This window comes from Bacillus litorisediminis (assembly GCF_022808645.1).
GTDB lineage: Bacteria > Bacillota > Bacilli > Bacillales > JC228 > Bacillus_BF > Bacillus_BF litorisediminis.
The window spans coordinates 57,672-115,342 of sequence record NZ_JAKZKT010000003.1 but is presented as its reverse complement, the minus strand read 5'-3'; the positions used below and the strand labels follow the sequence as shown (position 1 = coordinate 115,342).

Below are 57,671 nucleotides of genomic sequence, written 5' to 3'. Positions count from 1 at the left end.
ATTAAAGCTTGCGTTATGGTACGAAGAAATGAAGAGGAACCTGGAGCGCTTTAAGCAAGCTGCTGCAGGAGTGGAGTACGGTAAAATCTCGGGTGCGGTTGGTACTTATGCCAATATTGATCCATTTGTTGAGCAATATGTCTGCGAAAAGCTTGGGATTAAACCGGCTCCAATTTCAACCCAAACGCTCCAGCGTGACCGGCATGCACACTATATGTCAGTCATTGCGCTGATTGCAACGTCGATTGAAAAGTTTGCAGTTGAAATTCGTGGCTTGCAAAAAAGTGAAACCCGTGAGGTTGAGGAATTTTTTGCAAAAGGGCAAAAAGGTTCATCGGCCATGCCGCACAAACGCAATCCAATCGGTTCTGAAAATATGACGGGAATGGCTCGTGTGATTCGCGGCTATATGATGACCGCCTATGAAAATGTCCCGCTTTGGCATGAACGCGATATTTCTCACTCGTCTGCGGAAAGAATTATTCTCCCAGATGCAACAATTGCATTGAACTATATGCTGAACCGCTTTAGCAATATCGTGAAGAATTTGACTGTTTTCCCTGAAAACATGAAGCGCAATATGGAACGAACTCTTGGATTAATTTACTCTCAGCGTGTGCTGCTCGCATTGATTGACAAAGGTCTTCCGCGCGAGGAAGCGTACGATACTGTCCAGCCGCTTGCGATGGAAGCCTGGGCAAAACAAGTTCCATTTAAGGGCTTAGTGGAAGGCAGTGAAGCAATCCGCTCCAAGCTCTCACAAACCGAAATCGATGATTGCTTCGACTACAACTACCACCTCAAGCATGTTGATACAATTTTCGACCGGCTAGGGCTGTGAAACAGAGGTGAAACAGAGGGACGGTTCTTGCGTTTCAAAATGAAATAGGAGTGCCTTTTAAAAGGAAAACATAGGGGCTGAGTTCGGTTAACCGGTTCTCAGTTCGGTAAACGGGATCCTGAGTTCGGTTAACCGTTCCTAAGTTCGGTAAACGGGTTTCTGAGTTCGGTTAACCGATTCTCAGTTTGGTGACTGGGATCCTAAGTTCGGTTAACCGGTCCTCAGTTTGGTAAAAGAGATTCTGAGTTCGGTTAATGGACTCTTGAGTTCAGTAATCTGCTCATGAGTCCGTTTAAAGAACTCTAAGTTCTAAAAAAGTTCGCAATGTTCGCTCTTTATAGCCAAAAAACCACTACAAAGGAGGCTCTTTTATGGAAAAAAGAGCACTGTTATACGAAGGAAAAGCGAAAAAAGTATACAGCACTGATGATGCTTCGATCGTTTGGATCGAATACAAAGATTCAGCCACCGCCTTTAATGGCGAAAAGAAATCAGAAATTGCGGGCAAAGGCCGTCTGAATAACGAAATTACCAGTTTAATATTTTCAAAGCTTAATGAAGAAGGGATTCCGTCTCATTTCATGAAGCGGGTTTCAGCAACAGAACAGCTTGTAAAAAAAGTCGATATTATTCCGCTGGAAACCGTTGTACGGAATGTAGCAGCAGGAAGTTTTTCAAAGCGGCTTGGAATACAAGAAGGAACCCCATTATCGAAACCGCTCGTCGAATTTTATTTTAAAAACGATGACCTGGGCGATCCGCTCATTATTGATGATCACATCTACGAGCTGCAATTGGCTACTCCTCGGGAAGTGGCTCTTTTAAAGGAAAAAGCGCTTCAAGTCAATGATGTTCTCTCTAAGTGGTTTGCGGAGCTAGGCGTTCAATTGATTGATTTTAAATTAGAGTTTGGCAAAGATGCAAACGGCACCATACTTCTGGCTGATGAAATTTCACCGGACACTTGCCGTCTGTGGGATTTGGAAACAAAGGAAAAACTCGATAAAGATGTATTTCGCCGTGATTTAGGCAGCTTAACAGATGCCTATGAGAACATATTCGCTCGGATTCATGCAAGTCAAACAATCTGACATACACATTCAAAAATTAGACTGGGGGCATACACCATGTACAAAGTGAAGGTTTTCGTAACATTAAGAGAAAGTGTTTTAGATCCGCAAGGGACTGCAGTAAAAAACTCTTTACATTCGCTTCAGTATACAGATGTAAGTGAAGTTCGTATCGGTAAATATATGGAACTTACCATCGAGAAAACGGACAGAGATGTTGAAGAAGTTGTAAAAGAAATCTGTAATAAAGTCCTTGCGAATCCGGTTATTGAAGATTACCGCTATGAAATTGAGGAGTGTGTTGCTCAGTGAAATTTGCTGTGATTGTTTTTCCTGGCTCCAATTGTGACGTTGATATGTACCATGCCATTAAGGACGAATTAGGAGAAGACGTCGAGTATGTATGGCATGATACAGAGAATTTAGATGGATTTGACGGAATTCTGCTTCCAGGCGGCTTCTCTTACGGTGACTATTTGCGTTCTGGTGCAATTGCCCGTTTTAGCAGGGTCATGAAAGAGGTCATCAAAGCAGCAGAAGCTGGGAAACCGATCCTTGGGGTCTGCAATGGGTTTCAAATCTTGCTTGAATCTGGTTTGCTTCCTGGTGCTATGCGCCGTAATGAAAGTCTTCAATTTATATGTAAGCCCGTTACGCTGAAGGTTCAGAATAATGAAACAATGTTTTCTTCTGCATACGAAAAGGGCGAAGAAATTACAGTCCCAATTGCTCATGGAGAAGGAAATTATTATTGTGATGAAGAGACGTTAGAGCGACTTAAAGAAAATAATCAGATAGTTTTTACCTATAAAAATAATCCAAATGGCAGCATCGAAAACATTGCGGGAATCGTCAATGAGAGAGGAAATGTACTCGGAATGATGCCCCATCCGGAACGAGCGGTTGATTCTCTTCTGGGAGGAGCAGATGGTCTTAAGCTATTCAAATCGATTGTACATCATTGGAGGGAAGCACATGTCATTAATGCTTGAACCAAGTCCAGAACAAATTAAAGCAGAAAAGATTTACCGGGAAATGGGTCTGTCTGATGAAGAATTTGCGATGGCCGAAAACATCCTTGGACGTACACCGAATTATACGGAAACTGGCTTGTTTTCAGTTATGTGGTCTGAGCATTGCAGTTATAAAAATTCAAAACCCGTTTTGAAAAAATTCCCTACCTCTGGCGAGAAAGTTCTGCAGGGACCTGGGGAAGGGGCTGGAATTGTAGATATTGGGGACGGTCAGGCTGTTGTGTTTAAGATTGAAAGTCATAACCACCCTTCTGCCATTGAGCCATACCAAGGAGCAGCTACTGGAGTTGGCGGCATTATCCGTGATGTGTTTTCCATGGGAGCAAGACCGATTGCTCTGCTTAACTCATTACGATTCGGTGAACTAGAGTCTGATCGGGTGAAATATCTATTCAAGGAAGTCGTAGCGGGTATTGCCGGATACGGGAATTGTATCGGAATCCCGACTGTAGGCGGAGAAGTTCAATTTGACCCATCATATGAAGGGAATCCGCTTGTCAATGCGATGTGTGTTGGATTAATTGATCATAAAGATATTAAAAAAGGTCAAGCCCACGGAGTCGGCAATACAGTTATGTACGTCGGGGCGAAAACAGGACGTGACGGAATCCATGGTGCAACGTTCGCTTCCGAAGAATTAACAGAACAATCTGATGAAAAACGTCCAGCTGTTCAAGTTGGGGATCCTTTTATGGAAAAACTTCTGCTTGAAGCGTGCCTTGAACTGATTCAATCGGATGCTCTTGTCGGAATTCAGGATATGGGAGCTGCCGGATTAACAAGCTCGAGTGCTGAGATGGCGAGTAAAGCTGGTTCTGGGATTGAAATGAATCTGGACCTCGTGCCTCAGCGTGAAAAAGGCATGACTGCTTATGAAATGATGCTTTCAGAATCTCAGGAAAGAATGCTAATTGTCGTGAAAAAGGGAAGAGAGCAAGAAATCGTGGATTTATTTTCGAAGTATGATTTAGAGGCAGTCGCGGTTGGTCATGTAACTGATGATAAGCGCTTGCGCCTGATCCACAAGGGTGAAGTGGTAGCTGATGTTCCAGTCGATGCATTGGCTGAGGATGCACCCGTTTATCATAAGCCATCCCGTGAGCCTGAATATTTCCATCAGTTCCAGGCAATGGACGATTGGATTCCTCAGGTAGAAAACTATGGCGAAACTCTGCTTCAGCTATTAAAGCAGCCTACAATCGCGAGTAAAGAATGGGTCTACAATCAATATGATTACATGGTTCGTACCAATACGGTCGTGGCACCCGGTTCAGATGCAGCCGTGGTCCGTATTAGAGGAACGCGAAAAGCTTTGGCTATGACAACCGACTGTAACTCAAGATATCTCTATTTAGATCCTGAGACTGGCGGAAAAATTGCAGTGGCAGAGGCGGCACGAAATATCGTGGCTTCCGGCGGACAGCCGCTAGCTCTTACAGATTGCTTAAACTTTGGCAATCCTGAAAAGCCAGAAATCTTCTGGCAGCTTGAAAAAGCAGTCGATGGCATGAGTGAAGCTTGCCGTGTGCTGCAAACCCCAGTTATTGGCGGAAACGTTTCCTTATATAACGAAACAAACGGAACAGCCGTTTATCCAACTCCAGTCGTTGGTATGGTTGGACTGATTGAAGATTTAGATCACATTACGACCCAACACTTTAAAGCCGCTGGCGACCTTATTTATCTACTTGGAGAATCAAAGCCTGAATTTGGAGGCAGTGAGCTGCAAAAGCTGCTTTCTGGAAAAATCTTCGGGAAAGCACCTGAATTGAATTTAAAAGTGGAAGAAAAGAATCAGAAGCAAGTTCTTGAGGCCATTCGTGCTGGACTTGTTGAGTCTGCTCATGACTTGGCTGAGGGCGGATTATCCGTTGCATTAGCTGAAAGCTTAATAGGTTCAAAGGGTCTTGGTGCCGAAGTGAAAATGAATGGCGATATCGTTTCAACCCTTTTCGGTGAGTCTCAATCTCGTTTTCTATTAACGGTTAAAAAGGAAAATCAATCTGCATTTGAAAATCTAGTAGAGGCTACTTTAATTGGGGAAGTTACGTCAGCACCTGTTCTTCAGATTCTTTCTGATGAACGAGAAATCCTAAGGCAGGATGTAGAGGAATTAGAGCAAGCCTGGAAAGGAGCCATCCCATGCTTGCTGAATTAAAAGGTCTCAATGAAGAGTGCGGTATTTTTGGGATATGGGGACATCCGAACGCAGCCCAGCTGACCTACTACGGTCTGCACAGCCTTCAGCACCGCGGCCAGGAAGGAACCGGCATGGTCGTTACAGATGGCGCTGAACTTACTGGTATGAAAGGTGAGGGCTTAGTTACTGAAATCTTCACTGCTGATAAAATGGAGAAACTTTCCGGAAAGGCAGCAATTGGTCACGTTCGTTATGCAACGGCAGGCGGGAGCGGCTATGAAAATGTACAGCCACTCTTATTCCGTTCCCAGACCGGAAGTCTTGCCCTTGCCCATAACGGAAATCTCGTGAACGCAACCAGCTTAAAGCGAGAGTTAGAAGCAAAGGGAAGCATTTTTCAAACTACATCAGATACTGAAGTTTTGGCCCACTTAATCAGAAAGAGCGGAACAACGCTTCCGCTTAAGGACCGGGTCAAACAAGCGTTACAGCAACTAAAAGGAGCCTTTGCCTTTTTAATCATGACCGAAGCGGAAATGATTATTGCGCTTGATCCAAATGGGCTTCGACCTCTGTCCATTGGCCGGCTCGGAGATGCGATTGTTTTCGCTTCAGAGACTTGTGCGTTTGATGTCGTAGGAGCGGAATTTATCCGTGACGTGGAACCAGGTGAAATGGTGATGATTAGCGACGAAGGCATTTATTCTGAGTTGTATACGGTGTATACCAACCCAGCGATTTGTACAATGGAATACGTATATTTCTCAAGACCGGACAGCAATGTGCTAGGAATTAATGTTCATACGGTTCGTAAAAATATGGGCAAACGATTAGCGCTTGAGGCTCCGATTGAAGCAGATGTCGTGACAGGCGTGCCGGATTCTAGCATTTCCGCAGCTATCGGTTATGCCGAAGAATCGGGCATCCCATATGAAATGGGCTTAATCAAAAATCGTTATGTAGGCAGAACCTTCATTCAGCCTTCTCAGTCCTTAAGAGAACAAGGTGTAAAAATGAAGCTTTCCCCTGTAAAAGGAGTAGTTGAGGGAAAACGTGTGATCATGGTCGATGATTCGATTGTTCGGGGAACGACAAGCCGCCGGATTGTAACGATGTTAAAAGAAGCGGGTGCAACAGAGGTTCACGTTGTAATCAGCTCACCGCCGATTAAAAATCCTTGTTTTTATGGGATTGACACGTCTACAAGGGAAGAACTGATTGCTTCGAGCCGTTCAGTTGAAGAGATCCGCGAAATTATCGGAGCGGACAGCTTAACCTTTTTAAGCGTAGAAGGCATGCTAGAGGCCATCGGAAGAGAGCCAATTGAAAGCAAGTGCGGACAATGTCTTGCATGTTTTACAGGAAATTATCCAACTGAATTATACGAAGACACTCTTCATCCTTATGAAAAAGTGTAACAGAGAAACAGGGGGACGGTTCTTCTGTTTCAGAAACGTATGTCTCCTTAAGAGGATGTCGGATTTTACGGATATTGATTCCGTTATCTGTGACAAAATCGAGGATTTCCTGAAATGAGCGGACACTGGTTCCGTTATTCGAGCAAAATCCAGCAATTTTTGCATGATCCTTGGCAATTAACAGATCGTATGTCCGCAAGCATCAAGAAAACAGAGGTTTTGCAGCAAATAACGGAATGTATGTCCGTAACAGACATATCTCTCGAGACAAGCGAACCAGCGACCATTAATGATAAGAGAAAAGTACACCCTTTAGGAGGAGCAGGAATGGCGAATGCATATAAGCAAGCAGGTGTGAATATTGAGGCTGGCTATGAAGCCGTAACCCGAATGAAGAAGCATGTTCAAAAAACCATGCGCCCAGGTGTACTTGGCGGACTCGGGGGGTTTGGAGGGATGTTCGATCTCTCCTCCCTTGGATTAAAGGAACCCGTTTTAGTGTCTGGCACGGATGGAGTCGGAACGAAGCTAATGTTAGCATTTATGCTGGATAAGCATGACACGATTGGGATTGATGCTGTAGCGATGTGTGTCAATGATATCGTTGTTCAAGGGGCAGAACCGCTATACTTTTTAGACTATATTGCTTGCGGGAAGGCTGAACCTGCTAAAATTGAAGCGATTGTCAAAGGTGTTGCTGAAGGCTGTGTTCAGGCAGGCTGTGCACTAGTTGGCGGAGAAACAGCGGAAATGCCTGGCATGTATAGCGAGGATGAGTATGATATAGCTGGTTTTGCCGTTGGTGCTTGTGAAAAGTCAGCTCTTGTTACGGGTGAGAAGATTAAAGCAGGCGATTGTTTAATCGGCCTAGCATCAAACGGTATTCATAGCAACGGGTACTCTTTGGTCCGAAAAATATTTTTAGAACAGGCGAACATGCCTTTGGATCAATACGTCGAAGAGCTAGGCTGTACGTTAGGGGAAGAACTGTTAAAGCCAACCCGAATCTATGTGAAATCTGTTTTATCTAGCTTGAAAAAGTTCCCGATTAAAGGGATGGCTCATATTACCGGCGGAGGGTTTATCGAAAATATTCCGCGCATGTTCCCTGAAGGTTTAGGGGCTTTTCTTTACGAGAAAAACTGGGAAATTCCTGCTGTCTTTACTTTGATGGAGTCACTTGGAAAGCTCGAACGCAAGGAAATGTATAACATTTTTAATATGGGAACAGGCATGGTACTGGCAGTGGACCCTGAGATTGCGGAGGAGGTCATCTTCCATTTACATGAGGCAGGAGAAAAAGCCTACGCAATCGGAGAAGTTACAAATAAAGCTGGAATCGAAATCATCAGCTGAATATGCGGAGGATCTCATGAAAAAGATAGCAATTTTTGCCTCCGGTAGCGGAAGTAATTTTCAAGCCATTGTTGATGCAGTAAAAGCAGGAAAACTAGATGCAGAGGTTTCCTTGCTAGTTTGCGATAAACCTGGAGCTTTTTGTATTGAACGAGCCCAAAACGAAAGAATTCCCGCTTTTGTATTTACACCAAAGGACTATGCCGCTAAATCAGATTATGAAACGGAAATATATGAAAAATTAAAGGAATTAGACGTAGATTTTATCGTGTTGGCTGGATATATGAGATTAATAGGAGAGGATCTGTTAACTCCTTATGAAGGAAAAATCGTGAATATTCATCCTTCTTTATTGCCTGCGTTTCCAGGAAAAGATGCCATTGGCCAAGCCTTAGCGGCCAAGGTTAAAGAAACTGGGGTTACCATTCATTTTGTTGACGCAGGAATGGATACAGGACCCATTATCGCAAGACAGTCTGTTTCCATCTCCCAAAACGATACAAGAGAAAGCTTACAGGCTAAAATTCAAGAAATTGAACACCAATTATATCCTTCCGTTTTACAAAAGCTATTACATTCATAAGGGGGAAATTGCCGTGAAAAAGCGAGCCTTAATCAGTGTATCAGATAAAAACGGTGTCGTTGAATTTGCTAAGGGACTTAGTGAATTAGGATTTGAAATTATTTCAACTGGCGGAACGAAGAAGGCACTTGAGGAGAGTGGTCTTCCTATTGTTAGTGTGAGTGAAGTAACCGGATTCCCTGAAATTTTAGAAGGTCGTGTAAAGACCCTGAATCCTTATGTGCATGGAGGACTGCTTGCCAAATTTTCAGATGAAAGTCACCAGTCTCAGTTAAAGGAACATAACATCCAGCCGATTCATGTTGTTTGTGTCAATTTGTATCCATTCGCTCAAACCATTGCAAAGCCAGATGTTACAGTTGAAGATGCGATCGAAAACATCGATATTGGCGGACCTGCGATGCTTCGTGCATCCGCAAAAAATCATGAGTATGTGACGGTTGTTGTGGATCCAGCTGATTACGGTGTGGTATTAGAGGAATTAAAAACGGCTGGTGAAGTTGGAAAAGAAACACGCCGACGCCTCGCTGCTAAAGTATTTCGACATACAGCGGCCTATGATGCGATGATTGCGGAATATATGACAGACTTAGCCGGAGAAGAAATACCAGAAAAACTGACGGTTACGTATGAATTAAAACAATCCCTTCGTTACGGGGAAAACCCTCATCAAAAAGCAGCATTTTACCGAAAGCCGTTAGGATCAGCCTTTTCGGTTGCAAACGCAACCCAATTACATGGAAAAGAGCTTTCCTATAACAATATTAACGATGCCGATGCGGCTCTGCAAATTGTAAAAGAATTCAAGGAGCCAGCAGCTGTAGCGGTGAAGCATATGAACCCTTGTGGCGTAGGGACAGGTGACACCGTATTCACGGCTTTTACTAAAGCGTTTGAAGCAGACCCTGTGTCTATTTTTGGCGGAATTATTGCTTTGAACCGTGAAGTAGACAAAGCGACTGCCGAAAAGCTTCACGAAATCTTTTTAGAAATCATCATGGCCCCATCTTTTTCAGAGGAAGCACTTGAAATTTTAACAGGCAAAAAGAATCTTCGGTTATTGACGGTTCCATTTGATCAAGTGAACAAACCAGAACCTAAGCTAACCTCGATTGAAGGCGGCTTGCTTGTTCAGGATCAAGACCGTTTTACGTATGAAGATGCTGCAATTTCTATTCCGACTAAACGGGAACCAACTGAGGAAGAATGGAAGGCACTGCAATTTGGCTGGAGAATCGTCAAGCATGTTAAATCGAACGCAATTGTGGTGAACAACAGTGAAATGACACTAGGGGTTGGCGCTGGACAAATGAACCGTGTTGGCGCTGCTAAAATTGCGCTTGAACAGGCTGGTGAGCGGGCAGTTGGTGCCGTATTAGCATCCGATGCATTCTTCCCGATGGATGATACGGTTGAAGCGGCTGCAAAAGCAGGAATTACAGCGATTATTCAGCCGGGCGGATCGATCCGTGACGAAGATTCCATCAAAAAAGCAGATGAATATGGAATTGCCATGGTATTTACGGGAGTTCGACACTTTAAACATTAATTTTTGAAAAATTTGAGGTGGGAAAAATGAATGTACTCGTCATTGGCCGTGGCGGAAGAGAACACGCTTTATGTAAAAAGCTTGCGGAAAGTTCAGGGGTTAAGACCGTTTTTGCAGCTCCCGGAAATGCAGGTATGAGCGATGCAGCCGAGCTTGTTGGGATTCATGAGGGCGAGCATGATTCCTTAGTAGAATTTGCGAAGGGTCATGGAGTGGGTCTAACCGTGATTGGCCCTGAGGTTCCTCTGCTGGAAGGACTAGCAGATCGCTTTTTGGCGGAAGGGCTTGCGGTTTTTGGTCCTGGGAAGGAAGCGGCTTTGATTGAAGGAAGCAAGTCATTCGCAAAGGATTTGATGAAAAAATACGGTATTCCGACGGCAGAATTTGAAGTCTTTACAGAATTTGCAGCAGCCAAGGATTATGTTATGGCCAAAGGCGCTCCGATCGTCATTAAAGCGGACGGATTAGCTGCAGGTAAAGGGGTAACCGTTGCGCTAACATTAGAAGAGGCGTTGGAGTCCTTAGAAGAAATGATGGTCGGAGGAAAATTCGGAGAAGCTTCTTCAAAAGTCGTGATCGAGGAATTTTTAAGCGGAGAAGAATTCTCCTTAATGGCTTTTGTGAACGGGGAGCAAGTTACACCTCTTGAAATCGCTCAAGACCATAAACGGGCCTTTGATGGTGATCAGGGTCCGAACACAGGAGGAATGGGCGCCTATTCCCCAGTACCGCATATCGGGGAAGAGGTTGTGAAGGTCGCAGTTGAAACGATTTTGAAGCCAACCGCACGGGCGTTAGTTGCAGAAGGCAGAAGCTTTTGCGGGGTCTTATATGCAGGTTTGATTGCAACTATGGACGGCCCTAAAGTGATCGAATTCAACGCCCGCTTCGGCGACCCGGAAACCCAAGTGATTTTACCAAGAATGAAGTCAGATTTGGCAGAGGTTATGTTGGCAGTTATTAATGGGCTGGCTCCGGAAATCGAATGGAATCCGCAGGCTATGGTCGGTGTGGTAGTAGCATCGAAGGGCTACCCTGAATCTTATGAAAAAGGCGCTGTATTGAAAGGGTTAGATCAAGTAGATGCTGACGTCTTCCATGCCGGTACTGTACAAAATGAAGCCGGAGAATTTGTTACAGCTGGCGGACGTGTGCTGTTGGTCGGAGCGAAGGGGGAAACGATTGAAGAGGCTCAGTCCCGTGTTTATGGTGAATTGGAAAAACTGAATTGTGATGGTGTGTTTTACCGGAAGGATATTGCCGGGAAAGCGATTGGAAGAGTTTAAACGGAAGCACTCTGCGGATTTAGTCTGCAGGGTGTTTTTTCGCGAAAATTCTTTCAATCGCGCGAGAATTGAAAAATACGCGCAAGAATAGGGAGCAATCGCGCAAGAATTGAAAAATACGCGCAAGAATGGCGTTGAATCGCGCAACAGTAAAAAAATGGAAGCCCTTTACCCGGTTTTCTAATAAATTTTTCTTTCAATCTGTAGGAATTGTCTGGCTTTTGTACGTTTATTTTACATAATACTGGGAACTTTTCCTGTTTTTTCACGTCTAATTTAGGTAGGATGAAAATAGAGAAAAGTTTTGTTTGCTTAGGGGGAAGAGAAAATGCTTCGGAGGATTATTAGCAGCTTTGCCATACTATTAATCTTATTAACAATTTTTCCTGCCCAAAAAACATGGGCAAATCAACAAATTCAATTGGATGTACAAGCAGGTGTTGACGGAATGGTGAAAATGGGGATGCCATTCCCGTTAACCGTTGAGATTGTGAATAATGGAGATGATTTTGTAGGGGAGATCTCCGTATTGTTTCAACCATCTTATAATAGCGGCGGAAGTCTGCTAATTCCCGTAAATTTGCCAGCCAATTCGACTAAAACGATAACCGTGACGCATCCTGGGGTTGAAGAAGCTTTCTTATCGAATAATCAGCAGGCTACCATTCAGTTATTTGAAGGGAAAGCAGAAGATGGAAAAGAAGTTGATTTTGCAGGAGATCAAAACTTTCGGCCGCGATTGCTGCAAGCGGATCAGTCTGTTATTTCCGTTGTAACCAGTAATCCGGATATGGTTAACCCTTATAAGACTGTTTCCAATAGTCCAATTAGTCCATTCGTTTTTGATATGGAAGAGAAAGATTTTCCCGAGGACTATTACAGTCTTTCAATGATAGATTTAGTGGTTTTGGATGATGCCCATATTGATGAATGGAACGAAAAACAGCAAGAGGCGCTTATTCAGTATATAAAGACTGGCGGGAACGTTTTATTAAGTAATCAAACGGAGCAAGTATCTCATTTAGGAGTTTTAAAAGAGTATGTTCCATTTCAAAATTCCGACGCAATTGAGTTGGAGGCTGTCACTTTTATCCGGGATGAACAGCCATCCTTACAAAATATCACCCTTTACAGTGGAGACATCGCTGAAGACAGCGAAGCGGTTGTAAAGGATCAAAATATAACGATATTAGCGAAAAATCAAGTCGTAATGGGTCATCTATTTCAAACAGCCTTTCCTATTGATCACTCAGAGATAACGCAGCATCCTAATTTTGATGAATTTATAACTGCTAATTTGATGTCTCGTACAACGAATTTTATGAATAATCAATATGGACCCAATTTTGTTGAAAGACTTTACTATGAGTTTGGAGAAGCAGCGGAGTATGTGGAAAACAATCATTATTCCGTTGGATTTATTGCTTTATTATTCGGGATTTATGTCTTCGTCTTTATTCCAGGTTTGTATTTTCTTCTGAAAAAACGTGATAAACGTGAACATACTTGGTGGGTCATCCCTGTTATTTCGTTGGCAGCTTCTGCAGCCATATTTTCAATGGGTGCATGGGATCGAATTGGCAAGCCTACGGTTAATGAAGCGGGTATTTATGTGCTCGATGGACAGGAAAATGCTGTGGGATACACTTCTGTAGCGCTAATGAGCAATAAACAAGGTGCTTTTTCTTTATCTTTCTCAGATCCTGGTTTTCGGCCTGTCCCAGTTATGAGAGAATCTCATGAGTTTAACAGCACAGATCTGCAGGGAGCTTTTGTACAACTAAATACTCCGAAAAAAGAAATTCATTTTCCTTCCGTTGAGTTTTGGTCAACCCGTACTATGCTTGGATCTATGATTAAAGAAAATATAGGGTCATTAGCTGCTGAATTAAAATATGAAAATGAAAGGTTAGTAGGGACCGTAACTAATCATTTGAATGTTCCTATTGAAGATTTAAAGCTGATAACAGGTTCAGAAACGGTTGACATCGGCAAGATCGAAGCAGGTGAATCAATTTCCATTGATAAAAAGATTGGAAACACTGTACTGACTGGTCCTAATTTCTATCAGAGAGGTGCGATACATGTCGGATATCCCTATCAGCCGAACCGTGATATAAAAGAAATTCAAAGGGATGTTTTATATAATTTTTCCACCAACACGGTCATTCCCAAACTTGAAAACCAGCCGATTTTACTCGGTTATTCTGATAGACCATTTGTTGTTGTCGGACTTGGGCAAGGTAGTAAAAGGAATGCAACCAATTTATTTATTCAGCCGATTTCAATCGAAACCGTATACAGCGGCTCCATTGAATTAACACAAAAAGAAATGATCCCGGAGTTTAAATCGATTGATTCGCTTGGAGGAATTTTTGAACAAAACGAGAATGAAATTTTTGTTGAACCGGGTCAATATCAATATACCTTACAAGTACCTCCAAAACTAATGGAGCAAACGCCAAACTTTACAGAATTGGGAATCCGTTTCTATACTAGTCCAGCCACAGAAACGTATCTTTATAATGTTAAACTTAAGGAATATAAAAAGATTGAAGAAAGCGAACAACAGCTTTCCTTTACCGAGGATATACATGATTATTTAGATGAACAAGGCCAATTAATTTTTAAATTTGTGAAAGGACAGCAAGACCCAAGAATTCAATTCCCGCGAATTAGTCTGAAAGGAGAGATTCAGCCATGATTGAAATAAGGGGGCTAACCAAGAAATATGGAACCTTTACAGCATTAGATTCCTTAGACCTTTCTATTGATGAAGGGAATGTTTTTGGGTTTGTCGGACAAAACGGTGCAGGCAAGTCAACCACTTTCTCCATTTTAGCGACATTACTCGCTCCTACGTCTGGAGATGCTTATATACAAGGAATAAACGTAAAAGAAAAACCGAAAGAAATTAGAAAACTCATTGGTTACATGCCAGATTTCTTTGGTGTGTATGATCAGCTAAAAGCGGAGGAGTATTTGCATTTTTTTGGAGCTAGCTATGGAATTCCGTATGTGGACAGAATGAAGTTAATCCCGAAACTGCTAGAGTTAGTGAATCTCACCCATAAAAGAGACTCCTATGTAGACGTACTGTCTCGAGGAATGAAGCAACGCTTATGTTTAGCACGATGCTTAATTCATGATCCGGATGTATTAATCTTGGATGAACCAGCTTCCGGATTAGACCCGCGGGCACGAGTAGAAATGAGAGAAATTCTAAAAGAGCTGCGCTCAATGGGTAAGACCATTCTTATTTCTTCACACATTTTGCCAGAGCTGGCTGAAATGTGTGACACAATTGGTGTTTTGCATAACGGGAAGCTTGTCGCCCATGGAGATGTAGCTTCCATTCAACAAGAATTAAAAACGGAGCGTGAAATTGTTGTTAAAGTAAAAAATGAGGTGGAAAAAGCGATCCGGTTTTTTGAGGACGAAAGTCATGTCCTCCAAGTTACGCATGACTCAACTCAAGAAAACCGTCTCACCTTCCGTTACAGCGGGGTAGATGATGATCAGTTCCAATTGCTCCAAAAAGCGCTTCAAAATGGGATTGAGATCATTAGCTTTTATGATGTTGAAACAAATCTTGAAGATGTCTTTATGGAAATTACTAAGGATGTGGAACTTGGATGAAATCATTTTTTTTAAACCCGGTATTAAATAAAGAATTCAAATTACGATTTCGCTCTATCAAATCGATTTGGTCACTGTTATTTTATTTAGCAGCGATTGGATTTTTGGTTATTGCATTTATTTATATGACGACAAATGGAGGAAATCCATATGCGTTCCGGTCGAATCAAAGCAGGGAAATGTTTATGGCATTATCCTTTGTCCAGTTAGGATTGATTGTCTTTGTAACACCTGGCTTAACGGCTGGAGTTATCAGCAGTGAACGGGAGAAACAAACACTTAATATGCTATTAACAACTACCCAAAGTTCGACGTCCATTGTGTTAAGTAAGCTTTTATCATCTTTATGTTTCCTGTTTTTATTAGTAATTGCGACTTTACCGCTTTATAGCTTTGTCTTTCTTTATGGCGGGGTATCTCCGCAAATCATACTTGAGGTTTTCGGTCAGTATGCATTATGTATGGCAACTATTGGTTCATTAGGCATCCTGTTTTCAACCATTATTCGAAAAACGATTGTTGCAATGGTTGTTACCTATAGTGTTGCTTTATTTTTAGTAGCAGGAACTGGGGTTCTTTTTCTTCTTTTTCAAGAATTGATTTACCGGCCGCAGGCATCCCAAACCATTTTTCCTTTCTTTTTTGCTATGTTAAATCCAGTCATTAATATGTTTGAGACATTTGAAACGCAAGCCATAAGTTATCGAATGAACAGTCAAGGAGTTGATTTTCCATTAACCTTATCCTATGTAGGTTCATATCTCGTTTTGATTGTGACTTCATTAGCCTTGAGTATTTATAAGCTTCGGCCAAAAATGAACAAGTAAGAGGGGATGAAAAATGGATTCAACGAGACGTTTATTTCAGTATTTTCTTCAGAAAATGAAACGCAAACTAACCCTTCTTTATTATCTGCAAGAAGTCCAGCGTTTTTTGATGTTAGCTTCATTATTTGGGCTGATCTATGCCGTCTTCGTTCGATTCCTTCCTATTCTTTATTGGGAAAGATGGTTAATTATTGGCTTAGTCTTAATGTTCGTGGCATGGTTCGTGGTTACCTTTCCTAAAAGGCCCACAACAAAACACGCTGCAAATAGATTAGATCAATTTGTTGGGGAGGACCGTGTAACGGTTGCTCTATCCTTTTTACATCACGAGAGTCCAGTTGTTCATCTGCAATTAAAGGAAACCGTTAACGGATTAAAAAACCAAATGGATGCTGCCCTTCATACAAAACAGAAATGGGTAAATGGAAGAGTTTTGCTTGTATTCTTTTTTGCGACTCTACTCGCTGTCACTTCTTTTCTTTTTCCAAGCACTCAGATGAAGACAGCCGGTGCAGAGAGGGAAGAAGAGGAGCTTGTAAAGGAACAAATAGACAAAATTGAGAAAAAAGAAGAATCGGCAAACGAACAGGAAGAAAAAAAACTATGGAATGACTTGAAAAAAGAATTAGAAAAAAGTCAATCTATTGAAACCGCAGTAAAAAAATTAATAGAGAAACAAACGCAGCTTTCATTAAAAAAACAAGAATCTTTACATGCTGATAAGCAGCTGGAAAACCTGCAGCAATCTTTAAAGAATCAAAGTTTCTCAGAATTAAATCAAGCTTTAAACGAAAAAGATATTCAAAAAGTCAAAGAGGCGCTGAACAAATTAACAGAGGAAGAAAAAAATAAAGTTAAAGATATAGCTTCCAATCAGGGTATTTCATCTTTGAATGAAGAGGAATTACAAAAGGCTCTAGAAAATTTAATGAAACAGGCGAATAGCTTAGAAGAAAACGAACAATTAAGTGAATTAGCTGCTGACTTTAATCAAGATTTCTTGGATCAGCTTTCTCAGCTGGGTATTAACCCTGGGATCTCATTGGCTTCTTCTCTGACAGGGAATACAGCAGGTGGAACTGGCACGGCAGGGAGTTCCTCCAGTCAAGGGAATACCAATCAAAATTCAGTTTCATCTGGTTCAGGAAGCGGTTCTCAAACTGGCAATCATTCGGGTTCGGGTTCCGGCTCCGGCAATAATTCGGGATCTGGTTCAGGTTCTGGTTCAGGATCTGGTTCAGTATCAGTATCAGGATCAGGTTCTGGATCTGGATCAGGATCTGGATCAGGATCTGGATCAGGTTCAGGATCTGGATCAGGATCTGGATCAGGATCTGGATCAGGTTCAGGATCTGGTTCAGGCTCCGGCTCAGGAAGCGGTTCCGGAACAGGCACTGGCAGCGGCTCCGGCTTCGGAAATGGAGCAGGATTAGGTACGGGAAGTCGAGAACTGTTAACAGTACCGAATCGTATTCTTTCGGACGAAAAGATCGAACGTGATTTCTATAAGCTTGGAGAAGGTGAAGCAGAGATCATTGAAACAGAAAATGGCATCATTTTAAAAGGAAATCTTTCAAATTATACAGCCATTAAAGGGCATTACGAAACGACGTACCGGGAAAGCATGGAACGTACAGATTTGCCGACAGATTTAGAGGCCATCGTCAAGCAGTATTTTACAAATTGGAGTCAGCCATAAACCATTGCTGCAAAGGGAGGTTTATTCATTACATCCTCCCTTTGATCATATAAAAGGGGGAGTTTAGGATTGAGTATTGAACAAATGGAAGCTTCATTTACAGAAGCCGTAACAGCTATACAGACAGCTAAAAAAGCGGTTTCTTCATTTATAGTAGGTCAAGAAGAAACATTAGAGGAAGTGTTTTGGACAATCCTTGCGCAAGGACATGCCCTGCTTGAGGGTCTTCCCGGCTTAGGAAAGACGATGCTCGTTAAGTCTCTTTCAGAAGTCTTACAGCTTCAGTTTTCACGAATTCAATTCACTCCTGACCTAATGCCATCAGATATTACAGGGACTATGATTCTGCAAAAAGACTCAGAGGGGAACCAACGCTTTCAATTTCACGAAGGACCTGTGTTCTCGAATTTTGTTCTGGCAGATGAAATAAATCGTGCCACTCCTAAAACACAGAGTGCTTTGCTTGAAGCGATGGGGGAAAAAACCGTTACGATCATGGGGGAAACAAAAAAGCTGCCATCGCCTTTTTTCGTATTGGCCACTCAGAATCCATTAGATTTAGAAGGTACATATCCTCTTCCTGAGGCACAGCTGGATCGTTTTTTATGTAAGATTCATGTTCCGTCACCTACACAACAGGAATTGAAAGAAATCGCCAAAAGGACACTGTCCGTTCAGCGTATATCTTTAGAAAAGGTTATGGACCGCGAACAGCTCATTGACATTCAAAAGCTAGTCGGACAAGTGTTAATATCTGACGAAATGCTAGATTTTGCTTCTCATATAATCATGAATACTTCACCACAAGCTCCAGATTCACCCCAAATTGTAAAAGAAAATGTTCGCTATGGTGCTGGCCCTCGCGGGATGCAAAGTATCCTCCAATTAGCACGTGCACGGGCTCTTTATCATGGAAGATATCATGTATCCATCGGAGATTTAAAGCGAGTATCCCTTCCAGCTCTCAGACATCGTATCCATCTAAGCTTTGAAGGAGAGGCATCCGGCATATCAACGGATACAATCGTCGGGCATTGTGTGGAACATGTTAAAGCAGGGTGATCGAAATGGAAGCCATCATACAGCCACATACAGTTAGCCGTTTAAAAAAGTTAAAATGGCAAAGTCCTCAAAAGTTAAAAAGCATGCATACAGGGGTGCGGAAATCTAGCCAAATTGGCCAGTCACAAGAATTTTCCGATTACCGAACGTATGAAGCAGGAGACGATGTACGACAAATCGATTGGAATGTATATGCTCGGACTGAAAAATTGTATATTAAGCGGTTTTTAGAGGAACGTGAATTAACTTTAACGATTATTTTAGATCAGTCCAAATCCATGTCCGTCTTCGAAAATAAGTGGCTCAAGGCGAAACAGATAGCAGGTGCGATATCGGTATTGTCTTTACACGCTGGGGACCGGGTGTCAGTTCAACTCGGTACGGAACAATCAAAAGCGATGTTTTTCAAAAAGGGAAGTTACCATGTTCCTAGATTTCTCATGGAACTGCAAACATTAGCTCCGGTCCAGGATTCTCTTCTTTTCTCAGAATATCTGCAAGCAATGGTCATTCCGCAAACCGATGTCACCATCGTGATTACGGATGGACTCGAACAGCCGGAGGAGATTGAAAAATCACTGAAGAGATTACAGCTTGGACATTCACAGCTCTATTATATCCAGGTCCTTGAACCAGAGGAATTATCTCCTGATTATACAGGGGATTGGAAACTAGTCGATATTGAAGATCTTTCGGTCGTTGAAGTGAGTATGCAAAACAGAGTCCTGAAAGAATATGAACATCGCCTGCACGAACATTTGAAATCAATTCAATTGATCTGCCAGAGAAAAGGGATTCACTATACACTTATATCTGCCAACAGCTCGATTGAAGAAATCATCTTTCAGCAATTAAAGCAAACAGGATGGATTTATTGAGGTGAAAAAGTATGGGCTTTTTAGCTCCCTGGTTTTTTTCGCTTTCTATTTTAGTAGGCGGCTTTTTACTGCTTTATTTTTTTAGGAAGCAATATAAAGAAAAAACGATATCACAAACCTTTTTATGGAGACAAGTACGCAAGGAATGGGAAGCAACCAAATGGTATCAAAAGCTTCAGCATAATTTGTTGTTTTGGCTGCAATTATTAGCCTTACTTTTTCTTATTTTGTCTCTAGCAGACCCATACGTCCTAACTAAGGGTGCTTCAGGTCTTCAAACCGTTGTTATTATGGACACTTCAGCCTCAATGGCAGCTTATGAAGATAGTTCAGATGGGGAGATGCAAACTAGGTTTGATGTGGCCAAGGAACAGATAAACGAGATTTTACGACAGCAATATGGTTCTGATGTGACGGTGATCGAAGCTAAGAACGAACCCGAAGTCGTCATCCAATCGAATACTCAGGAAGCAGTTAATGCGATTAATGAGATGGCCCTCTCATTTGAACAAGCTAATATGTCCCAAAGCTTATCTTTGGCAACTGCTCTAATGGACAGTGAAGAGCCCTCCGTTATTCATGTTTTTTCTGATCGAGTAAAAAAAGAGGATTTACCGACTGATTGGTCTGGTCCTATTTATGTCCATAATATTGGGGAAAACGAATGGAATGTATCGTTATCTTCTTTTGGCGTTTCTTTGAATGAGGATCGAGTACAAGGGGTTGCAAAAGTAACATCGACAAATGATGAGAAGCAATCTATAACGTTTCAAATCAAGGTAACGGACGAAACAGTTTATGAATCTACGGTCGAGGTTGCACAAGATTCCCCTGCCTTTATCTCAATTGATCAACTTCCCATTGCTGAAGTTTATCAAGCTATTATTTTAACAGAAGATCCCTTTGTGTATGATAATCAAAAAACAGCTTATTTATATACAGCCCAAACACCTCAAGTTATTGTGAATCCTGACATTCATCCATATGTCTACCAGGCACTGGACGTGATGGGCTATGAACCGATCATGAAGGAAACATTGGAACAGGGAGATGAAGAATCCATTCATGTGGTTGAGGGACTATCTCCTGAGCAATGGCCACATACACCATTATTAGTCATAAATCCGAATATGAATCGTGATGAGCATCCGGTATTAAAAATACAGTCACCGATTGAAAAGAAAGAACATGCTACCTTATTAAAATATGTGGACCTTGCTGACGTTTATATTGAAGAAGCACAGAAGCTTTCGTTAAATGGCTTGACTTCTCTAGCACAAAGCGGGGACGTTCCTTTATTTTATTCAGGTATATGGAATGGAAAGCCGGTCATTGTTATTAATTTTGATATTTCAAAAACAGACTGGCCCCTTCATTCAAGCTTTCCTATCTTTCTTTTTGAAGCATTAAAAGATTTGCAGGACGATAACTTGTTTATCGGCACTTTTAGACCGAATGAAGAAAAGATTATTTCACTCGAGGGAGAATTCCACATCTTAAATGAACAAGAGGAGATTGTCGGTAATTTTAATCCTGAAGAAACGGTTTTTAATGCTCCAGCTCAACCTGGTTTCTATACGTTATACAACGGAGAAAATCAATACTATGTATCTGTTGAAGTCGATGAAAACGAAACCGATATTACAGCAGAAAAATCATTTGTGTTGGGAGAAGAGCATTTAGAAGAGAGGGAAATGTCCTTTTTATGGACCTTTAATCATTGGCTGATTCTATCCGTCTTTATATTGCTCGTTATTGAATGGGAGGTGTATCGACGTGGAACTCGTGCTTGAATCTCCCTACTATCTGTTACTTTTGCTGCCTGCAGGTTTTTTAATTTATTTATTTTGGACCAAAGCAAAAAACATAGACTTAAAGAACCGAAAATTAATTAGCAGTCTTAGGTCTTTTCTTTTTATTTGCTTAATATTTGCGCTTTGTAATCCATTGATTGTATGGACTTTTGAAAAAGAATCGGTCGTGTTTGTGGTCGATCAATCCTTTAGCATGGGTGATGAGACTGATGAAATAAATCAATTTATTTCTGACGCCATCCATACAAAGGACGAGGAAGATCCCTTTGCCGTTGTTACAGTCGGCGGAGAAGCAGCAGTTGAAAATGCAATGACTAATCTCGGAACGTTTTCCGGTTTTACTGCAAAAGTACCCCAAGAAAATACGAATTTAGAAAAAGGGTTGCGGCTTGCCTCCAGCCTTTTTCAGGAACAGCAAAACGGGAGGATTGTATTAGTAACAGATGGACTTGAGACAGATGGAAACGCATTAGAAGAAGCCTCTCTTTTACGAAAGAAAGGCTATGAGATTGATGTCGTTCCATTCGTATCGCAAAGAGACCAAGATATGGGCCTTGTCGAATTGAACGTTCCTGAGCTCACGTTTCAAGGGGAACAGGCAAATGCTGCGTTCAGAATTGACAGTTCTGTTGAGGGGCAAGCCAGAGTGAGAATTCTAGTAAACAATGAAGTTATCTTAGATGATACACTGGATGTCCAAACAGGAATCAATGAATATACGTTTGCTTATCTCGTCGAATCGGAAGGCTATAAACAATTTGAAGCGCAAATTTTTTATGAGAATGATCAAGTAGCAAAAAACAATCGGCTAACGGCTGTATCATATACAGAGGGACCGCCCAAGGTGTTGTTAGTGGAGGGTAAAGAAGGTGAAGGGACCAATCTGAAGAAGGCCTTATCAGCAGCTCATGTACCGGTTGATGTTTTACAGGCGGGACATCTCCCCTCGACCTTAACTTCACTATTAGAATATGAAACCATTATTTTTAGCAATGTATCTGCTACCGATGTTTCCCAGCAAAAGATGGAGTTAATCGAGCACGCGGTAAAGGACTACGGAAAAGGATTTATGATGACAGGCGGGGATCAAAGCTTTGGCTTGGGAGGATACTTTGATACACCAATTGAAAAGCTTTTGCCTGTTGATATGGACATAAAAGGGAAAAAAGAAATCCCCTCACTTGGCCTTATGATTGTATTGGATCGATCGGGGAGCATGCAGGGGTACAAGCTTGAATTAGCTAAGGAAGCAGCAGCAAGAACGGTATCTTTATTACGTGAGGAAGACACATTAGGAGTGATTGCTTTCGATGACCAGCCTTGGGAAATTGTGAAAGCTGGTCCGATCAAAGATAAAGAAGCAGCGGAGGAAAAAATCCGGACCATCTCAGGCGGCGGCGGTACTAGTATTTATCCGGCTCTGGAAGAGGCATATCAGCAAATTATGGAAAGTGATGCGAAGCGGAAACATATTATTTTATTAACTGACGGGCAATCTGCCACGACAAATGATTACTACCGTTTAATAGAAGATGGTCTTGATCAGAATATTACATTATCCACGGTTGCAATTGGGGATGGAGCAGATCGATTTCTATTAGAATCCCTGGCAGAAGCGGGAAGCGGCCGATTTTATGATGTAGTGGATCCTTCCGTTATTCCAACTATTTTATCACGGGAAACGGTGATGACGACAAGGACATACATTGAAGATGACCCGTTTTATCCGACGGTTACATCTTTAGCGATTGATGGACTTCAGGAAGTATTTGAAAATGGCCTTCCGAAGATGAATGCCTATATTGCCGTTACTCCTAAAAGTAAGGCACAAACCATCTTAACAAGTGAAAAGGATGATCCCGTACTCGCTGTTTGGCAATATGGAATTGGCCGCTCAGTCGCGTTCACTTCCGATTTAACAGGAGAATGGTCTGGGGATTGGCCAAATTGGGAAGAGTGGCAGGAGTATTGGCTGGACCTTGTGAATTGGACATTTTCTCCTTTTGAATCAGATGCATTCCAGATGGATGTGGCAAGGGAAGGCGAAAAGGTCACCGTCCATCTGACTACAGATGAGGCTATCATTAATCCATTAGAAGCCAACGTTACTGCGAATGACGGCGAGGCAGTAGAGGCTAGAATGACCCCGATTCGTCCCGGTGAATATGAAGTGACCTTTAACGGAAAAGAAGGAATCTACTTTTTACAAGTCAATAAACAGACGGCAGAAGGGAATGAACCCATCATTCAAACAGGCTTCTCTGTACGGTATTCGGATGAATATTTAATCCAAGAATCAAATGCCGGCTTTTTTGAGAATCTTGTGTCAGTCACAGGCGGAAAAAAATTAGAGTCTGCGGAAGATGTATTTAGACCTTTGGAAAAGAAAATATCAGAAGAAAGAAGCATCCAATCAGTGCTTCTGGTAATGGCTTTCTTTTTACTGTTAGGAGAAGTGAGTATTCGGAGGTTTGGAATCACGATTCCAAAGCTACCATTGAAATTGGGTAAGGTTCGAATTAGGGAAACGGTTCAAATGCAAAAGAAATCAAAACCTGCTGCCGAATCCGCAGGAAGTGGAGAAGGAATAGCTGGAGAGAGCCCTGAACCTGTCTCGATCAATAAGCCTGGGAAAAAGACAAAAACTGTAATAAAGAAAGATGCTGAAGAACGGAGCAGTCAAATGGATCGGCTGTTATCAGCTAAAAACAGGAGAAAATAATTAGTAAAGCGAAGGTGAGTGAAAGAAGACAGGTCTTTTTATGGAAAGCACTCCGCGGATTTTAGTCTGCAGGGTGTTTTTTGTATTGGGTGGCCTTGCCTTTGTTAATGGGAACTAAACCTACTGATAAAAGAATATGTCTTGCCATATGTCTGGAGGGTAATTGGAGTAAAGTTTGACACTCATTAATCGTGATAGAGCGGCAGATAGTGAGATAATCTATCATTTTTTGCTTATGTGCATCAGAAGAATAAAAGGAGCACTTTCGGCATCGCCAATATTTATACTCACGGACAAGCAGGCTCAGCTTGCAGTTCGGACACTTTATACCCTGGATCAAATCTGCCTTTGTTAAGTTATATTTGGAAAATGGGTTGAATTCTGCGGGAGTGTGTTGTTGAATAAGCTGTTTTGAGATCTTTTTAATCAGATAGGGTGTTAAGACTTCGGTTGAATGCTGTTTGATAAGGGAATGAATTTTATCGGGGAAATGTTCTGCGTGAAGTACGGATTGAAAAATAGAGGAAGGCCCTTTAACGATTGTTTTGGGAGAACCGATTGCAACTAAAAAGTAAACAGGGATTTCCTTATTAACATGTTGATTTAACCAGCGTTTAAATTGAATTGTCTGCCTTTTTGCCTGTGTAATAGGGTTAGGGAATCCTTCCTCTTGATCATTGAAGATCCGAATCATCTGATTGGATTTCGAATCAAAGTGAAGGGTGCCAAAGATATTTTTGGATTCAATAATTAAGCTGAAATAGGGTGTAAGAAGTAAAGTATCCATTTGAAAAAATTTGTCGTTCATTGGGATTCGTATACTGGGGATGGCCGTAAAAGAATCGTTGAGAAAGGTAAGATGATAGTCTAATTCCTTTTCTCCATTGTATCCAGCCCAGCCTTTTTGAGTATTTCTCAAAATTTCGGGGTATTTTTCGTGATAATGGGGGAGCAAGCGAAGTAAAGCATCATCTTTTTGCAATTGAATGGGGATTTCTCTAATTTTATCTATCATATTTCACCTCTGATTAGTTAATTAATCATATACTTCTATAAATTCGATGCGAAATCCTTTTATTCGCGCAAGAATTTGAAAATACGCGCAAGAATGGGGTTCAATCGCGCAAGAATTGAAAAATGCGCGCAAGAATACGGTCAAATCGCGCAACAGTAAAAAAATGGAATACAACGCCTGCAATAGACAGCCAAATTAAAACTGTCCGATGCTCGCCACAAATTATTTTGTAACCGCTTTCATTTATCCGGCATTTATCATATCATAGAAAAAGAGAGTGATATTTTCATATGGAGGTAAAAGCATGGATCAGCAAAAGCGGTTTGAAACGCAGGCGATACACAGCGGATACGATTCTTTGAAGTTTCAGGGGAGCCTGGTGCCGCCTCTTTATCAGACATCAACTTTCACTTTTCCGACGGCAGAAGAAGGGGAGCTTCGGTTTGCGGGGGAAAGTGACGGATACATTTATTCGAGGTTAGGGAATCCGACGGTTAAAGTGTTAGAGGATAAAATTGCAGCCCTGGAGCAAGCGGAAGCGGCGCTTGCATTTGGGTCGGGGATGGCGGCGGTGTCCGCAACGCTTTTTTATTTAACGAAAACGGGTGATCACATTTTATGTTCTGAAGGGATATACGGGTGTACTTTTGGTCTCCTCCAGCTATTAAAAGAAAAACATCACATTTCACATGATTTAATAACCTTTGATAACGAGGAAACCGTCAGAAAATCAATTCACGATAATACGGCCTGTATATATATTGAAACACCAATTAATCCAACAATGAAGCTGGTGGATCTTGAAATGGTGGTTAAAGTTGCAAAAGAAAAACATATACCGGTTATTGTAGATAATACGTTCTGCTCGCCTTATCTCCAGCAGCCAATCAAAATAGGGTGTGACTATGTCATACATAGTGCCACCAAATATATTGGGGGACATGGTGACGTGATTGCAGGTGTGGTAGCAGGTAAAAAGAAAAACCTGCAGGAAATTGCAAAAACTACGCTAAAAGATATCGGCGGGGTCATCAGCCCGATGGATGCCTGGCTGCTGATACGAGGACTTAAAACATTAGCCGTCCGATTAGACCGCCACTGTGAAAATGCAGAAAAAATTGCGCCGCTGCTTAAAAATCATCCGAAAGTAACCAAGGTTTATTACCCAGGAGATGAAGAGTTTCCACAATACGAACTAGCCAAACGCCAGATGAGAAAACCGGGTGGTATGATTAGTTTTGAACTAAAAGGTACAAAAGAAGATGCGCAGGCATTTCTGGACCGCTGTCGTTTGATTAAAATCGCGGTCAGTCTCGGCGATGCAGAAACCTTAATTCAGCATCCTGCTACGATGACTCATGCCGTTGTTCCGCAAAAAGAAAGAGAAAAAATGGGGATTACAGATACCCTTCTAAGGCTTTCAGTTGGGCTAGAAGCGTGGGAGGACATTTGGGATGATTTAAAACAGGCACTTGATCAAAATTAAGGAAAGATGATAAAGGTCAAATACCATCAGATCAGACCAAATCGAATATGATTTGGTCTTTTAACATTCCTTTTATTTTTAAGATGAATAGCTGTAAGCAGTAGCATAAATAGTTTCGTTTTTTGAGTAAATTGAAAATACACGAATGAGTTTTCTTACATGCACAAGGCTAAAGCGATTTAATAAAATGGAAAATTTCGTTATAATGATAAATTAAAGGGGGTGCTTACAGTTGGAGAATCACATAAGATTGTCCAGTACTTCTTCCACTCATGCAAAGCCTATTATTGGAAAGGCGATACTTTGCATGGGGCGAAACATTTAATTTTATCGCCGAACAAGCTTTTCTAATATTTTGGCTTTGCACCTTATTTTTTTCAAAATCAAAATAAGGAGCGGGCAAAATTGAGATATGTGAATGCAAACAAAGTGTTACCAGAAAAGCTAATCGAGGAAATCCAAAAGTATGTCCAGGGAGAAACCCTTTATATTCCTAAGCAGGAAACGAAGCATCAGAAATGGGGAACTTCAAGTGGAGGAAGACGGCTGCTTGACCGCCGTAATGCCGCCATTAGAAACTCTTTTATTAGTGGCAGCAGTATTCATCAACTGGCTGAGGAATATTACCTTTCAACTGAAACGATTAAGAAAATTGTTTATTCACATAAAAAGTAGGCGAACAGCACTGGTGAAAATCCTTCATCAGTGCTGTTCTTATGTAAAAAACGGTTCTAAGTCATTTTATCCATTTTAGCTGTCCGCTGCACGATTTAAAATAAGTATCAAGAAAACAGCAGCAAAAGATTGGAGATATACAATGATGACCGAAAAATTTATTAAAAATGAACAATTAAATTTTATAAAAAAACAGATTGCTTTAATTAAGGACAGCACCAAAAAGAATGTACCTCAAAATATTTTGGCTGCTGTGATTGACTTAGCCAATGTTAAAATCTTGGAGCTCTTTCCCAATATATCATTGGACCAACAAGAAATGCTGGATCTTTCCAGACTGAAAACAGATAAAGAGTATGAGGAATATATCCAGCATCTATCGGGCTATATGCTGCCCTTTCCCAGAATTACCGAGCAGCAGCTGAAAAAAATTTTTCCGAAACATAAAAAATTAAAGCTGCCTGATTTATCAGATATAGACTTCAACCATTTGACCTATTTAAGCTGGAACGACCTAAGATCCAATAAAAAATTTATAGTGTATGAACTTGAAGGAAAAATGGTGGGTATTGAATGTGAATTTGCACCGACTAGCAAAAAAAATCTTTGTTCCTTCTGTAATAGTTTTGGTGAGGTTTCCTATTTTTCCACCGTAACAAAAGCGAAAAAATCCAAAAATCCGGATTATTACAAGGCTGTCGGTAATCTCATTTGCGCCAATAGCAGTGAATGCAATAAAAAAATAACCAATGCAGAATATTTGGAAACATTTCTAAAAGACTCACTGGGCTTGTGAAGACTTTACATGGCGCCAGCAATATTATAAATAAAAAACTCAAGCCCCTGCACAAAAATATTGAATTAGTGCTCCTGTCAACTCAGCATCATGTGTAAAACCTGATATAGATGCGTTACGATGAACCATATCCTAATTAAATGAGGTTTATGATAAGATGCAACCGAAAGAAAGAGGCTTATCTAAAAAGATAAGCCAGTTTTATGATCTTGCGGCGAGAAGTTTTAGAAGTTAGAAAAAATAAAACATACCTCGCCGAAAGATGCAAGGTATCGATTACCTCAGCTGTGTGAAGTTCTAAATAAAAAAACTATATAGAAACTAAAACTTCCTTTCTAAGTTCCATTCTTCGATATACCAGCGCAAGCAGCATGGATGGAAGGGAACAAACAATCATTCCAATAAAAGCATATCTTGGCTCGATTTCGTATAAATAGCCGCCGAAAATGGTGAAAACAGCAGTGCTCCAGCTAAGTGCCAGGGCAGAATACATACCTTGTGCTTTTGGTATGTGTACATGTGGAATATTTTTGATTAAGTATTTCATAAAGGCATAATGCGCCATAGCAAATGAGAATGCATGCATAGTCTGTGCGACAGAGAAAATAATCACATTTGGATAGGCAAACACTGCTATCCAACGTACAGATGCACCAATTGCTGCCAATGTCAGTAAAGTGCCTACTGAAAACTTATGAAAGCTTTTATCTGCGATGTAGAAGAATATGATCTCTGCAATCACGGCTATGTTAAGAATGAAACCAATCAGATAGATTGGTGCTTGGATTTCTTGCAGAAAAATATAGCCAAAATTGTAATAAGTAGCATGTGAGGCTTGAAGTAGAATGACAATAATGAGTACCAAACTAAAGTGTTTGATTCGGAATAAATGTAACATACCTCCTTTTTGTGTTGGGTCTGCTTGCGGCTTTTCAGATAAAATAACAGGTGCACGCAAAAAACCAAGACACACAAATCCCATTATTCCAAGTAACAGTGCCCAAAAAATCACTCCATCTCCAAACTTTCCTGTAAAAAGGGTCAAAATCATGCCGACTGAGACAAATCCAATCGATCCCCACTGACGGCTTCTCCCATAATGTTTTAATTGTTTACTTTGCACAAGGACACCGGCAGCACTATCTAAAGCAGGCATTAGTGTTGGGTAAAATAGGTGTAAAATGATTGTTACTATTAGTAAACCAGTAAAGGAACTTGCCGGAATATAACAAAGAATAGCAGCAAGTGTACCAATTCCCGCCACATTCAATAACATTTTACTGCTAAATCTCCCTGATAAATAAGGAAAGGCAAATAATGTAGAAAGGCCTCTTGCAATCAATCCTAAACTCATGATTAAACTAGCTTGTGAGACGGTAATTCCTTTCGTATCAATCATCCACCCGGACCAATAAGGTAGAAAAATGCCCCACGTCATAAAAAAACTAAAAAATTGTATACTCATCCAACGTTGTGTGTTCATTTTGCTATCCTCCTCATTGATTGCATGATATCATGGAAATATATACAAATAATATGAGATATCTCATATTTTTGAGGTGAATGATGGAAATTTATAAAGGTGAGAAAAAGCGGCTCTATATGGAAAAAAACTCTATTGCACATTTATTTTCATTTCCAGTTGAGGAGTTTATGGAGGTACATGAATATCAGCGTGACGATTGGATTATTCAAGAAGGCAGGAGACCGGATTTTCTATTTTATGTTATCGAGGGAAAAGCAAAGATATATATCACCCATCAAAATGGGAAGGTATCCTTAATTAATTTTATCAATGCTAATGACTATATTGGAGAAATGGAATTATTAAATGATGTGTACTATACAAAAGGGATTCAAGCCTCAACGAAGACCATTTGTTTTGCTCTTCCGATTCATTACTATCGCAAACAATTGTTAGAAGATGCGAAATTTCTAAGAGAATTAACCAAGTTTTTAAGTGTAAAGGCCACACTTATGGCAGCAAAATATTCACAAAGTCTTGCTTTTCCGCTTGAAAACCGTCTCGCGGATTTTATTTTGCAAACGGCAGACGAAGGAGTTTATAAGGAGAAACACGTTACGGTTTGTGATTATCTTGGGGTATCCTACCGGCACTTGTTGCATGTGCTTACACAATTTTGCGATAAAGGGTACTTGCAAAAAAATGGACGGAACTATCAAATTAAACAGTACCATTCTTTGCATGAACTTGCCGAGGTGTTGAAGAATAAGTAATCATTTAGATAAAACTATGTAGTCCAGTAGCCAAATAGGAAAAATCTCTTGAGATACACCGCAAAAAAACGCACCAAAAATGAGACAAAATTTTATTCGCGGCAAAAAACCATGGTGGCTACAACGTAGAAAAACCTTGGCCTTTAGAAGTTTTAGGTATATATAGTGATTCTTTGGTTATAGCCATTTGATGAGTCGCTCACTGAAAAGAAGCATCCCGCATCTTTTTTAGAAGCACAACCCCAACATCTTACATCAAAGACAAAAAAGCTTGTAGAAACCAAGCTTTTTTGTGTGAGTGAAAAAATGTTTCAAATTGTCGAACTTTAAACATAGGGGTTGAAATGTGTAGAAATGATGATTATAATGAATAATGTCCTCCAAAAAAGGGCATAAAGGTATTGAAAAATGCGGGTGTAGTTTAATGGTAAAACCACAGCCACGAGCTGCACTTCTAGAATTAAGCTGCGAGTTGCCTCGATGCATTTACATCATTGATTCAACTGGCAGAAGCAGAGGCATGACCGTTCGTGCTCAAAACAACGGGAATTTCACACTATTTTGCGGGTGTAGTTTAATGGTAAAACCACAGCCTTCCAAGCTGTTGTCGTGGGTTCGATTCCCATCACCCGCTCCATACATAGTTTCTAACGCAGTGTTTCGTTTACATAGAAAAACGGGGCATTGCGTTTTTTCTATGTGTCAAAAGAAACATGATTTAAATCCGCAGTGAGAAGAGCGGTCTGATAATCGCCTCCGTGAAGCTGCTGAAACATATTGCCAACGGATTCGATTAGTTTATGACTGGACTCTTCTGGTAAACTTGGAGATAAATAAACAATATGCAGCGCATTTTTCGTATCGGTTGTCACAGAAGTCCGTTTAGAATCTACAAAGGGACTGCCAAAAGGTCCAGCTGAGTCTGCAGAAACAATTAAGTCCGCGGCTTGATTTTCACGGCCGTTGAGTCCGAGAAAGGATTCGTCATCCTGGCCGATACGAAGCAAAACATCACCTTCGATATGATCAGCATCATAAAGGCCAATCGGGATTTGATATTGTAGAGAAAGAAAGTTATTGAGATCCACAGCAGAATGAATCGTTGCTAAATATTGCTGCTTTTGGACTCTTCTGAGTAGTGCCTCGCTTGAAGGCCTATAGCGGTTTGGATCTTTTCCAACCGTTTTAAATATGGAACGCCACTCCTGAATTCCTTTTTGTTCGGCCAGTTGTGTCTCGAGCAGATCAAAATATAATGATTCCTGAAAGAGCTGTAATCTTCCTCGCAGCATTTGGGGAGAGTCGGAAACGGTGATTTCGCGATAGCTGAGAAGACCTACTTTAAAATTTGCAATCTTATCGGTTAAGACAGGACTAAGTGTAATTTCCATTACGATTACCTCCTCTACTAAAGCAGTTTACCATATTTTAAATGAAATGAAAGTTTCTGACTCTATATAGAAAGGAGGATTCTGACATGAACTACGACCAATTGAAAAAAGACATCATTGTCTACAGTAAAGAAATCGGGATTGATAAAATCGGCTTTACCTCTGCTTCAGCGTTTGACGAAATGAAAAATCGGCTGATCCGCCAGCAGGAGCTCGGGTACCAATCCGGATTTGAAGAGAAAGATATAGAAAAGCGGGTACACCCTGAAAAGATTTTTGATAAACCCAAATCCATCATTGCGATCGCGCTAGCGTATCCATCTAAAATGAAGGACGCTCCTCAAAGCAAAAAAGGCGCGCGAAGAGGATTGTTTGCCCGTGCTTCCTGGGGAAGAGATTACCATGATGTACTAAGAGATAAACTTAACCAACTAGAAGCTTATATTAAAGAAAGAGTCCCTCAAGCTGTATGCAAGTCGATGGTCGATACCGGCGAACTCGTGGATCGCGCGGTGGCGGAGCGTGCAGGAATCGGCTGGAGCGGGAAAAACTGTGCGATTATTACACCTGAATTCGGATCATATGTATATCTCGGCGAAATGATTACGAATTTGCCGTTTGAGCCAGATGAGCCAATCGAAGAAGGCTGCGGAGACTGCAATCTTTGCGTTGACGCGTGCCCAACAGGAGCTCTAGTCCAAGGCGGACAGCTCAATGCGCAAAAGTGTATCGCCTTTTTAACCCAAACAAAAGGGTTTTTGCCGGATGAGTTCCGCTCGAAATTAGGCAATCGGCTATATGGCTGTGATACCTGTCAGTTAGTCTGTCCGAAAAATAAAAAGATGGACTTTCACCTGCACGAAGAATTTGAACCAGATCCGGAAATTGCCAAACCGTTGCTTCAGCCGCTTCTCCATTTGACGAATCGAGAATTTAAAGAAACCTATGGACATGTGTCAGGATCCTGGAGAGGGAAAAAGCCGATTCAACGGAATGCCATTATAGCACTCGCTCATTATAAAGAAGAGTCAGCAGTCCCAGACCTGATTCAGTTAATGAAAGAGGATCCGCGCCCTGTGATTCGCGGGACAGCCGCCTGGGCACTTGGTAAAATTGGCAGCGATGAAGGGAAAACGGCGATTGCAGCGCAATTGATGCATGAAACAGATGCAGAAGTCCGGGCTGAAATGGAAAAGGGTTTGGCATTTTTTCAACAGGTAAACAACTAAACAGCCTGCTTTCTTCATATGTATGGAGAGAGGAGGTTGTTTTTTTATGAAAGAGATCTTACAGGATTTGCTTCAAAACAGATTAGATGCATATGTTAAACCATCCGTTAAAGCACAGCGGTTTTTTGCTGAAGAAATTGAGAGAAAACTTCTTTCTGTTCAAAATCGAAAAGCGGAAATTGTAAAGGTAAGCGGAAAAGGAAAGATTATTAAAAACTTCACAGAAGATGATGTGGAAAAGGTCCAGTATCAAGTAAGAATGCGTTATATTATTAATCAAAATGACAACATTTATCTAGAGGAAAGAGTGGAGGAGCGGCAAGCAGAGATTTTCCGTTTCACGATTGTAGATGATTATCCTCTTTTTTCAGAAGCTGATATACTGGAAAATGAACAGCCCTCAGTCCGAGACTTTCACTTCGGACCTTTAGATATGTACCCCTCAGAAGAGGAAGAGCGAAAAGGGTACCATTATGACCGTAGAAGAGCTGTTCGATATGCGGAGACGTTTTGGAATAGCTATAACCCTAAATATAAAAAATTCCAGGATAACTGCACCAATTTTATTTCTCAGTGTTTACATGAGGGTGGGGCACCGATGAGAGGATATCCTAATCGGGGGAACGGCTGGTGGATGAGAAATAATAATTGGAGCTACAGTTGGACCGTTGCCAATTCTCTGCGGTATTACTTGCAAAATTCTAAATCAGGGCTGCGTGCAAAAGAAGTATCCAGTCCTCAACAGCTTTTATTAGGCGATGTAATCTGCTATGATTTTCAAGGGGACGGCCGTTTTGATCATAATACCATTGTTGTGGCGAAGGATGCATATGGAATGCCGCTCGTCAATGCAAATACGTATAACAGCCGTATGCGCTATTGGGCTTATGAGGATTCAAGTGCTTATACTCCCAATATCAAGTATAAGTTTTATTCAATCGTAGATGATTATTAAATAGTTAGAGGTGACAAAGAGTTGGCCTTACACGTTGTACTATATCAACCAGAGATTCCAGCTAATACAGGAAATATTGCGAGAACATGTGCTGCTACAGACACGCAGCTCCACCTGATCCGACCATTAGGATTTTCAACAGATGACCGAATGCTCAAACGGGCTGGCCTTGATTACTGGGATTTTGTTCAAATTTATTACTATGATTCCTTAGACGAATTATTTTCTAAGTATCCAAACGGGGAATTTTATTTTATTACTAAGTTTGGAAAGCATTACTACGATGAGTATGATTATAGTAATCCTGAAAAAGATATATTCTTTGTTTTTGGAAAAGAAACAACGGGACTTCCAAAAGATCTGTTGGCGCAAAATCCGGACACTTGCTTAAGAATTCCGATGACAGACAATGTACGATCCTTAAATCTTTCCAATACAGCCGCTATTTTAGTCTATGAAGCTTTAAGGCAGCAGCGGTTTCCGGGGATTAAATAATTTAGCATATAAAGGACTTCTTTAATGAGAATGGGCTGCTCTTCCTGCTATGAATAGAGTCTGTTCAAATTTAAGGGAGTTCTTTTGTTTAAAAGGTTGTTTTTGTATTAAGGGTTTTTACTAAAGTGGCGAGAGACTCGGACACGAAAGCTTTACATCCTTTGTGTCCAAGTAACCCTCGGATTCGGACACAAATGGCGTAAGATTCGGGAAAACTGTCCGAATAAGCAACGGATTCAGACACAAATGGCGTAAGATTTGGGAAAGCTGTCCGAATAAGCAACGGATTCGGACACAAATGGCGTAAGATTTGGGAAAGCTGTCCAAATAAGCAACGGATTCGGACACAAATGGCGCAGGATTCAGGAAAGCTGTCCAAATAAGCCTCTTATTCGGACACAAATGGCGTAAGATTTGGGAAAGCTGTCCAAATAGACCGCGGATTCGGACACAAATGGAGCAGGATTCAGGAAAGCTGTCTGAATAGACGCGGATTCGGACACAAATGGAGCAGGATTCAGGAAAGCTGTCCGAATAAGCAACGGATTCGGACACAAATGGCGTAAGATTCAGGAAAGCTGTCCGAATAAGCAACGGATTCAGACAGAAATGGCGTAAGATTCAGGAAAGCTGTCCGAATAGGCCTCTTATTCGGACACAAATGGCGTAGGATTCAGGAAAGCTGTCCGAATAAGCCTCGGATTCGGACACAAATGGCGCAGGATTCAGGAAAGCTGTCCGAATAAGCAACGGATTCGGACACAAATGGCGTAGGATTCAGGAAAGCTGTCCAAATAAGCCTCTTATTCGGACACAAATGGAGCAAGATAAGGGAAAACTGTCCGAATCAGCAACGGATTCGAACACAAATGGCGAAGACCCCAGAGAACTGTACGAATATGTCTGATATCTCAGTTCTGAGGCTCCAATGCTTGAAAGGAGTTCGCTTTTAGGCTTCTTCACCACGGGTGGATAAGTCAACATCGATACCTTACGGACTACTTTATTTCCTTGGTCTCTCAAGTGAAAGTTTTACCCCACGTCGCTAGTGGTGCGATTCCGCTATTTCTTATTATTTGAACATTCAATTTTTGCGCTGTACTATAAGAGAAAAGAACATACAGAAAGGACTGCGAACATGAATCAGGTTATTGAAACGATCTTACGTCATCGGTCTGTGCGTAAATTTACGGATCAGCCACTATCTAGAGGACAAATAGAACTGATTGTAAAAAGTGCTCAGGCTGCTTCAACCTCTAGCTATATCCAGGCCTATTCCATCATTGGGGTAACCGATCCTGACAAAAAACAAGCACTCGCTGAAGTGGCTGGGAATCAGGCATATGTCGCCGAGAACGGACATTTCTTTGTATTTTGCGCTGATTTACATAGACACCAGAAAATCGGAGAGTGGGAAGGCAGTGATGTACTCCCATCCATTGAAAGCACAGAAAAATTTATGGTCGCCTTAATTGATACGGCATTAGCTGCCCAAAATGCTGCCATAGCCGCAGAGTCTATGGGGCTGGGAATCTGCTATATCGGCGGAATCCGCAATGATTTAGAGAAAGTGGTATCTCTTTTAAAAACTCCGAAGCACGTCATCCCGCTGTTTGGGATTGCTGTTGGCTACCCGGCAAAAGAAACCAGTCAAAAACCAAGACTGCCGCTATCCCATGTCTATTATGAAAACGAATATGAGCAGGATGAATCTGCTTTTAAAGCCGGTGTTGACGAGTACAACAGCATCGTTCAGGATTACTATAAAAAAAGAACGAATGGAAAAAGAAGCGACACTTGGACCAGTCAAATGGGCACAATGCTTGAAAAGAAATCAAGAATGTACATGAAAGAATTTATAGAGAAAAAAGGACTTAATCTTCGCTAAAATATGATTTAATTAATGGGAGACTGCACCTGATTTATAGGGTGCAGTCTCATTATTTTAAATAATGCTATAATTACTTAAACACCTGGGATAGTGAGGGGAAAAAATGGACAAAAACATTGTCATTAGAGAAGCATCTGATCAAGATATAAATCAGCTATACATACTTATGAAACAGTATATCGTCGATTTTTATAAGCAACCCTAACCTAAAGAATCTGAGTTAAAAGGACTCATTCATCATTTACTTGAAAATCCTGCAAGCGGTCTGCAGTTTGTCGCTGAGGTAAATGGAGCGTTAATTGGATTTGCCACTTTGTATTTTACTTTCAGCACTCTAAAAGTAAAACGACAAGCGATTTTAAATGATTTATTTGTCGCACCCGATGCGAGAGGGAAGAAAGTGGGGGAAAGGTTATTTCAAACCTGTTTAGATTACATCCGGGCCAATAACTTTTCATCTATGACTTGGGAAACGGCAAGGGATAATAAAGCAGCTCAATCCCTTTACGACAAAATGGGCGGTCAAATATCTCAATGGTTAGTTTATGAGATTCAATAAGTGATAAATTTGTTAAAATTAAAAATGGAAAAGGCTGTACCTTATAAATAGGGACAGCCTTTTCCATTTTTACCCACAAAAGAATTATATTTCGCAGCAATCCATATTTCGATATTGGTTGAAAAATTAAGGTGATATATTACAGATAGATTAGTCATTACATATAGGGGGAGGCAAAAAATGAAAACCATTCCTTTTACAATCTTGATCCTTTTAACCACGTTTTTAATGGGTTCTTCTTTTTCGGTCGGTAAAATCGGTTTGTTGTATGCTTCGCCATTGTTACTGGCAGCTTTGCGCTTTATCCTGGCGGGGCTAATCATGGCAGGGATTGTAATGGTTTTGAAGCGGCCACATCCTTCATCTAGAGAAAACTGGATAAGATTGTTCACGATTGGCGCATTCCAGACTGCTGGTGTAATGGGGTGTATTTTCATGAGTCTAAGAACGATTACCGCTAGTGAATCCTCGATTCTTACATTTACAAATCCATTACTCGTTGTTGTGTTTAGTACGATTTTTTTACAAACTCATTATAAACTATATCAGTGGTTTGGAGTTCTTCTAGGGTTGATCGGGGTTATGATTACATTAGGAGCTCAAATTGAAATGAAGATTGGCATCGTTTATGGACTTTTATCTGCAGTTTTTTGGGCAAGCTCCACGCTGTTAGTTAAAATATGGGGATCCAATTTCGATACTTGGGTTCTATCGGCTTATCAAATGCTTTTTGGCGGATTTTTACTCCTGCTTAGCAGTTTTCTTCTTGAGAAACCATTTTTTATATTCAATCATAACTCCCTGTTCATCTTATTATGGTTAAGTATGATGTCATCCATTATTCAGTTTGCAGTTTGGTATTATCTTTTACAAAAAAGTGATCCGGGAAAAACGAGTGCCTATTTATTTTTAGCACCTTTCTTCGGTGTCCTATCGGGATGGGTATTGCTGAATGATCCGCTTTACCCCTCCATTATAGCTGGCGGCCTGTTGATTATTATTGGGATTTATCTTGTAAACAGTAATTTCCAGCGGAATCATAGCTTAGCTAAAAATACTTTGAAAAGCGATTAAGCTTTAAAAAGCCCGCTAATCGCGAACAGGGAAACCTTCCGCTTAGGGGCTTTTCTTCCCAAAAATTAGAAGTTTATATTGAAATTTTGTTTTAAACCTGCTTTTCCTTTTTCAGTAACTTTTACAGCACGGGTAGATGGAATTCTTTCAATCCATCCCAAATCAAAAAAGCGCGTTGTTAACCCGTGTCCTAATGCGCCAGCAAGATGATGATGCCTTTCACTCCAGTCTAAGCATGCGTGAGAAAATGAGCGGCGTTCTTTTTTTAGCTTGCTTAAATCCATACCAAAATTCATAAAAAACTGTTCACCCTTATGCGTTACAACAAATATTCGTTCTTCTTTTTCCAAATAGCCGGCATTCATCATCGATTTTGTTAATTCTACCCCTAATTTTCCAGCTAAATGGTCATAGCAGGTTCGGGCTTTGCGAAGTAATTGCACTTGGTCAGATTGTTTGAGTGAACGCACTTCAGGCGGTGGTGAAATTGCTAGCAAAGATTCTAAAATCCGTGCTACTTCACCATTTGCGATTTGATAGTAGCGATGGCGTCCATGCTTTTCAACGTTAACAAGCCTGCCTTCTGCCAATTTTGCCAGATGAAAGCTGGCTGTTTGAGGTGTTATGGCAGCTATATAAGCAAGTTCACTGGCTGTATGAAATCGCCCGTCCATTAAACTCATTAGGATGGTGGCGCGCGAAGTTTCTCCTAGGAGAGCTGCAATTTCTGCCACATTTGGATTTATGCTCATTTTCTCCATCCTCTCTGCATTTCATATTTCGATTATAGTTTAAATGTTCGATGCTATCAATCCGCAGGAGCTAAAAATAAAAGGAGCAGGCATTTTAAAAAATCTGCGATAATTTTTATATGTGCTATTTTAAAAACGTCACAGATTCGTTTTTCGTACGACTAATAGATAGCAAGGATAAGAAATGGTGGTGAGGGGTTGGGTACAACTAAAAAACAAATCGTGATGGAATGGTACGACCTGTACTATCAAGATGTTTACCGATTTATTTTATTTATGATCGGGGAACAGCAATGCTGTGAAGATTTGGTTCATGATACGTTTGTTCGGGCCTATTCGGCCTATGATCGGTTTGATCATCAATCAAATGTAAAAACATGGCTGTTTAGCATTGCCAAACATTTGGTTTTAGATGAGATTCGGAAAAGGCAGCGAAGAAGATTATTTTTGACAAGTGCATTGGTCCGGGATATTCCATCTTCCTTTGACTTAGAAAAGTATGTTGAAAATAGGGATCTTGTCATCAATCTGTTAAATCGGATTCAAAGATTAAAGCCTCATTACAGACTTGTGGTTACACTGCTAAAAATAGAAGAGTGTACAACAAAAGAAGCGGCAGACATTTTAAATTGGTCCGAGGTTAAAGTCCGAAAAACATTATCAAGGGCCCTTCGATCGCTGCGAAAAATGGACATACGCCCAGGAGGTGAACAAATTGAACGACTTTCGTGACAGTCAGTGGAAGCTTCTTCAGCAAATAAAGCCGACAGCAGATCAAAACGAGAAATTGAGATCCCGCATTTGGAATACACTTCAAGAACATCCTGAAAAAATTAAGGGTAAACGAATGCTTCATGTTAAGCCTTTGTTGGCTGCTAGTGTATTTATCCTTCTATGCGGTGCTTTTCTGATGATGTTTCTGCAAAACAGCACTCAACCGTTTACGCAAGGTGAAAGGAATTTTTCAGAGTTCAATTGGGAACTGAAAGAAGTATATGCAGAGGAATCCGAGAATGGTTTAACCCTTTATCGTGAAGGGCAATCAGCACCGCTCGGGACGGTAAGAGAGATCACTCAAGAACAAATGAATGAAATAGTAAGCGGTTATGCCATGTATGTAGAGGAAATACTTGAAAATTTCCCTTATCCAACGAAGATGTATATCGAGCATGTAAAACGTGAGGATGTTGGAATTCGCTATCATTTCTTTATAACTCCAACAGAAGATGCAATTATACATTTTACATTTGATTATCCGAAACTTGAGTATGCGGAGATTTTTCAGGCGGTCGGAACATTGCAATTTAACGGAATCGAACCGTATCGTCATAATGAACCGCTGTATGTCACTCATGGATACGGGAAAATGATTTACCCGGTTGGCCTGGAACCTATTTCAATTTCGTCCAATCAAACAGAGATTTATTATTGGGAGGAAGCGACCCAGGCTGCATTTGAAGATTACTTAGACAAAATCAGTACTTTAAGCGGCTGGGAGAAGGAATCCGAAGAAGGCTTTATTACCTTTAATTATGGAAACGGACAAGAAATCATATCTATCCATCTGAATGGCAAAGAAATAACCTATCAATATTCGTATCCTAATCGGGAATAGAAAGTAAAAAACGGGCAGGGGATTCCTCTGCCCGTTTCATCATTATTTTTTATTAGTTCCTGGTTTGTCATTATATCCGGCTGTAAAGATTGCAGCTAAAAAGGCCACACAAACGCCTAAAATTAAAATCGTGCTCATGATTCATCCTCCTCTATGTATCCGCTGTCTTCACTCTTTCCTTATTATACCGTATCGCTCATTTTTTGTGAACGGCTTGATGTAAATGGTTATCTTAGCTTTTCTCAAATAAGACGATTTTATGAACATATTGTCCGCTTTCGGTGCATATATAATCTCATTATGGATTAAAAAGTCAAGGGATAACGCAAGGATTTGTATTCATCATAAGGTGGAAAAGCGCATAAAGTATAGTAATCGTCTCGATTTCAGCATTCAGGGGAGGTTCCAAATGGATATTTTAAAAAAGATCGAAAAATATCGAGAAGAAGAAGAAAGTCAAAAGTGGGAAGGCACATTTGCCGAGTATTTAGAAATTGTAAAGGAAAAGCCATGGGTTGCGCAAAGCGCTCATTCACGAATTTACAATATGATAAAGGATGCTGGAGTGGAGGAAGTAGACGGAAAGAGACGGTACTCGTTTTTTAGGAATCAAATATTTGGACTAGAAGAAGCGCTTGAACGGTTAGTTGAGGAATATTTTCATCCTGCAGCGAAAAGACTGGACGTCAGAAAGAGAATACTTCTGTTGATGGGACCTGTGAGCGGCGGGAAATCAACGTTAGTGACGATGCTTAAAAGAGGGCTGGAGGCTTATTCCCGTACGGATCGGGGGGCGATTTACGCGATTAAGGGGTGCCCGATGCACGAGGATCCGCTTCATTTAATTCCACAGCACTTACGCGAAGATTTTTATCAGGAATATGGGATTCGGATAGAAGGGAACCTTTCACCGCTTAATATGATGAGGCTCCAGCAGGAATACGGCGGCCGTATTGAAGATGTAATGGTTGAACGGATCTTTTTATCTGAAGACAGACGGGTTGGGATTGGAACGTTTTCTCCTTCTGACCCAAAGTCTCAAGACATTGCTGATTTAACAGGGAGCATTGATTTTTCAACAATTGCCCAATACGGATCTGAGTCTGACCCGCGTGCCTATCGTTTTGATGGAGAGCTAAACAAAGCCAATCGCGGATTGATGGAATTCCAAGAGATGCTGAAGTGTGATGAAAAATTTCTATGGCATTTGCTCTCTCTTACACAAGAAGGAAATTTTAAAGCTGGCCGGTTCGCTTTAATCAGTGCTGATGAAATGATTGTAGCCCACACAAATGAAACCGAATATCGTTCTTTTATTTCAAATAAGAAGAACGAAGCATTACACTCAAGGATTATTGTTATGCCGATTCCGTATAATTTAAAGGTATCGGAAGAAGAAAAAATCTATGAAAAAATGATCCGTGAAAGTGATGTAGCAGATGTGCATATTGCCCCTCATACATTAAGGGTGGCAGCGATGTTTACGATTTTAACGAGATTAAAGGAGCCGAAAAAAGGCGATGTTGACTTAATTAAAAAGATGCGGCTCTACGATGGCGAGAGTGTAGAAGGCTATAATTTGGCTGATGTGGAAGAATTGAAAAAGGAATATCCAGATGAGGGCATGAGCGGAATCGATCCGCGTTATGTGATCAACCGGATATCTTCAACCATTATTCGCAAGGAAGTTCCATCGATTAACGCACTTGATGTGCTGCGGGCGTTAAAGGAAGGGTTAGATCAGCACCCATCGATCACCCAAGAATTAAAAGAAAAATATCTGAATTATATCTCTTTAGCACGGAAAGAATTCGATGAAATTGCGAAGAAAGAAGTGCAAAAAGCATTCGTATATTCCTATGAAGAGTCAGCCAAAACCCTTATGGATAACTATCTGGACAATGTGGAAGCTTATTGTAATAAGGTAAAACTGCGTGATCCTTTAACAGGTGAGGAAATTAATCCGGATGAAAAACTGATGCGTTCAATCGAAGAACAAATCGGTATCTCTGAAAATGCGAAGAAAGCCTTCCGCGAAGAAATTTTAATCCGGATTTCAGCCTATGCGAGAAAAGGCAAACGGTTTGATTATAACTCTCATGACCGTCTCCGCGAAGCGATCCAGAAAAAGCTCTTTGCCGATCTCAAAGATGTTGTAAAAATCACCACCTCTTCAAAAACACCGGATGAGCAGCAATTAAAGAAAATTAATGAAGTTGTGGCCCGTCTCATTGACGAGCATGGCTATAACTCCACCTCAGCGAATGAGCTATTGCGTTATGTCGGCAGTCTATTAAACCGATAAATTAAAAGGAAACCTCTTACTTGTGCAGAGTAAGAGGTTTTTATATTTGCTTTTTTATATACTTTGCAACCCGTTTTTTCACAAATAGCGGAACTGATGTCCGATAGTCTCAGGTGCAGCTCAAGCTCCAGCACCTGATGTCCGTAAGCCAGGGTGTACTTTCAGCACCTAATGTCCGTTCTCCTTTGGATATACCATACTCATTACAGAACTCCACAGTCCGGAAAGAAAAGTCTTATAAAAATTCCTATCATATTCCCCTCATTCTATTAATAGAATGCAAGTAAAATAGAATGGTTTTTAAATAAAGAGGGGGAAATTTAGGTGAAAAAGCAAACAAGAGCTGCTGTTTTTTTTATAATTTTGGTTTTAATTAGCATAAATGTGGCGAAGGTCAAAGCAGCAGAAGCTGCTTCAGCTCAAGAAATTCCGGTGGCCCTTGTTATAGAAGAGGACATAATCAACTTTACTAAAGGATTTCCCTATATTTCAAACAGTACTGCTTATGCCCCAATTGCAGAGTTCGCCAAAAGCCTGGGGATCATAGTGACTAGTAAAACAAACGGCGACATTCTCCTTGAAAAACAAGAAAAATCGCTGCTATTTTCACCAAATAAACAAACAGTAGAATCAGAAAATGGACAAGCCCAATTACTAACCTTTTTTAAAAAAGAAGATAGATGGTATGCTCCAGTCCGGTTTGTGGGAGAACACTTTGGCTACCAGGTCAATTCGGTTTTCTCCAGTAAACATCATATTGTAAGGTTAACCAAAGACTCTAAGATGCCCATGCTGAGTTTTTTAAACACAATAATTTTGTATTAGAACAATACTATGAGCAGATTGCTTCCTATTTCAAACCGAAAATCTATATAACCTTTGATGACGGACCAGCTCCCGCTATGAAGCAAATTCTGGAAACTCTGCATAAATATGATGCAAAAGCCACTTTTTTTATGATTGAAACGCAAATGCGGAAATATCCAGAGTTAGTCAAAAATATGGCAGAGGCAGGACATTACCCAGCGCTTCATAGTGTTTCTCATGATAAAGACAAACTCTACGGCTCTTCACCTGGACCTTTTATAAAAGAAATGCTAGTGTCCCAAGAAACCCTTTATGAAATTACAGGTCACTACTCGTTCCTAACACGAGCGCCATTTGGGAGTAAACCTTACCTGAATGAAAAGTATTTGGATGCATTAGTGGATGAAGGAATGAAATTGTGGGATTGGAATGTCGATCCTCAGGATTGGAAATATGAAGCCAAAGACCCGAATCAAATAGTAAAAAACGTGAAGCAACAGGTTGAAAAAAAGGAAAAAACAGAAGAACCAATCGTTATTCTTCTGCATGTCAGACAGGGCACCGCCAAAGTTCTTCCGGATATCATTGAATTCCTTCAGGATAAAGGATACACCCTTGCTGCTTATGATCCAAATCATCATATTTCGGTGAATTTTTGGGATGATGAGCGTTTGTAATAAGATGGATGTTATACCATAAAAATCAGGCTAGACTTTGGTCTAAATGTCAAAATCGTTTGGAAATTATTTTTGCATTCCTGCATAGGATAGAGTAATCCACTCTTGATATCGGACTCCCCATGATAAAAAGGGTAGAGTGGTCCATTCTAGACCGTCATGATATCGTATGCAAGTAAGTTGGATCTTGTGTCAAAGGAAAATTATATAGGAGGGGAAAAAATGTCACATTCAGACAATGGTCAATTTGTTTTGTCACAAGAAGATTGGTCCCTCCATCGGAAAGGGCACGATGATCAGCAACGTCATCAAGAAAAGGTGCAGGAAGCCATTAGGAACAATTTGCCGGATCTTATAACAGAAGAAAGTATCATCATGTCCAACGGCCGCGATGTAGTAAAGATTCCGATCCGTTCCTTAGATGAGTATAAAATTAGATATAACTATGATAAAAACAAGCACGTCGGTCAGGGAGATGGGGATAGTCAGGTTGGCGACGTAATTGCAAGAGAGCCATCCAATCAAAAGGGACCTGGTAAAGGCCAGGGGGCAGGAGATCAGCCGGGTGAAGATTACTATGAAGCAGAGGTTTCTCTGATGGAACTGGAAGAAGCATTATTTAGCCAGCTGGAGCTTCCAAATTTGAAGAGAAAAGAAAATGATCAGCATGTAGTAGAAAATATTGAGTTCAATGATATCCGCAAAACAGGACTAATGGGCAATATTGATAAAAAACGAACGATGATGGCTGCCTTTAAGCGTAATGCGATGGCAGGAGAACCAAGTTTTTATCCAATTTATCCAGAGGATTTGAAGTTTAAAACCTGGAATGAAGTGAAGAAGCCAGATTCAAAGGCTGTGGTGCTTGCGATGATGGATACGAGCGGTTCCATGGGAATCTGGGAAAAATATATGGCGAGAAGCTTCTTCTTTTGGATGACACGATTTCTTAGAACGAAATATGAAACGGTAGAAATTGAATTCATTGCCCACCATACTGAAGCAAAAGTTGTGAGCGAAGAGGATTTCTTTTCCAAAGGGGAAAGCGGAGGAACGATTTGTTCGTCAGCCTATAAAAAGGCATTAGAATTGATTGAGGACCAATACTCTCCTTCACGTTTCAATATTTACCCATTCCATTTTTCCGATGGGGATAATTTAACCTCAGACAACGCCCGCTGTGTCAAGCTTGTAGAAGAGCTGATGGAAAAATCAAATATGTTTGGTTATGGCGAGGTTAATCAATATAATCGGCACTCGACTCTTATGAGTGCATATAAAAACATTCGCCACGAAAAGTTCCGCCATTATATTTTAAAACAAAGAGTTGATGTATTTCATGCGATGCGGACATTCTTTCAGAAGCAGGAAGAGGGATCAAAGCAGTACGCTTAACAAAGGAGTTTATCCCATTATAAAAACATGAGACCACAGATCTTTTCAAAGATTTCTGTGGTTTTTTTTTATACTTTATGTATAAAATTTTTGCGATGAAGCCAATACGACGCAGTCAAAATTTAGGAATCATGTCCAATCGCCAGGATGGCCTAGCCTGGCGAGGCCACTGCGGCGTTTCGAGCGTTATAAGTGCAACTATGACTCTGACTTCGCCTTAAGGCTAGTCAGCCGGCGAGTTTTCTTTATAACTATCTTTTACGATCATAGTAGCAACAGTTCGTCCAATTCGGGAGGAGAAGCTGGGATTTATGTATAAAAAGATAATCAATCTGGTCGTTCTTGTTATTCTTATTACCAGTTTTTTATTAATGACTTATTACGGTGTAAATACCTTTCATGTTAAATCTAATCCTATTGAACCGCAGGATTTCCAATATCATTTTGTCCTGATTTCAGAAGAAACGAATAATGATTATTGGAGACTGATTGAAAGCGGTGCAATTGATGCTGCAAAAAAACATAATGTGTACCTGGAATATTTAGGACCATCACATGCAAATATGAGTGAACATGTACGAATTTTCGATAAGGCCATTGCAGGAAAAGTAGACGGAATTATGATTCAGGGGATATCCGATAAAGAATTTACACCATTAATCAATAAAGCAAGAGAAAAAGGAATATCCATCGTTACAATCGATACGGATGCTCCCAATAGCCGGAGAGAGGTCTATGTAGGAACAGATAATTATCAATCTGGCTATATGGCGGGACAAGCTTTGATTGAGGATACGGTTGGTGAGCAGAAGGTTGGAGTTGTTATTGGCCGTTCGGCTGCTTCCAACCAGGATCTGCGTTTACAAGGTTTTATGGATGCGATCAAATCTGAAAGCCGTATTCAGATTGTTGGTGTTAAAGAATCGAATATTACAAAAACGGGAGCTGTTCAAGCGACCTATGATTTGTTAAAAGAACATCCTGATATCACAGCTTTTTATGGTACAAGTGCATTAGATGGCATCGGAATCACTCAAGTGATTCGCACTATACGTCCGAATTTGAATCCGTATATTATCACATTTGATACACTTCCTGAAACAGTAGAATTATTAAGTAAGGGAGAAATTGACGCGATCGTAGTCCAATATCCATATGAAATGGGATTCCGTGCCGTTGAAATGTTAATAGAATTAAAGGATGGCAGACACCCTGAACCTCTTCAATATACAAAAACAGAAATATTGCACCAAAAAGACCTATCTTCTCTTCAAAATGATCAAAAAGGGGATATGGCCAGATGAAATCCATCCGCAGTAAATTAATGGCTTACTTTTTTATTTTTGTTATCTTATTTAATCTTGTGGCTATTGCTATTTATGCAAGCAGCAATCAGCTTATGAATGAATATAACTCAAGCCTGCAGCGCTTTATCATTTTAAACTCCATTTCACAAAGAACCAATCAATTATATGAGAAGGTAAACACGTTTGTAGTAGAAAGAGATGTCAGGTATGTAGAGGAGTTTCAGATTATTAGGAGAATTCTTGAAGCAGAAAAGAATAACCTGTCAATAAAAATGACAAATATTGACCGATTTCAGCTAAATAAATTTGAAAATATGATTGATACCCTAATCGAACAAAGTGAATTAACGATTGGATTTGCATTGCGTGATGACATTGATTTGTATACATACTATTTCGAAGAAGTCCAAAACACAACTCAATATATTAAAGAAACAACTCTAGAACTGATTGATCTGGAACTGACGGAATACCAGAATTTTTATCAGCAGCTCAATGAAAGAAATGATTCATTTAGAAAATTTATTGTTTATCTTTTCTCAACATCTGTCCTATTAGCTATTATCATGGCACTTATATTTTCAAAAGGAATAAACCGTCCGATCCAAGTATTAACTAAAACCGCTGAGGAAGTGTCAGCTGGTAAATTGGACGGAAAAAATATCGAAATCAATTCAAATGATGAGTTAAAAATTCTTGGTGATACTTTTAACCATATGCGCAACAATATTCGGGAATTAATTGATGAAATCAAGAAAAAATCAGAATTAGACCAACTGTTAAAGGAGTTGGAACTTAAGCATTTGCAGAATCAAATCAATCCTCATTTTTTATTTAATACGTTAAATACAATTTCCCGAACCGCCTATTTTGAGAACGCAGCTCAGACCTCTAAATTAATTGCATCCGTTTCGTCTCTGCTTCGGTATAGTCTGGGGGATATCAATAAGTCTGTAACCCTCAAGGAAGAAGTAAATGTTGTAAAAGATTATTTTCATATTCAGCGGACAAGGTTTGCAGATCGAATCAGCTTCAAAACAGAAATAGATGATTCTTGTCTTTATATAGAAGTGCCTCGCCTGATTTTACAGCCACTGATTGAAAATGCTTTTATTCATGGAGTAGAAGGATTAGAAGCAGGAGGAGAGATTCGGTTAACGATTGAGAAGGCAGGCAACTATGCCAAAGTAGAAATTTTCGATAATGGGGCAGGAATGGATGAAAAAACGATAGGAAAGTTTATGAAATTAAAGAATGATCCATATTCCGCAAATCATACAGGCCATACGACAGGATTAGGACTAGAAAATGTAATTAGAAGATTGCAATTATATTATAATCAGCAAAATATTGTTCATATTCGGTCAAACCGTAACGCGGGAACAACGATATGCCTGTTTTTGCCTATTACAAAAGGATCAGCAGAAGGGGTGTAAATGAATGGATATAAAAATGATCCTGGCAGATGATGAAATGATAGAAAGAAAAGCAATGAAAAAATTAATAGAAGACCATTTCGGCGAAGGACTGGTAATTGGTGAAGCAGCGAACGGAAGACAAGCAATCGAGCTGGCAGACAAGCTGCACCCTGATCTAATTTTAATGGATGTGAAAATGCCGGGCATCAACGGACTTGAGGCTATCGAAAAGATTCAAATCAAACATAAGAATATTAAATTTATTATGGTCTCTGCCTATGATTCTTTTGAATATTTAAAAAAGGCTATGAATGAGGGCGTTAAGGAATATATTTTAAAGCCGGCAGAGGAAGAGGAAACGATTCAAACCATTATAAGAGTCTATCAGGAAATTTTAAGAGAAAGGGAACAAATTCAAAAGCAAAGGCAGAGCCTAGAAATTTCTAGGCAATATTTCTTAAAAAAAATCATTGGATTTAATATAAATGAGGAAACCTGGTGTTTAAAAAACGAGTTATTTCCTGATATGAAGTGCGGTTACTTTATTATTTATGAATGGGAGGACGATCAGGATATTCATTTTTACTGGACAGATTGAATAATTGGACAGATTCGCCATTTATCTATCATGTCCAAAAGAACCAGATGATTCTGTTTTTTATACTGCAGGAACGAATCAGAAAAGAAGAGATCATCAAATTGGGAAGGAGGCTTTTTATTGCTTCTGGCAACAAAACGTGGATTGGCTTGGGTCATCCATATGATAAACTTGAAGACCTTCCCAGATCTTATCAGGATGCATTACTTGCTATTCAGCAAATCAAGAAATTTAAGAAAGGCGGATACAGTTTTCCAACTAATGCTTCACATTCGATGGCTGAACTCAAAGATAAAATAGTAGATTGTATATTAAAAACAGAATCGATCCAAGCGTTTCAGCAGGTAAAAGATATGTTACGGGATGAAAAGAATATCGAAATCATTCAGGAATTTCATTTTGAAATCAAACAAGCCTTACATAAAAAAGGTATTCATGTTAACGACTTCCATATTCGGAATTGGCTTGAATTAGACGAGTGGGAAAAATTTTTGCAATATTGCTGTTTGCAGGTTCACCACTATTTTCATTCTAAGGGATATATTGAACGCGCCAAAACCTATATACAGCAAAACTATCATAAGCCAATTACGCTAGAAGAGGTCGCAGAACATGTAGATTTAAGCGCACCTTACTTTACAAAACTATTTAAAGAAAAGACAAATAAGACATTTATTGATTATTTAACAGAGATTAGGTTAACAAAGGCAAAAGAGCTGCTTTTGGAACATCAATTATCCTTTAAAGAGATTTGTTTTCAGGTAGGATATAGAGACCCGAATTACTTTAGCCGTGTTTTTAAAAAATATTATCATCTTTCTCCAAGGGAGTTTCAAAACCAAATATTAAAAAAGTAAAGAAGTTCTTAAAATAGTACAGAATTTTATTTCTATTTTAATGGATGAAAACATTTAAACTTGGGTTGTAAGCGCTAACAAATAAACAAGGGGGAAGATGGATGAAACGATGGTCTTTGATTTTGTCAGCTGTGCTTATCATGTCAATTTTTCTGGCAGCCTGCAACAATCAGGAAACCGCAACATCCGGCGGGGATGAGAATGGGAATGAAAAGCTCGAAATCTTCAGCTGGTGGACAGGTGCTGGGGAAGAAGATGGCTTATTAGCATTATTGGATGTATTTAATGAAAAATACCCGGATATTGCAGTTGAGAATGCTGCAGTAGCTGGCGGAGCAGGAACTAATGCAAAAGCCGTTTTAGCAAGCCGTATGCAGGGAAATGACCCGCCTTCAACTTTTCAGGTTCATGGCGGTGCTGAATTAAATACAAGCTGGGTAGCAGCCGGCAAAATGGAACCATTAAATGACTTATATGAACAAGAGGGATGGAATGACAAATTCCCGCAAGATTTAATTGATATGGTGAGCCAGGACGGAAATATTTATTCTGTCCCAGTGAATATTCACCGCGGTAATGTATTATGGTACAACAAAAAAATATTTGAAGAGAATGGTTTAGAGCCTCCGACTACATTTGATGAATTTTTCGAAGTGGCCGATGCCTTACAGGCAAAGGGAATTACACCATTAGCTCTAGGCGATAAAGAGCCTTGGACAGCCACACAAATTTTTGAAAATATTTTATTGGCACAATTAGGTGCAGAAGATTACGGAAAATTATGGACGGGCGAAATCCCATTTGATGATGCAAAAGTTGTAGAATCTGCAGAGATTTTTAAGAAAATGCTTGCTTATATTAATGAAGATCATAGTTCACGCAACTGGCAGGATGCTTCTCAATTAGTTGGAAGTGGCGAAGCAGCCATGAATATTATGGGTGACTGGGCTAAAGGTTATTTTGTCAATAATTTGAATTTATCCGTTAATGAGGATTTTGGATATAGTGCGACACCAGATTCGGATGGACTATTCATGGTCATCACAGATACATTTGGTTTGCCAAAAGGCGTTGAAAATGCGGAGGATGTGAAAAAATTCCTAAGTGTGCTTGGATCAGCAGAAGGTCAGGATGCATTTAATCCGCTAAAAGGGTCGATTCCAGCAAGAGTAGATGCTGACCTTTCTAAATATGATCCATACGGAAAGGATACAATGGAAGACTTTAAAAATTCTGCCCTTGCTCCAAGTCTTGCACACGGCTCCGCGGCACCTGAAGGGTTTCTAACAAGAGTCAATCAAGCGGTCAATATATTTGTGACTCAGCAGGATGTTGATCAATTTATTGATTCGCTTGTAACTGCTTCTGCAGATTTATAGGAAACAGAAAGGGGGGATTACTCCCCCTTTTGTTATAAATAAGAGCGTGTTTAAGTAATAGGTTAAGGAGGGCGGCATCATGAAACCCGCAGAAGTAACCGTAACCCAAACGATGAAGTCTATAAAAACAAACAAAAAAAGGGTTTCAAAGGACCAGTGGCTTGCGATTACGTTTATCATGCCATCTATCATACTTGTAGCCATTTTTGTTTATGGGTTTGTCACCTGGACCGGTTATGTGTCAGTGAGCAATTGGAATACCATTGTCCCTGATTTTTCATTTGCAGGGTTAAAAAATTACTTATTTTTGTTTAGTGACTTCAGATTCCAGGCCGATTTGCGCAATACTTTAGCGTTTACGATTCTTTTTATTGGTCTGGTCATTTTATTAGGTCTTGGTTTAGGTGTATTGCTTGATCAAAAAATGATACGCGGAGAATCTATTTTCCGTAATATTTTCTTTTTTCCAATGGCATTATCATTTGTTGTAACAGGTGTCATTTGGCAATGGTTATTAAACCCCTCAACAGGTATGAATATTTTTTTAAAAACCTTTGGAATCGAGCCAAAATGGTATACGGATACAACGATTTTGGCAGGTTTTCAATGGGGAAACATTGAATTTGGTTTACCGGTAGCTATTATAGCTGTAGTAATTGCTGCGGTCTGGCAAATGACGGGATTTTCACTTGCCATGTATTTAGCGGGATTGAGGGGGATTCCAGATGAAATCCGTGAAGCAGCGAGAATCGATGGATGTTCTGAATTTCAAGTGTATTGGAAGGTCATTATACCCTTATTACGGCCCATTACGGTGAGTGTAATTATTATGATGGCTCATATTTCATTAAAAATATTTGATTTAATCTATGCCATGACCGGACCGGGTGCCAACTTTGTAACGGATGTTCCAGGTGTGTATATGTTTGAAGCGACATTCCGGGGTAATTATTACGCAAATGGGGCTACAATTGCCATTATTATGCTGCTGATGGTAGCCATTTTTATTATTCCTTATTTATGGAAGAATAGAAAGGGGGATTCGTAATGGTTTTAGGAAAAATAAGCCGCCCCCTTCTTTACATCGTATTAATTGGTTTCAGTTTCTTTTTCCTCTTGCCTGTTTATGTAATGTTCATAACTAGCTTAAAGCCGCTTGATGAGATATCTTTAGAACAAATGTGGGCGCTGCCAACTTCTTTTGAAATCAGCAGTTACATCGAAGCTTTTAGCAAGCTTGCGCCTAATTTTTTGAATTCCATTTATTTAGTCGTACCAGCAACCATTCTTTCGGCTATATTAGGTGCGATGAACGGGTATGTGCTCTCCAAATGGAAATTTAAAGGCTCTGAGCTGCTATTTACTTTTATTTTATTTGGGATGTTCCTGCCTTATCAGAGTATTTTAATACCGCTGATCCAATTTTTAAGGGAAATCGGGCTGTATAATTCAATTGCCGGGCTTATTTTTGTTCATGTTGTGTATGGGATTCCAGTTACCACATTAATGTTCCGAAATTTTTATGCCAATATCCCCCATGAAATGATTGAGTCGGCTAAAATCGATGGTGCAGGTTTTCTGCGGATATTCCGTTACATTATTTTGCCGCTCTCCATCTCAGGCTTCGTAGTGGTTGGAATTTGGCAATTTACGAATATTTGGAATGAATTTTTATTTGCTGTAACCATTACCCAATCAGATAAGCAGCCTATCATGGTAGCTTTGCAAAATTTATCTGGCAGTCAAATTGTTCAGTGGAATGTTCAAATGGCTGGGGCTCTTATCGCGGCATTTCCAACCTTGCTTGTTTATATATTTCTTGGAAAATATTTTGTCAGGGGACTATTGGCAGGCTCGGTGAAAGGATAATATTTTTTAATGATTTATTTGCCAAAGCACAGTAGGGAGTATATGCAAATGTTACTAAAAAGCATTCATCATGTGGCGATTATTTGCTCTGATTACGAAAAATCAAAGAGGTTTTATACGGAAGTATTGGGACTGGAAGCAATCGGTGAGCATTATCGGGAGGAAAGGCAATCGTATAAACTAGACTTAGCCATTCATGAACACTATCAAATTGAGCTGTTTTCATTTCCTGATCCTCCTGAGCGAAAAAGTTATCCTGAAGCGGCCGTTTAAGACATATTGCTTTTTCAGTGGGCTCAATCGAAAAAGCTGTAAATGACCTTCATAAAAAAGGAGTTCAAACTGAGCCAATCCGGATAGATCCTTTTACCCAAAAGGCCTATACGTTTCTCACAGATCCAGATGGATTGCCAATTGAACTTTATGAGGAATAGCAGAAAAGTCCGTTCATTATTGAGCGGACTTTTTAGTGATTTCTGTTTCCAAATTAAAATAATAGCGGCTAATTGTCCATATCAATCGGAATGATTTATGAAAATTGCTAACAAATTGGTTTAAGTTTGTACATAATGGGATAATTACACATAAATAGGAAATAAATTTACCTTTTCACCAAATTCTAGTAAAATAGTAGTATTCTTTTTAATTTTTTTAAAATCCTCTATACCTTTTCGTTACTTGGCTTGTCATCAACATTTCTTATCATTTTCAGTAATATACATTAATATTACATGCATTGAATTTCTTCAGCTTAAACAGAGATCAAGATTGTTATGCTAAACAAAATGACTGAAGGAGAAAGTTACATGACACCTAATGATGAAAATCAGGAAGAACGCAACAAACAAAATCATTTGAGCCAATTAGCTTCAGTCGGACAGATTGCAGCTGGGATTGCTCATGAAGTGCGAAATCCATTGACTGCCGTTAAAGGATTTTTACAGCTGCTGCAAAATGAAGACAGAGCCGAATATATTGAGATTGCCCAATCGGAATTAGATAACGCGTTAACCACTTTAAATAACCTTTTGCAGGTTTCCAAACCTGATCTGGAAAATGAAGAAGAACAGCCGATTCATTTAGCGGCTGAATTAGAATCTGTCTTAAATTTATTCCAGGACCGACTGTACGATGTCGAATTAATAACGGATATTCAAGATTCCGAAATCGTAATTTATGGCAAGAAAAATCAATTTAAAAAAGCTTTTTTTAATCTGATAAAAAATGCTTTTGAATCAATTGAGGGAAAAGGCAAGATTTGGGTTAGCCACTATGCTTCAAAAAATAACATCATTGTATCGATTCGAGATACGGGTGTGGGGATTCCAGAAGATAAAATAGCAATATTAGGTACCCCATTTTTTTCGACAAAACATCAAGGAACCGGGATGGGATTAACACAAGTATTCACAGTGGTATATCAGCATGGCGGTGAAATTTCCGTTGAAAGCAAGGAAAATGAAGGGACTACCTTTACCTTAACGATACCACAGAGGGCCATGACTAACAAAAGGGGTGTTAGAAAGTTGGAGCTTGAATTCGAAAAAGATTTTTCGATGAAGGACTTTTTTACAAAAAATAGAACTAAATTTGAAGATCGACTGCTGGATCAGGCTATTAATGTCAGAGAAAAAATTGATGAAATTTTAGCCGTGGGTAATATCGATCTCATTAATAATGCCCAAAAATTAGTGATCCTCGTCATTGAAGAAAGAGAGCATGAACTCATTACCTTTGCTAAACAAGAAGGAATTGCCTGGGCCAAATATTCATTAACGATTGCTTTTAAATTGGAATGGGTTCAGGCTATTAGAAGAACATTATGGGACTTTTTATATAATTATATGGCTCAAATTCAACCGGAACATAGTTTAGAAGAATTTTTCGCACTAGAGCAGCAAATTAACGAATTAATGGATCAGTTTTTAAATCACTTTTTTATCAGTTATTCTAAATATAAAGATGAAGTGCTACTGGCACAAAGGGAATTAGTTGAAAATCTATCCGTTCCTATTATTCCAATTACTCCTTCGATTAGTATTTTGCCTCTGATTGGCAAAATGGACGAATATAGGATCAGAACGATTGAAGAAAAAGTGCTGGAAGAAATCAGTGAACTGCATATTCAAACCTTGATTATGGACCTTTCTGGTGTAGGATATATGGAAGCAGAAGTTATGCAGCATCTGATCAGAATCATAGATGGAGTTTCATTAATGGGTTGTAAAACCGTTCTCACTGGCATTCGTCCGGAAATTGTAAAGAATGTTGTTAAATCGGGGATTAGTTTGGAGAAAAAGGCAACCGCCAAAGGGACATTGCAATTAGCACTTCGGGATTATTTAGGTTTGCCAAAAGAATAAGGTTTATATTATTGGAATTATATAAATTACTCTATATTTTATAAAATGTATTAAAAACGCTGACGGATGGAATAAAAGGGAGGTAAGTCTTTTGAAACAGAGGCTTGCCTCTTATTTTAGTTAAACTTTCATGGGTTAAGGTAAATTCTAAAAAGTTTCAATTTTTTCTTCGCCGCGTTGTGGTCATGTTAAAATAAAAAATAATAGGTATTTTCCCCCGATTTTTCCGAACATTTTCTTATATGTTTTATATTTTATGAAAGATGGGAGAGTGTTGGATGGAACCAGAGTATGTAACGATGCACCAGCATAAAAAAAGTACGAAAATCAAAATAGTAAATAGAGTTATTTTTGTTATTTTGGGTGCCATATTAGTAGCTGTAGGTCTTGAAATTTTTCTTGTGCCCAATCAAATCATTGATGGCGGAATCGTTGGAGTTTCCATCATCATTTCCCACCTGACCGGGATTAAACTTGGAATCCTGCTATTTGTCTTAAACCTTCCTTTCTTCTTCTTGGGGTATAAACAAATTGGGAAAACATTTGCTCTCACTACCCTCGGAGGCATTACTGCCCTTTCTATTTCAACAACCATTCTTCACCCAGTTCCAGTTTTAACAGAAGATTTATTGCTTGCCGCTGTTTTTGGAGGAATGATTCTCGGTGTTGGCGTGGGAATGGTCATTCGCAACGGCGGATCATTAGACGGAACAGAAATATTAGCAATTCTTTTTAATAAAAAGATCCCTTTTTCAGTCGGTGAAGTCGTTATGTTTTTCAACATATTTATTCTGGGAAGCGCTGGTTTCGTTTTTGGCTGGGATCGGGCAATGTACTCATTAATGGCTTATTTTATAGCATATAAAATGATTGATATAACGATTCAGGGATTTGAAACATCGAAGTCTGTTTGGATTATTAGTAATCACCATAAGGAAATAGCAGATGCTTTAAATGATCGGCTTGGAAGGGGAGTCACCTATTTAGATGGGGAAGGCGCTTATTCTGGAGATTTTAAAAAAGTGATTTTTTGTGTAATTACCCGGCTAGAAGAGGCAAAACTAAAAAGTATCGTCGAGGATATTGATCCCAATGCTTTTTTAGCAGTGGGAGACATCCATGATGTGAAAGGCGGAAGGTTCAAAAAACGTGATATCCATTAAAATGGAAATGACAGACACTTGCTTTTCTTCGGTAACTTTTATAAAATGTTTGGTTGTAAGAAAAGTGTATCAATGCCCCGTACATTTATATCTTGCAAATATAAAGTAATAGGTGGTTGATGAAAAATGACAGAAGGAAAACAATACAGAGTATTGCTTTACTACAAGTATGTTCAAATTGACAATCCAGAGGAATTTGCGAAAAGCCATTTGAAATTCTGTAAGGAAATTGGTTTGAAGGGCAGAATTTTAGTAGCTAACGAAGGAATCAATGGTACTGTTTCCGGTACAATTGAGCAAACCAATAAATACATGGAGACGATGAAACAAGATCCTCGTTTTGCAGACATGGTCTTCAAAATTGATGAAGCTGATGGACATGCCTTCAAAAAAATGCATGTGCGTCCAAGACCGGAGCTTGTTACTCTTCGTCTGGAAGATGATATTGATCCAAACGAATTAACTGGGGAGTATTTAAGCCCTAAAGAATTTTATAAAAGAATGCAAGAAGAAAACGTGGTTGTGCTCGATGCACGTAATACGTATGAATATGATTTAGGTCACTTCAGAGGGGCAATCAGACCTGATGTTGAAACATTCCGTGACCTTCCAAAATGGGTTCGTGAAAACAAGCACCTGCTTGAGGGCAAGAAAATTCTAACTTACTGCACCGGTGGAATCCGTTGTGAAAAATTCTCAGGCTGGCTCAAAAAAGAAGGCTTTGAAGATGTAGGACAGCTTCACGGCGGTATTGTAACTTATGGACAAGACCCAGAGGTTCAAGGTGAGCTTTGGGATGGTTCATTGTATGTATTTGATGAAAGAATATCTGTTCCGGTTAACCGCAAAGAACATGTTGTGGTCGGCCGCGACTATTTTACTGGCGAACCATGTGAACGCTATGTTAATTGTGCAAACCCAGAGTGCAACAAACAGCTTCTGATGTCTGAAGAAAGTGAGCATAAATATATGCGTTCTTGTTCTCATGAATGCCGTGTTCATCCAAGAAACCGCTATGTTGTGGAACATCAAATGACTCAAGAACAAATCAATGAACGCCTTCAAAAAATTGAAGACGAAAAAGTGAAACAGGAAGCGTAATTGTAATAAGACCCGCCTTTTTTATGGCGGGTTTTAATATGAATTTCAGATAAATTTCCAAGAAACAACACAAGTAAAAATCTTTACGGTAATATTATTTTAGTATATTATTAGTGAGTATTGTTAAAAATCGCTTAATCTTTTAAAAGAACGGGGGAACCATTTTTAGCGTTTGTTCGCTTAGGGGTGAATTCCTTAGTGAAGGGGCTACATGTTTCCGAGTCCTAACCCGACAGCTAACCTCGTCAGCGTCTAAAAGGGAACAGTAAGAAAATTGTTTCGTAATTAAGACACAGCGGTGTCTTTTTTTACGGAGAAAAACAGTTATTTGTTTTGTTACCCT

Annotated in this window: 47 protein-coding genes, 1 tRNA gene, 2 pseudogenes and 1 riboswitch (1 of these 51 only partly in view); of the genes and pseudogenes, 46 read left to right on the top strand and 4 right to left on the bottom strand. The window is 40.0% G+C overall.

Annotation, left to right across the window (positions count from 1 at the left end; genetic code table 11):
• From purB to MLE14_RS02355, 18 genes are all read left to right on the top strand, one after another.
• Positions 1 to 841, top strand: partial view of an adenylosuccinate lyase gene (purB, locus tag MLE14_RS02440; protein ID WP_243296687.1) — the 3' portion only. It extends 452 nt beyond the left edge of the window; only the last 841 of its 1,293 coding nucleotides appear in the window; its start codon lies off the left edge, out of view; it ends in the stop codon at positions 839 to 841.
• Positions 842 to 1,212: 371 nt separating this feature from the next.
• Positions 1,213 to 1,932, top strand: coding sequence for a phosphoribosylaminoimidazolesuccinocarboxamide synthase (purC, locus tag MLE14_RS02435; protein WP_243296686.1), 720 nt, complete (start codon positions 1,213 to 1,215; stop codon positions 1,930 to 1,932).
• Between the two features lie 36 nt (positions 1,933 to 1,968).
• Positions 1,969 to 2,223: a phosphoribosylformylglycinamidine synthase subunit PurS gene (gene purS / locus MLE14_RS02430; protein ID WP_243296685.1), complete on the top strand. Its 255-nt coding sequence runs from the start codon at positions 1,969 to 1,971 to the stop codon at positions 2,221 to 2,223.
• A complete protein-coding gene (gene purQ / locus MLE14_RS02425) occupies positions 2,220 to 2,903 on the top strand; it encodes a phosphoribosylformylglycinamidine synthase subunit PurQ (protein WP_243296684.1) in 684 nt (227 codons plus the stop codon). The genes purS and purQ overlap by 4 nt, the downstream gene beginning before the upstream one ends.
• The gene (purL, locus tag MLE14_RS02420) at positions 2,887 to 5,103 is read left to right on the top strand and encodes a phosphoribosylformylglycinamidine synthase subunit PurL (RefSeq protein ID WP_243296683.1); all 2,217 of its coding nucleotides are present in this window, start codon (positions 2,887 to 2,889) and stop codon (positions 5,101 to 5,103) included. Before purQ ends, purL begins: the two co-directional genes overlap by 17 nt.
• A complete protein-coding gene (gene purF, locus MLE14_RS02415; RefSeq protein WP_243296682.1) occupies positions 5,088 to 6,503 on the top strand; it encodes an amidophosphoribosyltransferase in 1,416 nt (471 codons plus the stop codon). The genes purL and purF overlap by 16 nt, the downstream gene beginning before the upstream one ends.
• A gap of 327 nt (positions 6,504 to 6,830) precedes the next feature.
• Positions 6,831 to 7,859: a phosphoribosylformylglycinamidine cyclo-ligase gene (gene purM, locus MLE14_RS02410; protein ID WP_243296743.1), complete on the top strand. Its 1,029-nt coding sequence runs from the start codon at positions 6,831 to 6,833 to the stop codon at positions 7,857 to 7,859.
• Between the two features lie 16 nt (positions 7,860 to 7,875).
• Positions 7,876 to 8,442, top strand: coding sequence for a phosphoribosylglycinamide formyltransferase (gene purN / locus MLE14_RS02405; RefSeq protein ID WP_243296681.1), 567 nt, complete (start codon positions 7,876 to 7,878; stop codon positions 8,440 to 8,442).
• 13 nt (positions 8,443 to 8,455) lie between these two features.
• Positions 8,456 to 9,991 (top strand): bifunctional phosphoribosylaminoimidazolecarboxamide formyltransferase/IMP cyclohydrolase, encoded by a 1,536-nt coding sequence (gene purH, locus MLE14_RS02400; protein ID WP_243296680.1) that lies wholly within the window; start codon positions 8,456 to 8,458, stop codon positions 9,989 to 9,991.
• Between the two features lie 26 nt (positions 9,992 to 10,017).
• On the top strand, positions 10,018 to 11,277 hold the full coding sequence (purD, locus tag MLE14_RS02395; protein WP_243296679.1) for a phosphoribosylamine--glycine ligase: 1,260 nt from the start codon (positions 10,018 to 10,020) through the stop codon (positions 11,275 to 11,277).
• 328 nt (positions 11,278 to 11,605) lie between these two features.
• The gene (locus tag MLE14_RS02390) at positions 11,606 to 13,981 is read left to right on the top strand and encodes a hypothetical protein (protein ID WP_243296678.1); all 2,376 of its coding nucleotides are present in this window, start codon (positions 11,606 to 11,608) and stop codon (positions 13,979 to 13,981) included.
• Positions 13,978 to 14,916 carry an ABC transporter ATP-binding protein gene (locus MLE14_RS02385; RefSeq protein WP_243296677.1) on the top strand — a complete coding sequence of 313 codons (939 nt, stop codon included), beginning with the start codon at positions 13,978 to 13,980 and terminating at the stop codon, positions 14,914 to 14,916. The genes MLE14_RS02390 and MLE14_RS02385 overlap by 4 nt, the downstream gene beginning before the upstream one ends.
• Positions 14,913 to 15,743 carry an ABC transporter permease gene (locus MLE14_RS02380; protein ID WP_243296676.1) on the top strand — a complete coding sequence of 277 codons (831 nt, stop codon included), beginning with the start codon at positions 14,913 to 14,915 and terminating at the stop codon, positions 15,741 to 15,743. The genes MLE14_RS02385 and MLE14_RS02380 overlap by 4 nt, the downstream gene beginning before the upstream one ends.
• Positions 15,744 to 15,756: 13 nt before the next feature.
• Positions 15,757 to 17,442 (top strand): hypothetical protein, encoded by a 1,686-nt coding sequence (locus MLE14_RS02375; RefSeq protein ID WP_243296675.1) that lies wholly within the window; start codon positions 15,757 to 15,759, stop codon positions 17,440 to 17,442.
• Positions 17,443 to 17,526: 84 nt separating this feature from the next.
• Positions 17,527 to 18,504: an AAA family ATPase gene (locus tag MLE14_RS02370; protein ID WP_243296742.1), complete on the top strand. Its 978-nt coding sequence runs from the start codon at positions 17,527 to 17,529 to the stop codon at positions 18,502 to 18,504.
• A gap of 5 nt (positions 18,505 to 18,509) precedes the next feature.
• Positions 18,510 to 19,382, top strand: a complete 873-nt coding sequence (locus MLE14_RS02365) for a DUF58 domain-containing protein (RefSeq protein ID WP_243296674.1) — start codon at positions 18,510 to 18,512, stop codon at positions 19,380 to 19,382.
• Positions 19,383 to 19,393: 11 nt separating this feature from the next.
• Positions 19,394 to 21,175, top strand: a complete 1,782-nt coding sequence (locus MLE14_RS02360; RefSeq protein ID WP_243296673.1) for a vWA domain-containing protein — start codon at positions 19,394 to 19,396, stop codon at positions 21,173 to 21,175.
• Positions 21,159 to 23,918, top strand: coding sequence for a VWA domain-containing protein (locus MLE14_RS02355; RefSeq protein ID WP_243296672.1), 2,760 nt, complete (start codon positions 21,159 to 21,161; stop codon positions 23,916 to 23,918). The genes MLE14_RS02360 and MLE14_RS02355 overlap by 17 nt, the downstream gene beginning before the upstream one ends.
• 61 nt (positions 23,919 to 23,979) lie before the next feature.
• On the opposite strand, the gene MLE14_RS02350 is transcribed toward MLE14_RS02355, so the two are convergent.
• A complete protein-coding gene (locus MLE14_RS02350; protein WP_243296671.1) occupies positions 23,980 to 24,933 on the bottom strand; it encodes a nuclease-related domain-containing protein in 954 nt (317 codons plus the stop codon).
• A gap of 304 nt (positions 24,934 to 25,237) precedes the next feature.
• On the opposite strand from MLE14_RS02350, the gene megL reads away from it, so the two are divergent.
• The 3 genes from megL to MLE14_RS02335 all read left to right on the top strand — a co-directional run bounded on the left by megL (position 25,238) and on the right by MLE14_RS02335 (position 27,890).
• Complete coding sequence (gene megL, locus MLE14_RS02345; RefSeq protein WP_243296670.1) at positions 25,238 to 26,419, top strand: methionine gamma-lyase; 1,182 nt, start codon at positions 25,238 to 25,240, stop codon at positions 26,417 to 26,419.
• 405 nt (positions 26,420 to 26,824) lie between these two features.
• Positions 26,825 to 27,094 (top strand): CD3324 family protein, encoded by a 270-nt coding sequence (locus tag MLE14_RS02340; protein WP_243296669.1) that lies wholly within the window; start codon positions 26,825 to 26,827, stop codon positions 27,092 to 27,094.
• Between the two features lie 145 nt (positions 27,095 to 27,239).
• Complete coding sequence (locus MLE14_RS02335) at positions 27,240 to 27,890, top strand: FusB/FusC family EF-G-binding protein (protein ID WP_243296668.1); 651 nt, start codon at positions 27,240 to 27,242, stop codon at positions 27,888 to 27,890.
• Between the two features lie 310 nt (positions 27,891 to 28,200).
• Here MLE14_RS02335 and MLE14_RS02330 read toward each other — a convergent pair whose 3' ends face one another.
• A complete protein-coding gene (locus tag MLE14_RS02330) occupies positions 28,201 to 29,373 on the bottom strand; it encodes an MFS transporter (RefSeq protein WP_243296667.1) in 1,173 nt (390 codons plus the stop codon).
• Between the two features lie 83 nt (positions 29,374 to 29,456).
• Here MLE14_RS02330 and yeiL point away from each other — a divergent pair, with 83 nt between their 5' ends.
• Positions 29,457 to 30,128: a transcriptional regulator YeiL gene (gene yeiL, locus MLE14_RS02325; RefSeq protein ID WP_243296666.1), complete on the top strand. Its 672-nt coding sequence runs from the start codon at positions 29,457 to 29,459 to the stop codon at positions 30,126 to 30,128.
• Between the two features lie 563 nt (positions 30,129 to 30,691).
• Positions 30,692 to 30,765, top strand: a tRNA-Gly gene (locus MLE14_RS02320).
• A 58-nt stretch (positions 30,766 to 30,823) separates the two neighbouring features.
• On the opposite strand, the gene MLE14_RS02315 is transcribed toward MLE14_RS02320, so the two are convergent.
• The gene (locus MLE14_RS02315) at positions 30,824 to 31,519 is read right to left on the bottom strand and encodes a B3/B4 domain-containing protein (RefSeq protein ID WP_243296665.1); all 696 of its coding nucleotides are present in this window, start codon (positions 31,517 to 31,519) and stop codon (positions 30,824 to 30,826) included.
• An 86-nt stretch (positions 31,520 to 31,605) separates the two neighbouring features.
• On the opposite strand from MLE14_RS02315, the gene queG reads away from it, so the two are divergent.
• The 6 genes and pseudogenes from queG (at position 31,606) to MLE14_RS02285 (ending at position 37,722) form a co-directional block, all read left to right on the top strand.
• Positions 31,606 to 32,748: a tRNA epoxyqueuosine(34) reductase QueG gene (gene queG / locus MLE14_RS02310; RefSeq protein WP_243296664.1), complete on the top strand. Its 1,143-nt coding sequence runs from the start codon at positions 31,606 to 31,608 to the stop codon at positions 32,746 to 32,748.
• Between the two features lie 46 nt (positions 32,749 to 32,794).
• The gene (locus tag MLE14_RS02305; RefSeq protein WP_243296663.1) at positions 32,795 to 33,703 is read left to right on the top strand and encodes an amidase domain-containing protein; all 909 of its coding nucleotides are present in this window, start codon (positions 32,795 to 32,797) and stop codon (positions 33,701 to 33,703) included.
• A 21-nt stretch (positions 33,704 to 33,724) separates the two neighbouring features.
• Positions 33,725 to 34,198, top strand: a complete 474-nt coding sequence (trmL, locus tag MLE14_RS02300) for a tRNA (uridine(34)/cytosine(34)/5-carboxymethylaminomethyluridine(34)-2'-O)-methyltransferase TrmL (RefSeq protein WP_243296662.1) — start codon at positions 33,725 to 33,727, stop codon at positions 34,196 to 34,198.
• A 1,138-nt stretch (positions 34,199 to 35,336) separates the two neighbouring features.
• Complete coding sequence (gene nfsA, locus MLE14_RS02295) at positions 35,337 to 36,086, top strand: oxygen-insensitive NADPH nitroreductase (protein WP_243296661.1); 750 nt, start codon at positions 35,337 to 35,339, stop codon at positions 36,084 to 36,086.
• A gap of 106 nt (positions 36,087 to 36,192) precedes the next feature.
• A pseudogene (locus MLE14_RS02290) lies at positions 36,193 to 36,648 on the top strand (N-acetyltransferase family protein).
• A gap of 180 nt (positions 36,649 to 36,828) precedes the next feature.
• Entirely contained in the window at positions 36,829 to 37,722 is an 894-nt protein-coding gene (locus MLE14_RS02285) for a DMT family transporter (protein WP_243296660.1), read from the top strand.
• Positions 37,723 to 37,787: 65 nt separating this feature from the next.
• Here MLE14_RS02285 and MLE14_RS02280 read toward each other — a convergent pair whose 3' ends face one another.
• Complete coding sequence (locus tag MLE14_RS02280) at positions 37,788 to 38,474, bottom strand: ArsR/SmtB family transcription factor (protein ID WP_243296659.1); 687 nt, start codon at positions 38,472 to 38,474, stop codon at positions 37,788 to 37,790.
• A gap of 198 nt (positions 38,475 to 38,672) precedes the next feature.
• On the opposite strand from MLE14_RS02280, the gene MLE14_RS02275 reads away from it, so the two are divergent.
• From MLE14_RS02275 to trhO, 17 genes and pseudogenes are all read left to right on the top strand, one after another.
• Entirely contained in the window at positions 38,673 to 39,206 is a 534-nt protein-coding gene (locus MLE14_RS02275) for an RNA polymerase sigma factor (protein WP_243296658.1), read from the top strand.
• Positions 39,190 to 40,089, top strand: a complete 900-nt coding sequence (locus tag MLE14_RS02270) for a hypothetical protein (protein WP_243296657.1) — start codon at positions 39,190 to 39,192, stop codon at positions 40,087 to 40,089. Before MLE14_RS02275 ends, MLE14_RS02270 begins: the two co-directional genes overlap by 17 nt.
• Positions 40,090 to 40,498: 409 nt before the next feature.
• Positions 40,499 to 42,394 (top strand): PrkA family serine protein kinase, encoded by a 1,896-nt coding sequence (locus MLE14_RS02265; RefSeq protein WP_243296655.1) that lies wholly within the window; start codon positions 40,499 to 40,501, stop codon positions 42,392 to 42,394.
• 324 nt (positions 42,395 to 42,718) lie between these two features.
• Positions 42,719 to 43,219: a stalk domain-containing protein gene (locus MLE14_RS02260; protein ID WP_243296650.1), complete on the top strand. Its 501-nt coding sequence runs from the start codon at positions 42,719 to 42,721 to the stop codon at positions 43,217 to 43,219.
• Between the two features lie 17 nt (positions 43,220 to 43,236).
• The gene (locus MLE14_RS02255; protein WP_313897725.1) at positions 43,237 to 43,878 is read left to right on the top strand and encodes a polysaccharide deacetylase family protein; all 642 of its coding nucleotides are present in this window, start codon (positions 43,237 to 43,239) and stop codon (positions 43,876 to 43,878) included.
• 222 nt (positions 43,879 to 44,100) lie between these two features.
• Positions 44,101 to 45,273 (top strand): sporulation protein YhbH, encoded by a 1,173-nt coding sequence (gene yhbH / locus MLE14_RS02250; RefSeq protein WP_243296647.1) that lies wholly within the window; start codon positions 44,101 to 44,103, stop codon positions 45,271 to 45,273.
• 311 nt (positions 45,274 to 45,584) lie between these two features.
• The gene (locus MLE14_RS02245) at positions 45,585 to 46,577 is read left to right on the top strand and encodes a sugar-binding protein (RefSeq protein WP_243296646.1); all 993 of its coding nucleotides are present in this window, start codon (positions 45,585 to 45,587) and stop codon (positions 46,575 to 46,577) included.
• Positions 46,574 to 48,016, top strand: a complete 1,443-nt coding sequence (locus MLE14_RS02240; protein WP_243296645.1) for a sensor histidine kinase — start codon at positions 46,574 to 46,576, stop codon at positions 48,014 to 48,016. Before MLE14_RS02245 ends, MLE14_RS02240 begins: the two co-directional genes overlap by 4 nt.
• Before the next feature lie 4 nt (positions 48,017 to 48,020).
• Entirely contained in the window at positions 48,021 to 48,596 is a 576-nt protein-coding gene (locus MLE14_RS02235) for a response regulator (protein ID WP_243296644.1), read from the top strand.
• Positions 48,554 to 49,453 (top strand): helix-turn-helix domain-containing protein, encoded by a 900-nt coding sequence (locus MLE14_RS02230; protein ID WP_279326744.1) that lies wholly within the window; start codon positions 48,554 to 48,556, stop codon positions 49,451 to 49,453. The genes MLE14_RS02235 and MLE14_RS02230 overlap by 43 nt, the downstream gene beginning before the upstream one ends.
• 140 nt (positions 49,454 to 49,593) lie before the next feature.
• Positions 49,594 to 50,832 (top strand): ABC transporter substrate-binding protein, encoded by a 1,239-nt coding sequence (locus tag MLE14_RS02225; RefSeq protein WP_390628069.1) that lies wholly within the window; start codon positions 49,594 to 49,596, stop codon positions 50,830 to 50,832.
• Between the two features lie 112 nt (positions 50,833 to 50,944).
• Positions 50,945 to 51,880 carry a carbohydrate ABC transporter permease gene (locus MLE14_RS02220; protein WP_243296740.1) on the top strand — a complete coding sequence of 312 codons (936 nt, stop codon included), beginning with the start codon at positions 50,945 to 50,947 and terminating at the stop codon, positions 51,878 to 51,880.
• Positions 51,880 to 52,701, top strand: coding sequence for a carbohydrate ABC transporter permease (locus tag MLE14_RS02215; RefSeq protein WP_243296642.1), 822 nt, complete (start codon positions 51,880 to 51,882; stop codon positions 52,699 to 52,701). The genes MLE14_RS02220 and MLE14_RS02215 overlap by 1 nt, the downstream gene beginning before the upstream one ends.
• Before the next feature lie 48 nt (positions 52,702 to 52,749).
• Positions 52,750 to 53,135: pseudogene (gene gloA2, locus MLE14_RS02210) on the top strand (SMU1112c/YaeR family gloxylase I-like metalloprotein).
• A gap of 372 nt (positions 53,136 to 53,507) precedes the next feature.
• The gene (locus MLE14_RS02205) at positions 53,508 to 55,064 is read left to right on the top strand and encodes an ATP-binding protein (protein ID WP_243296641.1); all 1,557 of its coding nucleotides are present in this window, start codon (positions 53,508 to 53,510) and stop codon (positions 55,062 to 55,064) included.
• A gap of 278 nt (positions 55,065 to 55,342) precedes the next feature.
• Complete coding sequence (locus MLE14_RS02200; protein ID WP_243296640.1) at positions 55,343 to 56,227, top strand: YitT family protein; 885 nt, start codon at positions 55,343 to 55,345, stop codon at positions 56,225 to 56,227.
• Positions 56,228 to 56,353: 126 nt separating this feature from the next.
• Positions 56,354 to 57,328 (top strand): oxygen-dependent tRNA uridine(34) hydroxylase TrhO, encoded by a 975-nt coding sequence (gene trhO / locus MLE14_RS02195; RefSeq protein WP_243296639.1) that lies wholly within the window; start codon positions 56,354 to 56,356, stop codon positions 57,326 to 57,328.
• Between the two features lie 121 nt (positions 57,329 to 57,449).
• Positions 57,450 to 57,594: riboswitch (cyclic di-AMP (ydaO/yuaA leader) on the top strand.
• The last annotated feature ends 77 nt before the right edge of the window (positions 57,595 to 57,671 follow it).

What these genes read in the sequence shown, in the direction of transcription:
- MLE14_RS02225 (WP_390628069.1), top strand. Translation starts at nt 49,594, where the DNA reads ATGTCAATTTTTCTGGCAGCCTGCAACAATCAGGAAACCGCAACATCC.
- MLE14_RS02230 (WP_279326744.1), top strand. Translation starts at nt 48,554, where the DNA reads ATGGGAGGACGATCAGGATATTCATTTTTACTGGACAGATTGAATAAT.
- MLE14_RS02285 (WP_243296660.1), top strand. Translation starts at nt 36,829, where the DNA reads ATGAAAACCATTCCTTTTACAATCTTGATCCTTTTAACCACGTTTTTA.
- MLE14_RS02335 (WP_243296668.1), top strand. Translation starts at nt 27,240, where the DNA reads ATGACCGAAAAATTTATTAAAAATGAACAATTAAATTTTATAAAAAAA.
- MLE14_RS02215 (WP_243296642.1), top strand. Translation starts at nt 51,880, where the DNA reads ATGGTTTTAGGAAAAATAAGCCGCCCCCTTCTTTACATCGTATTAATT.
- MLE14_RS02350 (WP_243296671.1), bottom strand. Translation starts at nt 24,933, where the DNA reads ATGATAGATAAAATTAGAGAAATCCCCATTCAATTGCAAAAAGATGAT.
- MLE14_RS02280 (WP_243296659.1), bottom strand. Translation starts at nt 38,474, where the DNA reads ATGAGCATAAATCCAAATGTGGCAGAAATTGCAGCTCTCCTAGGAGAA.
- purN (WP_243296681.1), top strand. Translation starts at nt 7,876, where the DNA reads ATGAAAAAGATAGCAATTTTTGCCTCCGGTAGCGGAAGTAATTTTCAA.
- purD (WP_243296679.1), top strand. Translation starts at nt 10,018, where the DNA reads ATGAATGTACTCGTCATTGGCCGTGGCGGAAGAGAACACGCTTTATGT.
- MLE14_RS02375 (WP_243296675.1), top strand. Translation starts at nt 15,757, where the DNA reads ATGGATTCAACGAGACGTTTATTTCAGTATTTTCTTCAGAAAATGAAA.
- yhbH (WP_243296647.1), top strand. Translation starts at nt 44,101, where the DNA reads ATGTCACATTCAGACAATGGTCAATTTGTTTTGTCACAAGAAGATTGG.
- MLE14_RS02370 (WP_243296742.1), top strand. Translation starts at nt 17,527, where the DNA reads ATGGAAGCTTCATTTACAGAAGCCGTAACAGCTATACAGACAGCTAAA.
- purS (WP_243296685.1), top strand. Translation starts at nt 1,969, where the DNA reads ATGTACAAAGTGAAGGTTTTCGTAACATTAAGAGAAAGTGTTTTAGAT.
- MLE14_RS02205 (WP_243296641.1), top strand. Translation starts at nt 53,508, where the DNA reads ATGACACCTAATGATGAAAATCAGGAAGAACGCAACAAACAAAATCAT.
- MLE14_RS02200 (WP_243296640.1), top strand. Translation starts at nt 55,343, where the DNA reads ATGGAACCAGAGTATGTAACGATGCACCAGCATAAAAAAAGTACGAAA.
- purF (WP_243296682.1), top strand. Translation starts at nt 5,088, where the DNA reads ATGCTTGCTGAATTAAAAGGTCTCAATGAAGAGTGCGGTATTTTTGGG.
- purM (WP_243296743.1), top strand. Translation starts at nt 6,831, where the DNA reads ATGGCGAATGCATATAAGCAAGCAGGTGTGAATATTGAGGCTGGCTAT.
- MLE14_RS02220 (WP_243296740.1), top strand. Translation starts at nt 50,945, where the DNA reads ATGAAGTCTATAAAAACAAACAAAAAAAGGGTTTCAAAGGACCAGTGG.
- nfsA (WP_243296661.1), top strand. Translation starts at nt 35,337, where the DNA reads ATGAATCAGGTTATTGAAACGATCTTACGTCATCGGTCTGTGCGTAAA.
- purC (WP_243296686.1), top strand. Translation starts at nt 1,213, where the DNA reads ATGGAAAAAAGAGCACTGTTATACGAAGGAAAAGCGAAAAAAGTATAC.
- MLE14_RS02245 (WP_243296646.1), top strand. Translation starts at nt 45,585, where the DNA reads ATGTATAAAAAGATAATCAATCTGGTCGTTCTTGTTATTCTTATTACC.
- MLE14_RS02235 (WP_243296644.1), top strand. Translation starts at nt 48,021, where the DNA reads ATGGATATAAAAATGATCCTGGCAGATGATGAAATGATAGAAAGAAAA.
- MLE14_RS02240 (WP_243296645.1), top strand. Translation starts at nt 46,574, where the DNA reads ATGAAATCCATCCGCAGTAAATTAATGGCTTACTTTTTTATTTTTGTT.
- MLE14_RS02365 (WP_243296674.1), top strand. Translation starts at nt 18,510, where the DNA reads ATGGAAGCCATCATACAGCCACATACAGTTAGCCGTTTAAAAAAGTTA.
- purL (WP_243296683.1), top strand. Translation starts at nt 2,887, where the DNA reads ATGTCATTAATGCTTGAACCAAGTCCAGAACAAATTAAAGCAGAAAAG.
- MLE14_RS02315 (WP_243296665.1), bottom strand. Translation starts at nt 31,519, where the DNA reads ATGGAAATTACACTTAGTCCTGTCTTAACCGATAAGATTGCAAATTTT.
- trhO (WP_243296639.1), top strand. Translation starts at nt 56,354, where the DNA reads ATGACAGAAGGAAAACAATACAGAGTATTGCTTTACTACAAGTATGTT.
- MLE14_RS02330 (WP_243296667.1), bottom strand. Translation starts at nt 29,373, where the DNA reads ATGAACACACAACGTTGGATGAGTATACAATTTTTTAGTTTTTTTATG.
- queG (WP_243296664.1), top strand. Translation starts at nt 31,606, where the DNA reads ATGAACTACGACCAATTGAAAAAAGACATCATTGTCTACAGTAAAGAA.
- MLE14_RS02380 (WP_243296676.1), top strand. Translation starts at nt 14,913, where the DNA reads ATGAAATCATTTTTTTTAAACCCGGTATTAAATAAAGAATTCAAATTA.
- MLE14_RS02360 (WP_243296673.1), top strand. Translation starts at nt 19,394, where the DNA reads ATGGGCTTTTTAGCTCCCTGGTTTTTTTCGCTTTCTATTTTAGTAGGC.
- MLE14_RS02390 (WP_243296678.1), top strand. Translation starts at nt 11,606, where the DNA reads ATGCTTCGGAGGATTATTAGCAGCTTTGCCATACTATTAATCTTATTA.
- megL (WP_243296670.1), top strand. Translation starts at nt 25,238, where the DNA reads ATGGATCAGCAAAAGCGGTTTGAAACGCAGGCGATACACAGCGGATAC.
- MLE14_RS02305 (WP_243296663.1), top strand. Translation starts at nt 32,795, where the DNA reads ATGAAAGAGATCTTACAGGATTTGCTTCAAAACAGATTAGATGCATAT.
- yeiL (WP_243296666.1), top strand. Translation starts at nt 29,457, where the DNA reads ATGGAAATTTATAAAGGTGAGAAAAAGCGGCTCTATATGGAAAAAAAC.
- MLE14_RS02265 (WP_243296655.1), top strand. Translation starts at nt 40,499, where the DNA reads ATGGATATTTTAAAAAAGATCGAAAAATATCGAGAAGAAGAAGAAAGT.
- MLE14_RS02385 (WP_243296677.1), top strand. Translation starts at nt 13,978, where the DNA reads ATGATTGAAATAAGGGGGCTAACCAAGAAATATGGAACCTTTACAGCA.